Source organism: Ligilactobacillus ceti DSM 22408, from assembly GCF_000423245.1.
Classification (GTDB): domain Bacteria; phylum Bacillota; class Bacilli; order Lactobacillales; family Lactobacillaceae; genus Ligilactobacillus; species Ligilactobacillus ceti.
Genome location: NZ_AUHP01000012.1, coordinates 1 through 57,671, shown reverse-complemented (window position 1 = coordinate 57,671; position 57,671 = coordinate 1). Strand labels below are relative to the sequence as shown.

53 protein-coding genes (1 of these 53 running past the window's edge) are annotated in these 57,671 nt (G+C 33.9%); 44 read left to right on the top strand and 9 right to left on the bottom strand.

The window, feature by feature from the left end; all coding sequences use genetic code 11:
* The 3 genes from G540_RS0100750 to G540_RS07455 form a co-directional block, all read left to right on the top strand.
* On the top strand, positions 1 to 737 hold the 3' portion of the coding sequence (locus tag G540_RS0100750) for an AEC family transporter (RefSeq protein WP_027106432.1). It extends 202 nt beyond the left edge of the window; the window shows 737 of its 939 coding nt (coding positions 203–939); its start codon lies beyond the left edge, outside the window; it ends in the stop codon at positions 735 to 737.
* A 99-nt stretch (positions 738 to 836) separates the two neighbouring features.
* The gene (locus G540_RS0100745; protein WP_342340796.1) at positions 837 to 1,787 is read left to right on the top strand and encodes an AEC family transporter; all 951 of its coding nucleotides are present in this window, start codon (positions 837 to 839) and stop codon (positions 1,785 to 1,787) included.
* Positions 1,788 to 1,872: 85 nt separating this feature from the next.
* Positions 1,873 to 2,013 carry a hypothetical protein gene (locus G540_RS07455; protein ID WP_169439089.1) on the top strand — a complete coding sequence of 47 codons (141 nt, stop codon included), beginning with the start codon at positions 1,873 to 1,875 and terminating at the stop codon, positions 2,011 to 2,013.
* 143 nt (positions 2,014 to 2,156) lie between these two features.
* Here G540_RS07455 and G540_RS0100735 read toward each other — a convergent pair whose 3' ends face one another.
* Positions 2,157 to 2,792, bottom strand: coding sequence for a L,D-transpeptidase (locus G540_RS0100735; RefSeq protein ID WP_027106430.1), 636 nt, complete (start codon positions 2,790 to 2,792; stop codon positions 2,157 to 2,159).
* Positions 2,793 to 2,938: 146 nt separating this feature from the next.
* Here G540_RS0100735 and G540_RS07200 point away from each other — a divergent pair, with 146 nt between their 5' ends.
* From G540_RS07200 to G540_RS0100670, 13 genes are all read left to right on the top strand, one after another.
* The gene (locus G540_RS07200; protein ID WP_051188903.1) at positions 2,939 to 3,430 is read left to right on the top strand and encodes a hypothetical protein; all 492 of its coding nucleotides are present in this window, start codon (positions 2,939 to 2,941) and stop codon (positions 3,428 to 3,430) included.
* Between the two features lie 183 nt (positions 3,431 to 3,613).
* Entirely contained in the window at positions 3,614 to 4,978 is a 1,365-nt protein-coding gene (locus tag G540_RS0100725) for a hemolysin family protein (protein WP_027106429.1), read from the top strand.
* A gap of 234 nt (positions 4,979 to 5,212) precedes the next feature.
* On the top strand, positions 5,213 to 6,703 hold the full coding sequence (guaB, locus tag G540_RS0100720) for an IMP dehydrogenase (protein ID WP_027106428.1): 1,491 nt from the start codon (positions 5,213 to 5,215) through the stop codon (positions 6,701 to 6,703).
* Between the two features lie 415 nt (positions 6,704 to 7,118).
* Positions 7,119 to 7,808: a response regulator transcription factor CroR gene (gene croR / locus G540_RS0100715; RefSeq protein ID WP_027106427.1), complete on the top strand. Its 690-nt coding sequence runs from the start codon at positions 7,119 to 7,121 to the stop codon at positions 7,806 to 7,808.
* A 26-nt stretch (positions 7,809 to 7,834) separates the two neighbouring features.
* Entirely contained in the window at positions 7,835 to 8,974 is a 1,140-nt protein-coding gene (locus tag G540_RS0100710) for a sensor histidine kinase (RefSeq protein WP_027106426.1), read from the top strand.
* A 91-nt stretch (positions 8,975 to 9,065) separates the two neighbouring features.
* Positions 9,066 to 10,379 carry a serine hydrolase gene (locus G540_RS0100705; protein WP_027106425.1) on the top strand — a complete coding sequence of 438 codons (1,314 nt, stop codon included), beginning with the start codon at positions 9,066 to 9,068 and terminating at the stop codon, positions 10,377 to 10,379.
* Positions 10,380 to 10,495: 116 nt separating this feature from the next.
* Complete coding sequence (locus tag G540_RS07370; protein ID WP_155885122.1) at positions 10,496 to 10,657, top strand: hypothetical protein; 162 nt, start codon at positions 10,496 to 10,498, stop codon at positions 10,655 to 10,657.
* Between the two features lie 185 nt (positions 10,658 to 10,842).
* Positions 10,843 to 14,085 (top strand): YhgE/Pip family protein, encoded by a 3,243-nt coding sequence (locus G540_RS06790; protein ID WP_235807543.1) that lies wholly within the window; start codon positions 10,843 to 10,845, stop codon positions 14,083 to 14,085.
* Between the two features lie 134 nt (positions 14,086 to 14,219).
* The gene (locus tag G540_RS0100690) at positions 14,220 to 14,498 is read left to right on the top strand and encodes a hypothetical protein (RefSeq protein WP_051188901.1); all 279 of its coding nucleotides are present in this window, start codon (positions 14,220 to 14,222) and stop codon (positions 14,496 to 14,498) included.
* A gap of 135 nt (positions 14,499 to 14,633) precedes the next feature.
* Positions 14,634 to 15,362: a CPBP family intramembrane glutamic endopeptidase gene (locus G540_RS06785; protein WP_051188900.1), complete on the top strand. Its 729-nt coding sequence runs from the start codon at positions 14,634 to 14,636 to the stop codon at positions 15,360 to 15,362.
* A gap of 143 nt (positions 15,363 to 15,505) precedes the next feature.
* Positions 15,506 to 16,273 carry an AzlC family ABC transporter permease gene (locus G540_RS0100680; RefSeq protein WP_027106423.1) on the top strand — a complete coding sequence of 256 codons (768 nt, stop codon included), beginning with the start codon at positions 15,506 to 15,508 and terminating at the stop codon, positions 16,271 to 16,273.
* A 5-nt stretch (positions 16,274 to 16,278) separates the two neighbouring features.
* A complete protein-coding gene (locus G540_RS0100675) occupies positions 16,279 to 16,611 on the top strand; it encodes an AzlD domain-containing protein (RefSeq protein WP_081653511.1) in 333 nt (110 codons plus the stop codon).
* A gap of 130 nt (positions 16,612 to 16,741) precedes the next feature.
* Positions 16,742 to 18,004 carry a ClC family H(+)/Cl(-) exchange transporter gene (locus G540_RS0100670; RefSeq protein ID WP_027106421.1) on the top strand — a complete coding sequence of 421 codons (1,263 nt, stop codon included), beginning with the start codon at positions 16,742 to 16,744 and terminating at the stop codon, positions 18,002 to 18,004.
* Between the two features lie 35 nt (positions 18,005 to 18,039).
* On the opposite strand, the gene G540_RS07435 is transcribed toward G540_RS0100670, so the two are convergent.
* On the bottom strand, positions 18,040 to 18,468 hold the full coding sequence (locus G540_RS07435; protein WP_161808003.1) for a phosphatase PAP2 family protein: 429 nt from the start codon (positions 18,466 to 18,468) through the stop codon (positions 18,040 to 18,042).
* 347 nt (positions 18,469 to 18,815) lie between these two features.
* Here G540_RS07435 and G540_RS0100660 point away from each other — a divergent pair, with 347 nt between their 5' ends.
* From G540_RS0100660 to G540_RS0100650, 3 genes are read left to right on the top strand one after another with little or no spacing between them, the layout of a single operon-like run.
* Positions 18,816 to 19,196, top strand: coding sequence for a GntR family transcriptional regulator (locus G540_RS0100660; protein ID WP_027106419.1), 381 nt, complete (start codon positions 18,816 to 18,818; stop codon positions 19,194 to 19,196).
* Positions 19,189 to 20,070 (top strand): ATP-binding cassette domain-containing protein, encoded by an 882-nt coding sequence (locus G540_RS0100655; protein WP_027106418.1) that lies wholly within the window; start codon positions 19,189 to 19,191, stop codon positions 20,068 to 20,070. Before G540_RS0100660 ends, G540_RS0100655 begins: the two co-directional genes overlap by 8 nt.
* Positions 20,057 to 20,842, top strand: coding sequence for a hypothetical protein (locus G540_RS0100650; RefSeq protein WP_027106417.1), 786 nt, complete (start codon positions 20,057 to 20,059; stop codon positions 20,840 to 20,842). The genes G540_RS0100655 and G540_RS0100650 overlap by 14 nt, the downstream gene beginning before the upstream one ends.
* 69 nt (positions 20,843 to 20,911) lie before the next feature.
* On the opposite strand, the gene G540_RS0100645 is transcribed toward G540_RS0100650, so the two are convergent.
* Positions 20,912 to 21,226 carry a hypothetical protein gene (locus G540_RS0100645; RefSeq protein ID WP_162139321.1) on the bottom strand — a complete coding sequence of 105 codons (315 nt, stop codon included), beginning with the start codon at positions 21,224 to 21,226 and terminating at the stop codon, positions 20,912 to 20,914.
* A gap of 347 nt (positions 21,227 to 21,573) precedes the next feature.
* Between G540_RS0100645 and pdhA the strand changes: the two genes are divergently transcribed.
* The 19 genes from pdhA (at position 21,574) to G540_RS0100550 (ending at position 43,679) form a co-directional block, all read left to right on the top strand.
* Positions 21,574 to 22,665: a pyruvate dehydrogenase (acetyl-transferring) E1 component subunit alpha gene (gene pdhA / locus G540_RS0100640; RefSeq protein ID WP_027106415.1), complete on the top strand. Its 1,092-nt coding sequence runs from the start codon at positions 21,574 to 21,576 to the stop codon at positions 22,663 to 22,665.
* Between the two features lie 2 nt (positions 22,666 to 22,667).
* Positions 22,668 to 23,645 (top strand): alpha-ketoacid dehydrogenase subunit beta, encoded by a 978-nt coding sequence (locus G540_RS0100635; protein ID WP_027106414.1) that lies wholly within the window; start codon positions 22,668 to 22,670, stop codon positions 23,643 to 23,645.
* Positions 23,646 to 23,663: 18 nt separating this feature from the next.
* Positions 23,664 to 25,001 (top strand): 2-oxo acid dehydrogenase subunit E2, encoded by a 1,338-nt coding sequence (locus tag G540_RS0100630; RefSeq protein ID WP_027106413.1) that lies wholly within the window; start codon positions 23,664 to 23,666, stop codon positions 24,999 to 25,001.
* A gap of 6 nt (positions 25,002 to 25,007) precedes the next feature.
* Complete coding sequence (lpdA, locus tag G540_RS0100625) at positions 25,008 to 26,414, top strand: dihydrolipoyl dehydrogenase (RefSeq protein WP_027106412.1); 1,407 nt, start codon at positions 25,008 to 25,010, stop codon at positions 26,412 to 26,414.
* Positions 26,415 to 26,431: 17 nt separating this feature from the next.
* Positions 26,432 to 27,445: a lipoate--protein ligase gene (gene lplA / locus G540_RS0100620; RefSeq protein WP_027106411.1), complete on the top strand. Its 1,014-nt coding sequence runs from the start codon at positions 26,432 to 26,434 to the stop codon at positions 27,443 to 27,445.
* Positions 27,446 to 27,526: 81 nt separating this feature from the next.
* On the top strand, positions 27,527 to 28,714 hold the full coding sequence (locus G540_RS0100615) for an SGNH/GDSL hydrolase family protein (protein WP_027106410.1): 1,188 nt from the start codon (positions 27,527 to 27,529) through the stop codon (positions 28,712 to 28,714).
* Between the two features lie 3 nt (positions 28,715 to 28,717).
* Entirely contained in the window at positions 28,718 to 29,653 is a 936-nt protein-coding gene (locus G540_RS0100610; protein ID WP_027106409.1) for a glycosyltransferase family 2 protein, read from the top strand.
* A gap of 111 nt (positions 29,654 to 29,764) precedes the next feature.
* Complete coding sequence (locus G540_RS0100605; RefSeq protein ID WP_027106408.1) at positions 29,765 to 30,697, top strand: DMT family transporter; 933 nt, start codon at positions 29,765 to 29,767, stop codon at positions 30,695 to 30,697.
* 124 nt (positions 30,698 to 30,821) lie between these two features.
* Positions 30,822 to 31,778, top strand: a complete 957-nt coding sequence (locus G540_RS06780) for a Ppx/GppA family phosphatase (RefSeq protein WP_051188899.1) — start codon at positions 30,822 to 30,824, stop codon at positions 31,776 to 31,778.
* Positions 31,779 to 31,859: 81 nt separating this feature from the next.
* Complete coding sequence (locus tag G540_RS0100595; RefSeq protein WP_027106407.1) at positions 31,860 to 33,125, top strand: hydroxymethylglutaryl-CoA reductase, degradative; 1,266 nt, start codon at positions 31,860 to 31,862, stop codon at positions 33,123 to 33,125.
* Position 33,126: 1 nt separating this feature from the next.
* Positions 33,127 to 34,089: a hypothetical protein gene (locus tag G540_RS0100590; protein WP_027106406.1), complete on the top strand. Its 963-nt coding sequence runs from the start codon at positions 33,127 to 33,129 to the stop codon at positions 34,087 to 34,089.
* 15 nt (positions 34,090 to 34,104) lie between these two features.
* A complete protein-coding gene (locus tag G540_RS0100585; protein WP_027106405.1) occupies positions 34,105 to 34,806 on the top strand; it encodes an NAD-dependent protein deacylase in 702 nt (233 codons plus the stop codon).
* 64 nt (positions 34,807 to 34,870) lie between these two features.
* Positions 34,871 to 35,389: a DUF308 domain-containing protein gene (locus G540_RS0100580; protein ID WP_081653508.1), complete on the top strand. Its 519-nt coding sequence runs from the start codon at positions 34,871 to 34,873 to the stop codon at positions 35,387 to 35,389.
* 194 nt (positions 35,390 to 35,583) lie between these two features.
* A complete protein-coding gene (metG, locus tag G540_RS0100575; protein ID WP_027106403.1) occupies positions 35,584 to 37,614 on the top strand; it encodes a methionine--tRNA ligase in 2,031 nt (676 codons plus the stop codon).
* Positions 37,615 to 37,686: 72 nt separating this feature from the next.
* The gene (locus G540_RS0100570; protein WP_027106402.1) at positions 37,687 to 38,460 is read left to right on the top strand and encodes a TatD family hydrolase; all 774 of its coding nucleotides are present in this window, start codon (positions 37,687 to 37,689) and stop codon (positions 38,458 to 38,460) included.
* Position 38,461: 1 nt separating this feature from the next.
* Positions 38,462 to 39,022: a ribonuclease M5 gene (gene rnmV, locus G540_RS0100565; protein ID WP_027106401.1), complete on the top strand. Its 561-nt coding sequence runs from the start codon at positions 38,462 to 38,464 to the stop codon at positions 39,020 to 39,022.
* A gap of 161 nt (positions 39,023 to 39,183) precedes the next feature.
* A complete protein-coding gene (locus G540_RS06775) occupies positions 39,184 to 42,336 on the top strand; it encodes an SEC10/PgrA surface exclusion domain-containing protein (protein ID WP_035463432.1) in 3,153 nt (1,050 codons plus the stop codon).
* 112 nt (positions 42,337 to 42,448) lie between these two features.
* On the top strand, positions 42,449 to 43,330 hold the full coding sequence (rsmA, locus tag G540_RS0100555) for a 16S rRNA (adenine(1518)-N(6)/adenine(1519)-N(6))-dimethyltransferase RsmA (RefSeq protein ID WP_027106400.1): 882 nt from the start codon (positions 42,449 to 42,451) through the stop codon (positions 43,328 to 43,330).
* 100 nt (positions 43,331 to 43,430) lie between these two features.
* A complete protein-coding gene (locus G540_RS0100550) occupies positions 43,431 to 43,679 on the top strand; it encodes a Veg family protein (protein WP_027106399.1) in 249 nt (82 codons plus the stop codon).
* A gap of 107 nt (positions 43,680 to 43,786) precedes the next feature.
* Here the strand turns inward: G540_RS0100550 and ispE are convergent, their stop codons facing one another.
* Positions 43,787 to 44,662 carry a 4-(cytidine 5'-diphospho)-2-C-methyl-D-erythritol kinase gene (ispE, locus tag G540_RS0100545; RefSeq protein WP_027106398.1) on the bottom strand — a complete coding sequence of 292 codons (876 nt, stop codon included), beginning with the start codon at positions 44,660 to 44,662 and terminating at the stop codon, positions 43,787 to 43,789.
* A gap of 75 nt (positions 44,663 to 44,737) precedes the next feature.
* The gene (locus G540_RS0100540) at positions 44,738 to 45,886 is read right to left on the bottom strand and encodes a glycerate kinase (protein ID WP_027106397.1); all 1,149 of its coding nucleotides are present in this window, start codon (positions 45,884 to 45,886) and stop codon (positions 44,738 to 44,740) included.
* Between the two features lie 321 nt (positions 45,887 to 46,207).
* Between G540_RS0100540 and purR the strand changes: the two genes are divergently transcribed.
* Positions 46,208 to 47,041 (top strand): pur operon repressor, encoded by an 834-nt coding sequence (gene purR, locus G540_RS0100535; protein ID WP_027106396.1) that lies wholly within the window; start codon positions 46,208 to 46,210, stop codon positions 47,039 to 47,041.
* Positions 47,042 to 47,090: 49 nt separating this feature from the next.
* Here the strand turns inward: purR and G540_RS0100530 are convergent, their stop codons facing one another.
* From G540_RS0100530 to G540_RS0100520, 3 genes are read right to left on the bottom strand one after another with little or no spacing between them, the layout of a single operon-like run.
* A complete protein-coding gene (locus G540_RS0100530; RefSeq protein WP_027106395.1) occupies positions 47,091 to 47,765 on the bottom strand; it encodes an ABC transporter ATP-binding protein in 675 nt (224 codons plus the stop codon).
* Positions 47,766 to 47,769: 4 nt separating this feature from the next.
* On the bottom strand, positions 47,770 to 48,834 hold the full coding sequence (locus tag G540_RS0100525) for an ABC transporter permease (RefSeq protein WP_027106394.1): 1,065 nt from the start codon (positions 48,832 to 48,834) through the stop codon (positions 47,770 to 47,772).
* A 21-nt stretch (positions 48,835 to 48,855) separates the two neighbouring features.
* On the bottom strand, positions 48,856 to 49,386 hold the full coding sequence (locus G540_RS0100520) for a TetR/AcrR family transcriptional regulator (RefSeq protein ID WP_027106393.1): 531 nt from the start codon (positions 49,384 to 49,386) through the stop codon (positions 48,856 to 48,858).
* A 222-nt stretch (positions 49,387 to 49,608) separates the two neighbouring features.
* On the opposite strand from G540_RS0100520, the gene glmU reads away from it, so the two are divergent.
* Positions 49,609 to 51,012 carry a bifunctional UDP-N-acetylglucosamine diphosphorylase/glucosamine-1-phosphate N-acetyltransferase GlmU gene (gene glmU / locus G540_RS0100515; protein ID WP_027106392.1) on the top strand — a complete coding sequence of 468 codons (1,404 nt, stop codon included), beginning with the start codon at positions 49,609 to 49,611 and terminating at the stop codon, positions 51,010 to 51,012.
* 105 nt (positions 51,013 to 51,117) lie between these two features.
* A complete protein-coding gene (locus G540_RS0100510; protein WP_027106391.1) occupies positions 51,118 to 52,089 on the top strand; it encodes a ribose-phosphate diphosphokinase in 972 nt (323 codons plus the stop codon).
* Positions 52,090 to 52,151: 62 nt separating this feature from the next.
* On the opposite strand, the gene G540_RS0100505 is transcribed toward G540_RS0100510, so the two are convergent.
* Positions 52,152 to 52,391, bottom strand: coding sequence for a hypothetical protein (locus tag G540_RS0100505; RefSeq protein WP_027106390.1), 240 nt, complete (start codon positions 52,389 to 52,391; stop codon positions 52,152 to 52,154).
* A gap of 141 nt (positions 52,392 to 52,532) precedes the next feature.
* Between G540_RS0100505 and G540_RS0100500 the strand changes: the two genes are divergently transcribed.
* The 3 genes from G540_RS0100500 to G540_RS0100490 form a co-directional block, all read left to right on the top strand.
* Positions 52,533 to 54,155: an ABC-F family ATP-binding cassette domain-containing protein gene (locus tag G540_RS0100500; protein WP_027106389.1), complete on the top strand. Its 1,623-nt coding sequence runs from the start codon at positions 52,533 to 52,535 to the stop codon at positions 54,153 to 54,155.
* 250 nt (positions 54,156 to 54,405) lie between these two features.
* Positions 54,406 to 55,116, top strand: coding sequence for a glucosamine-6-phosphate deaminase (nagB, locus tag G540_RS0100495; protein WP_027106388.1), 711 nt, complete (start codon positions 54,406 to 54,408; stop codon positions 55,114 to 55,116).
* 147 nt (positions 55,117 to 55,263) lie between these two features.
* The coding region (locus G540_RS0100490; RefSeq protein WP_027106387.1) for a Cna B-type domain-containing protein at positions 55,264 to 57,671 on the top strand (2,408 nt) is incomplete at its 3' end.

Below are 57,671 nucleotides of genomic sequence, written 5' to 3'. Positions count from 1 at the left end.
TTGTTTTTGCGACTGTTATTGGTGTCTTTTTATTAGCGATTTTAATTGGAAAGTTAGTATTTACTGATAAAAGAGTCGCTGATGTACAAAAAAGAGCAGTTTTACGTTATGGAGCTCCATATTCGAATGCTGGTTTTATGGGAGCGCCTTTAGTACAAGCAATTTTAGGCAAAACAGCAGTTTTTTTTGCGGTACCATATTTGGTAGTTTATAACATTTTTATGTGGACACATGGTGTTGGTTTATTTAAAAAAACCAAAGATATCCGGCAAAATTTAAAAGAAGCATTATTGAATCCGAATGTGATTGCATCTTTAGTGGGATTGTTGTTATTTATTACTCAAATTCATTTACCAGATATTTTAGTGACTACTATTCATCAGGTGGTTAATTTAAATACACCATTAAGTATGATTATTATTGGGACTAATTTAGGTGCTGTGAAATGGAAACAATTAGCCAACGATCGTTTTATTTGGCAAGGGGTATTTGTCCGGAATATTTTAGTTCCGGGGATCGTTTTGTTAGTGTTAATTTGGTTGCCTTTGAACACGCCTGCTTTGATGGCAACGTTAATTATGGTTAGTTGTCCAGTGTCGGGTACAGCAGTATTATTTAGTTTATTGAATGATTATGATTTAGAATTTCCCACGAAATTAATGTGTTTATCGACCGTGTTTTCTATTGCGAGTTTACCATTATTGATATTATGTGCTGATTTATTGCTGCAAATTTAAATTTTTAATGAAAAACACTTAAATAATTGGAAAGTCTATGCTAGAATAGCGAAATGTTAAATTTTAATTTAGCGTTTTGCTATTTTTATTTTAGAAAGAGTGTTGGAAAAATTGACTTTTATAATATCGATTGAACAAGTAGTTATTATGTTTTTATTAATGGGTGTGGGCTATTTATGTAGTCACCTAAAAATTTTAAGTCGTGATACTACAAAAGATCTGACGAGTTTGTTATTGTATGTTATTTCACCGTGCTTAATTGTGAATGCTTTTTTACAAAAATTCACTTGGATGCGTTTGAAATACTTTTTTATTGTTTTTGTTACCGTTATTGTTTTGTTTGTGATTGCTATTATGTTGGGTAAAATATTTTTTACGCAAAAAAATGTTACCGATCCGCAAAAATTAACAGTTTTACGTTATAGTACATCTTATTCGAATGCTGGTTTTATGGGGATTCCATTAGTTCAAGCTATTTTAGGCAACTTAGGTGTATTTTTTGCGGTACCGTATTTAGTAGTTTTCAATATGTTTATGTGGACACAAGGGGTTGGGTTATTTAAACGTCCTAAATCCTTAAAATATAATATTAAATCTGCTATTTTAAATCCGAATAGTATTGCTTCGGTAGTGGGATTAATGATTTTTGTGTTACAAATTCCGATGCCACGCTTATTAGGAACAGCGCTACATCATATGACCAATTTAAATACACCTTTAAGTATGATTGTAATTGGGGCTAATTTAGGTGTTGTTAAATGGAGCCAACTAGGTAATGATCGATTAGTTTGGAAAGGTGTAGCTGTTCGAAATTTGGTGGTACCTTTAATTATGTTATTAATTTTAATTTGGTTACCAATGAATGTGACTGCTATGATGACAACTTTGATTATGATTAGTTGTCCGGTTGCGGGAATGGTTGTCTTATTTAGTTTGTTGAATGAGTTCGAATTAGAGTTTCCGACGAAATTAATGTGCCTTTCAACGGTACTTTCTGTCATTACTTTACCTTTAATTATTCTTTTAGCTGATATTTTACGGCATATTTAAGATTTTACTGCTTAGAAACCTTGAAAAAAAAGATGTTTCAGTATAAAATGAATAGATGCATGAACCGTGAAGGGAGGTTTTTTACATGTCATACAACGCACACGTTGGTGTCGGCCAAGATCGTCGTCCAGTAAACCACACAAACACTAAAAAACGTCGCGCTCAACATGAATCAGTTCTTACATTCCTTAAAGAACGTGAAGAAGCTGACAAAGCTGAAGCTTAATCAAATGATGAAGCGTTATCCAATTTATTTGGAGACACTTGAATTAAATGAAATAATAAATAGTTCCACATGAAGTTTGTTGAAATTTCGTGTGGATTTATTTTTATCTAAAAAAGGATTCCATCAAATGGAATCCTTTTTTGTTAGTTTAATGTAATTACGACTTTTGTTCCGACAGGCATGTTGTGATAGAACCATTTTGCATCTGGAATGGATAGACGAACACAGCCGGCGGAAGCAGGTTCTTTACCGAGTTTTTGGGCTTCTTTAATAATATAATCACCATTGATATCCGTAGGAACGGTATGGAACAAATAAACACCATGATCTTTAAATGAAGAATAAAACTTAGCGCCATCTTTAAAGCGCGGATTATAAAAATGTAATCCCTTTTCTGGTTCGAGATAAAATGTACCGGTTGGTGTGAGACTAGTTACTTTGCCAGTTTTTTGATTTTTTTGTAGGCGTCCAGCTGAAGTATACATAGTATAAATAACTTTTTGGCCAGACATAATATAAACGCGGTTCTTTTTTATTCTAACTTTCACCCATACATCAGGTGTGTTAGCGATATTGGGGTAAGGGATAGTTTGTGAAGATTTTTGATAATCAATTGGTACACGCATATTTGGTGTGGTTGGTTCTTTTTTGATTTCCGATGGAGTAGACTGAGTTTGATTGGTATGAGATCCTTTATGTAAATGTTGGTAAGCGAAAAATAAAATAACAAGAGTTACTAGACTAATTAATAAGATTGACGTTCTAGATCTTTTTTTCATAAAATATTCTCCTCAAATTAAGCTGTTCAACTATCATAATAAAACCTAAATTGAAATTGTCAAATGATTCTTTGGGTGATTAATTTTGAGTTTTGGAAAAGTTTCGTGTAGAATGGTGCCTAGAAATTAAAATGTGAGGTGTCACAGTGAACGGAGAAATTAAAGTTCAAGAATTTATCGATGAAATTCAAGAAGAAAATTATGCAACTGAAGTTTTAATGATTAAATTAGCTGATTTAAAACCAGAAACAATTCAAGCCACGTTGGAACAGTTTTTAAGTCGGTTTATGGTTCAAGTTCAAGAACACAATTTAATTCATTTAGAATTAGTTGTTGATGATAGTGAAGTTTTAACAAAAATCGTTTTAGAAAGTGGTGTTATTAATTTACCATATGCTAATACGAAAGTTGTTGATAATTTCTTTGAAGAGTTAACGCAAAATGTTCCATTACAAATCAATTTAATTATTGAAGCTGAAACATTAAATGCATCGGGATTGCATATTGATACATTAGCTGCAGTGAATGAATATCCCAAACAAGCCACGCAAATTGTGTCCAATATGATGGAAATTACACAAAAATCGTTACAAGCTATTGAAGAAAATGCGAGTGTTGTTGAAAAAGTTGAAGTTTAAAAAATGAAATCACTTAACTATGAAAGTTAAGTGGTTTTTATTTTTAAATTAGTGGAGTTTTGTCGTGAAAGGTATTAGCTTTTCGATAGTAATTTGTATTAAACATGTTATTATTGTAATATAAGAGTTTGAAGAGAATTAAACTCAAGTGAAAAGTGATAAAAAAGAAATGAGGAATGATTTTTGTCTACAGGTCAGGTGCTTACAAACCTATTAATAGTCTTGGGAGCATTAATTTTAGCGGCGTTTTTCGTAGCTGCCGAATTTGCGATTGTTTCCGTTCGGAAAAGCGCAATTGAAACAATGTTAGAAAATGAAGAAGGTAACCATAGAAAACTAAAACTATCATTGAAGATGGTTAATAAAATGAATGAGTATTTATCTACGACACAAGTAGGGATTACTTTAACAGGTATCATTTTAGGTTGGATTGGTGCTGATACATTAGCTAAATTATTGACAGATATTTTTGATTTAACTTCATTTAATCATACGACAGCTGTAGCGATTAGTGCGGTTTTAGGGGTTGTTATTTTAACTTATTTAGAAGTTGTGTTAACTGAAATTGTCCCTAAAAACATTAGTATTGATATGCCTTTGAAAGTTTTAATGTTAGTTGTTATACCACTGCATTATTTCCATACGCTTTTTTACCCATTTGTTTGGTTATTAAATAGTTCTGCAAATGGTTTAGTAAAAATGTTTGGCTTACAACCTGCTGGTGAAAATGATGATGTCATGTCACAAAATGAAATTTTAAGTGTTTCTCGGAACGCAGTTCATGGTGGGGCAATTGATAAAGCTGATTATTTATATATGCAACGGGCCTTTGAATTCAATGATAAAATCGCTAAAGATATTATGGTTGATCGGACTAGTTTGGAAGTTGTTGATATTACAGCCACTGTTAAAGATGTTATTAATAAATACGTTGCAGAAAAATTCACACGTTTTCCGGTAGTAGCCAATAATGATAAAGATAATATTTTAGGTTATGTTTATATTTATGATATGATTCGCCAAGCACAAGTTGATGATAGTGTGAAAATTAGTAAGTTATTACGAACAATTATTTCTGTTCCGGAAGTAACACCAATTCAAACATTATTGAAAAAAATGATTCAAGAACAAACACCAATTGTGGTTGTTGTAGATGAATACGGTGGTACAAGCGGGATTGTAACTGATAAAGATATTTATGAAGAATTGTTTGGGGTTGTTAAAGACGAAGTTGATGATGTTTCAGGCGAAGATATTATTAAAAACGCTGATGGAACATATAAAATTTCTGGTAAAACAACATTATATGATTTTGAACGGTATTTTAAATATCGGAATAAAGATTTTCAAGAATCAGAAAGTGTTACAATGGCTGGTTATTTATTAGAAAACTATAAAATTAAATTAGGTTCAGTTGTTCAAGTTGGACCTTTTGAAATTAAAGTGACTGAATTTAATCGGAGTTATATTGAATGGATGGAAGTTAAACGTCTTTCGGAAGATCAATTAACGCCAGAATCATCAGAAGCAAGTACAACAGAAGAATAAAAAATGGACGTCAGGAGTTAAATGCTCCTGGCGTTTTTTAATATAAAATAGTGAAATAATTTTAGTTAAATAACTAAGCTGAAAAGAGGTTTTTTTCAAGTGTGAAGTATGCTACAATGTAAAAAACGTATATAAAAATTAATATAATGTTATTTTTAATAATAAACACGAACTATATAAGATGCAAGTGGAGTTAATGTTAGTTTTTATCGAAAATAAAAGGAGTTAATAAGAATGACTAATTGGGATAATAAATTTGCAAAAAAAGGATTTACATTTGATGACGTACTCTTGATACCAGCTGAAAGCCACGTCTTACCAAATGATGTTGATTTAAGCGTTCAGTTAGCTGATAATCTAAAATTAAATATCCCAATCATTAGTGCGGGAATGGATACTGTGACGGAAGCAACAATGGCGATTGCAATGGCACGTCAAGGGGGCTTAGGAGTTATCCATAAAAACATGACAATTGAAGAGCAAGCAGCACAAGTTGCGAAGGTTAAACGTTCTGAAGGTGGTGTAGTAATTGATCCTTACTATTTAACACCACAAGATACAGTTGCTGTAGCTGAAACATTAATGCGTAAGTATGATATTAGTGGGTTACCAATTGTTGAGTCACGTGAAAGTGGTGTTTTATGTGGGATTTTAACAAATCGTGATTTAAGATTTGTTTCAGATTATCAAGCACCAATTGCTGATGTGATGACAAAAGAAGAAACATTAATTACAGCACAAGAAGGCATTTCTTTGAAAGAAGCTGAAGAGATTTTACAAGAAAATAAAATCGAAAAATTACCAATTGTTAATTCACAAGGTCAATTAACCGGTTTAATTACAATGAATGATATTGAAAAAGTCGTGCAATATCCGAATGCAGCTAAAGATGAAGAAGGTCGATTATTAGTAGCCGCTGCAGTTGGTGTGACAAGTGATACTTTTGACCGGGCCCAAGCGTTATTGAATGCCGGAGCAGATGCTTTAGTTATTGATACTGCTCATGGACATTCAGCTGGTGTTATTCGTAAAATTAAAGAAATTCGTGCTCATTTCCCACAAGCAACATTAATTGCAGGGAATGTAGCTACTGGACAAGCAACACGCGATTTATTTGAAGTTGGGGTTGATGTTGTGAAAGTCGGAATTGGACCAGGTTCGATTTGTACAACTAGAATTGTTGCGGGTGTTGGTGTCCCACAATTAACAGCTATTTTTGATGCAGCTCAAGTCGCACAAGAATATGGTAAGAAAATCATTGCTGATGGTGGGATTAAATATTCTGGTGATATTGTGAAGGCGATTGCGGCTGGTGGTAATGCTGTCATGTTAGGTTCCATGTTAGCCGGAACAGATGAAGCTCCCGGTGAAATGGTTATTTATCAAGGACGTCGTTACAAAACATATCGTGGCATGGGAAGTTTAGGTGCGATGGATTCAACACATGGTTCATCTGATCGTTATTTCCAAAGTGCAGTTAATGAAGCTAATAAATTAGTACCAGAAGGCATTGAAGGACAAGTTGCTTATAAAGGTAGTGTGGCTGGTATTATTTATCAAATGGACGGTGGACTTCGTTCGGGTATGGGTTACTGTGGTGCTGCTAATTTACAAGCGTTAATCGATGATGCTCAATTTGTACAAATTACAGGTGCTGGATTGAAAGAATCTCATCCACATGATGTGCAAATTACTAAAGAAGCACCAAACTATTCAATGAACTAAAAAATAAAAAGCGGACAAAACTTAGTGAGGAAGTTTTGTCCGCTTTTTGTTATAAAAAAATCCAGAGAAAGGACCTAATCTCTCTCCGAATAGATAAATAAATAAGTTCGGTAATTTCATATCACGTAATTTAGTTATCTAATTAGTATTTGAAATTACTTTTAAAAATATAACGGCTTTTGACGGGCAAGTCAAGGGTTTTTTAGAAAAAATCAGCGTCAAATTTAATTGATATTAGTTTCAAACGGTTACATAAAAGCGAACGAATTTACAAAGGGGTAAAATAGAGTTCGGTATTTAATGATTTGAATATAAAGTCCGCGATATTAAGTAATTCTTTAACTATTAAGTAAGTTAAATTTGATACAATATAAACAGAGAATTAAGTAAAAAAGTAGTCAAGGAGATGATTTAGATGAAAATTTTAGTAGTAGATGACGATAAAGATATTGTTGAATTATTAAGTATTTATATCAAAAATGAAGGTTATGATGTTGAAAAAGCATATGACGGTAAAGAAGCTTTGACGAAATTGAATACAAATCCAGAAATTGCATTGATGATTTTAGATATTATGATGCCTAATATGGATGGCATGGCTGTTATTCATGAAGTGCGGAAAGATTCACAAATTCCGATTCTTTTATTATCAGCTAAAACAGATGATTTAGATAAAATTCAAGGATTAATTAAAGGTGCTGATGATTATGTTACAAAACCATTTAATCCGTTAGAAGTGATGGCGCGTGTGAAATCTTTACTACGTCGTTCACAACATGAGGTTAAGAACAATGAACCTGATCAAATTGAAATTGGACCACTTGTAATTAAAAAAGATTCTCATGAAGTTGAAACTGTAACTGGAAAACCAATTCAATTAACAGCTTTAGAGTTTGGAGTTTTATATTTATTAGCAAGTCATCCTAATCGTGTTTTTTCAGCGGATGAAATTTTTGAACGTGTTTGGCAACAAGAATCTGTTATTTCTGCAAAAACAGTAATGGTTCACGTAAGTCATTTACGCGATAAAATTGAAGAAGCAACAGATGGTGAAAAAGTTATCCAAACTGTTTGGGGTGTTGGATATAAAATTGAAATGCATTAATAATAGAAGTAGCGAGGTAGGAGAGTGTGAAATTTAAACTCACAGCACGTGAAAAAAGTGAATTATTTGGTGAAGGGATTGTCACCATTATCTTATTACTATTATTGAATATTGCGACATTTGTGGTTTTAGATCAATTAATCGCTTCTAATCCTGAATTAGAGAATGGGATTTTTCAAATTAAAATGTCATTGTCTTTTGGACCGAATAATATTCGGATTTGGAGCTGGGGTTGGTTATTTGGTGTGATTCTCTTGATTGGGGATGGAGCCTTTATTTATTGGCGTTTGATTCGTCGGTATCGTCAAATGCAGTTGCGTCACATTATTGCAGAATTGCATTATATTGCTGATGGACATTTTGATCATCGGATTCCGTTTCAAATTTCCGGCCAAATGCAAAAGGTAGTTTCGAGTGTGAATGCCTTAGTTGATAGTACTATCAAAGCGATGGAAGATGAACGAGAAATCGAACGATCCAAAGATGAATTGATTACTAATGTTAGTCATGATATTCGGACACCATTAACTTCTATTATTGGATATTTGGGTCTGATTGAAAATAAACAATATCATAGTGAAGAAGATATTTTGAAATATACTCATACAGCTTATTTAAAATCACGTGAAATGAAAGTATTAGTCGATGATTTATTTGAATATACTAAAGTGCAACAAGTTGATGCACCATTACAGTTAACGCGGTTAAATGTTTGTCAAATGTTAGAACAAATTGCGGCGGGATTTGAGTTAGAAGCGCAAAATCGTCAGATTCAATTAACAGTAGATGTTCCCAAAGAACCGCTTTATATGGAAGCTGATGGCGAAAAACTAGCGCGTGTTTTTAATAATTTGATTACCAATGCTTTTAAATACGGTACTGGTGCTAAAAATATTTATTTAACATTGCGTCAAAGTAGCCCAGAAGAAATTAAAATTACAGTCGCTAATGATGGTAAGCCGATTCCTAAAGAAGCCTTAGAACATGTATTTGAACGATTTTATCGAGCAGAAAGTTCGCGTTCACGTGCTACGGGCGGAACGGGGTTAGGTTTAGCGATTGCGCAAGGGATTGTTCAATTACATCATGGTTTTATTTATGTTACATCGAATGAAAAATTAACGAGCTTTATTATTAATTTACCGGTGAAACATCAAGAAAAATAAAAAGCGATTTAAAATAGGTATAGTTAGTGACTATTAAGTTTAGAATGCTTATAATAAGAAGGAAATATAAAACGAGAGGAAATAAAATAGGATGCAATTAAGAAAAGTACTTCAAAAAACAGCCATAGTAGCAATGACTTGTTTAATGGCTTTAACACCTGTTGTAATGGGAGGAGTTAAAGTATCAGCTGATACAAATATTGATGAAAGTTCAATTAATATTAAAGCTAAATCAGCGATTGCGGTTGATGCTGAAACAGGCCAAATTATTTATGGTCAAAATGAAAATGAGCCTTTAGCAGCTGCTTCAATGACAAAAATTTTATCAGCCTATTTAGTTTTAGAAGCTGTACATAATGGTAAATTGAAATGGAATCAAAAAATTCCAGTGCGTTCTGCAGCACAAAAAGTGAGCCAAGATACAAGTTTATCTAATGTTCCTTTAAAATCAGATCATGAATATACAGTTCGTTCTTTATATCAAGCAACATTAATTTATTCAGCTAATGGTGCTATTATGGCCTTAGGTGATGCAATTGCTGGATCTCAAAAGAATTTCGTGAATATGATGCGTAAAAAAGCTCGTTCATTTGGTATTAAAGATGCCAAAATTTATACATGTAATGGTCTTCCTAATGGGTTATTAGGTAAAGGTGCTTATCCAGGGATTCCAGCTGATGCAGAAAATGAATTTTCTGCACGTGATATGGCAATTATGGCAACAAGATTACTTAAAGATTATCCAGAAGTGTTAAAAACAACTAAAATTCAACATAAAAAATTTAATAACGGGACTTCATATACAGTTATGAATAACTGGAATTGGATGTTACCAGGGTTAGTTAAAGCTTATACAGCATTGCCAGTTGATGGTTTAAAAACAGGTACATCTGATAAAGCTAAAGCATGTTTTACAGGTACTGTTAAAAAAGATGGTCACCGTATTATTACTGTTGTAATGGGTGCAAGCCATAAGAGTCAAACAGACTTATCACGTTTTGTGGAAACACAAAAATTAATGTCATATGTTTATAATAGTTTCACATATAAAACAATTAAAAAAGGCACAAAAATTAAAGGTGCAGCTGTTAAAGTGGAAACCGGTAAAGAAGAAACAGCTCCGATTGTAACTGGTAAAAAAACACATATTTGGGTTCGAAATGATTTAACACCTAAATATCAAGCAACAACAAAAATTAGTAAAGATTTAGTTGTTGATCATAAATTACAAGCACCTGTGGATGAAGGCGAAAAAGTTGGTACTATGACAATTAAAGTTAAGGGCCAAGATAATAAAAACATCAATGGTGCTAAAGGTGTTCAAGTTAAAGCTGTTGCGAAAGAAGATATTAAAAAAGCAAATATTTTCGTACGTATGTGGCGCGGAATTACAAATATTTTCTAAAAAAGATTAGAAATTCAAAGTGAACTTAGTTTAATCGACTAGGTTCGCTTTTTTTGATGTAAAATAATGTTAAAATAAAACGGAGATTAATTAATAAGAAAAAGGAGAGTTTAGACATGTTAAGCAATATGGTACAAATGATTGTATGTTGGGCATTAGCTAGTTATACATTTTATTATTCACGTAAAAGAAAACAAGAAGGTAAAATTGGTGCTAAATGGTATTTAGGTGTCACAATTTTACTTGTACTTGGTGGAATTGAAGCGTGGATTTTTTAATTAAGCCCCTTTAAATCAAGATAATTCAGATTGTTTTTGGAGAACGATTAAAGTGCGACACTTTGCGAAATTCGTTTATTGTAAGTCATAGACATTGTGTGTACACTATTCAATATGAATAAGATTGGTATTAAACTGTATCAGTTTTTAAATATAAATAAATGAAGGGGGCGGATGATTTGAAGATGATCAAAGAAGAATTTAAAAATTTGTTGAATCATAAAATTTTATTAGTATCAATTACAGTTATTATGATTATTCCATTTTTATATTCAGTCTTCTTCTTAAAATCTGTTTGGGATCCTTATGGTAATGTAAAACACTTGCCAGTAGCGGTCGTTAATGAAGATAAAAGTGTAAAGTTTCGAGGTAAAACAATCGATGTTGGTGATCAGTTCGTTAGTGAGTTGAAGAAAAACCATGATTTAGATTGGCATTTCTTATCAGCAAAAGATGCTGAATATGGATTACGTCATAAAAAATACTATATGGTTTTAACAATTCCGAAAAACTTTTCACATAATGCATCAACAATTTTGGATAACCAACCTAAGAAAATGGAAATTAAGTATCGTACAAATGATTCTTTAAACTATTTAGGGAAAGTTATTAGTGAACAAGGTGCGAAACAAGTTAACGATGTGATTCGTGATAATGTTTCGAAAGAATATGCCACAGCTATTTTCAAAGAAATTGACAAAATTGGTGGCAAAATGACACAAGCAGCTAACGGTGCAAAACAATTAGCTGATGGTACTGTTAAATTAAGTGACGGTATTAATAAATATACAGCTGGTGTAGCTCAAGTTGGCGATGGCTTGATGACATTACAAACAAAAATTGGACCTTTAACAGAAGGTGTCGATAAATTAGTTGAAGGATCTAACAAATTAGTTATCGGTTCTGATAAAGTAGCTGATGGTTTAAGTCAAGTTAATGCCAAAACAGGAACTTTAGCAGCTGGTGCAAAACAATTATCTGAAGGTTTAAATACTTTAAATGATAAAACAGGTCAATTAGCCGATGGTGCTAATAAATTAGCTGATGGATTAAATACCTTAAATGGTAAAACAGGTGCATTAGCAGCTGGTGTGGCTCAATTACAAAAAGGGTCTCATGATTATAACGAAGCAATTATTAAATATACAACAGGTGTTTACCAAGTATATAGTGGAATTCAAAAAGTAGCTGATAATTTAACTAAACTTAAAGCTGATGGTACTGAAAAAGCCAAAGCAGGCGCTTCCGAATTAAAAACAGGTGCTTTCAAATATACAGCTGGAGTTAAAGCAATTGCAGTTGGAATGGGTGCTCTTGATTTAAGTGTTAATACTGGCGATTTAGTTGGTAAAATGCAAAAACTTAATGAAGGTATGCAAGAATTAAATAAAGGTTTGAAAACTTTAAATGGTACATCTTCACAAATTGAAGCTGGTAGCAAGAAGTTAACTAAAGGAACAGCTGATATGAAACAATTAGTAGCTGTTGCTAAACGTGTTCGGGCTTTAAACAAGACATTAAAAGCAGTTGTTGATAATCCAAAACCAGCAGCTGATAAAATGCCAACAGGAATGCCTACTCAAGCTGAAATTCAAGCTGTACAAGCAACTTTAACAGAATTAATTGCAGTACAAAAACGTTTAACACAAACTAATAATGATTTAAAAGCATCTAATGTTAAATTAGATGAATTAGCTCAAGCACAAACAGATCCTGCTGCTAAAGCGGCTATTCAAGCCATTGTTGCTAAAAATAAACAAACAATTGCCGCAAATGATGGTGCAGGTGTGGTTGATACAACTAAGACAGTTGCTACATTAAAAGTTTTAAATGATGTTTATACAAAAGTAGCTGCTACAAAACCACAAGATAATAAAGCATTAAAAGTCTTAGCTAAACAAGCTAATGAAGCATCTACACAATTAGCAGCATCTTTAGAACCAGCTGTTAATAATTTAAATGCAGGTGCCACAGCTTTAGATCAAGGTATTAATCAATATACTCAAGGTGTTGCTAAAGCTCGTGTTGGTAGTATGAAATTAGCTTTAGGAACAAAATTATTAGTTCCAAGTACAAAACTTTTAGCAGGAAGTATTGCTAAGATTAACCAAGGTTTACAAACATTATCAACTAAAGGTACTGAATTATATGCAGGTACAAGCAAGCTTTATGATGGTGTTGCTAAGATCGATGAAAATGTTGGTAAATTAGCAGAAGGTACAACTAAAGTTGCTGCAGGTGCTAAAGCTTTAAATGATAAAGCTCCAGCCTTAAAAGCTGGTTCAGCAAAAATTGCTGATGGGATTGCAACATTAAATAATAATGTTCCAGCTTTAGTAGCCGGTGTTAGTCAATTAAACGCTGGTGGTCAAAAGCTAAAAGCAAGTATGCCAGCTTTAGTAGCCGGTGTTAGTCAATTAAACGCTGGTGGTCAAAAATTAAATGCAGGTGTTCCTGTATTAGTTAATGCTATTGAAATGTTAAATGCTGGATCTCAACAAGTTGCTGGTGGTCAACATGCATTAAACGAAGGTTTAAATCAATTACATGATAAAGTACCTATGTTAGCAGCTGGTGTTAATAAATTAGCTGAAGGTGGCCAAAAACTTGTTTCTAAAACACCAGAATTAAAAGCTGGTACAAACAAATTGGCAGCAGGTAATAATGAACTTGCTACAAAACTTCAAGCTGGTGCAGATAAATTAGGTGAAATTGAATTAACCAAACGTACAGCAGAAATGCTTGCGAACCCAACTAAGTTAAAAGAAAGTCATTATAGTGAAGTTCCTAACTATGGTTACGCCTTAGCTCCATATATGCTCTCTGTGGCATTATATGTTGGTGCATTAGTATTTAACTTTATTTACCCAATTCGTCGTCTATCAACTCCTGATGGCTCTGCAACATCATGGTTCTTTAGTAAAGTCTTGATTGGAACAACATTTGCTGTCTTAGCTGGTTTAGCTGAAACAGGCTTAATGATGTTATGTGGATTACATCCAGAACATGTTGGTAGTTTCTTGATGAATGCTGTAGCGTTCTCAATGACTGCGACATTTACAGTTATGTTCTTCTCAATTGCATTTGAAAACCCAGGACGCTTTATTGCGATGATCTTGTTAATTATCCAATTAGGTTCATGTGGTGGTTCATTCCCAATTGAAATTACTAAAGGTATGAATGGTTTATTCGAAGCAATTAATCCATACTTACCAATGACATATTCAGTTTACGGATTCCGTCAAGCTTTAACATCTGGTCTTGGTTCAAGTCAAATGATGCAAACATATGCCGTGCAATTAGGCTATATCGTTGTTCTCTTGATTTTAATCTGGATTGCAATGTTATACTTACGCCGGAGCGGTAAAGTAACATATATGGAAGATTTCAGAACTCGTGAAGCAGATGCTGCTTTAGAAGATGAATAAAATTAATTAAAAAACTGTTGTAATTGGTATCATCCAATTACAACAGTTTTTTTGTTTTGTACATTGGTATAGTTTTTGCGTTATAATGAAAAGTGAGATGTTAGTCGTTGTGGTGATTTGGGGAGGAATTTTAAATGACAGAGAAACAAACCAAGCAAAACGGTACGACCATTAATAAACAATTACGTCCTGATTTGAAGAAAGTAGAACCAAATAAATATGGTCAGGAATTTGAAGTTGGAACACCCGTTGTTTTTGAATTTCAAAAGCAGACATATCAAGGTGTTGTACAAAAACAATTGAAAAATGCTGCTATTATTGATTTTAGTGGTGCTTCACAAGAATCAGAATTAGCACAAGATTTGAAACAAAAAATTGTGATTAGTTATACAGATTTAGCAAAAAGTGAATAATAATTGAAGTTGGAACACTAACAATCTCAGGATAGTTAGTGTTTTTTTTATAAGCGAAATTTAATCTGAATTTGAAAAGAAGGTAAAAATACTTTAGACTTAAGACTCAAATTAAAAAGTGATTTTGGAGGATTTATGAGTAAATTAGAAAAAACAAGTTTTTTAGCTGCGGCTATTTATATTGGAATTATGGCTGTGGGTATGTACACAATGCACAGTATTTTTGGTTATAGTTATGATCAACCTGCTATGACAAAAATTTTATTAGGTTTTGAAATTGTGATGACTTTAGTTGGCGTGTACTTTTATCGTAAAAATTTAAAAGGAACAGGTTTTGGTAAAGTTCGTTTTAGTTTTGGTTACTTAGTACTAGCTATTTTGATTTTAGTTTCCGTTTGGATGTTTTTTACGAAAGGTGATTTCACAGCTAATCCTAAATTAGTAGTAATTGTTGCTATTACAACATTATTTGTTGGTATTTCAGAAGAATTAATGTTTCGTGGGATTGTTTTAGGTTCATTTCTAAAATCAGGTCATGTTTATCAAGGAATATTTTTTAGTGCGCTCTGCTTTGCTTTATTACATGCAGTAAATGTTTTGGGTGGTTCACCATATTCTGAAGTAGTAACACAAGTTATGATGACGTTTATTAATGGTTTAGCTTTTGCTGGTTTAAAAATTAAATTAAACAATTTAACACCATTAATGATTTTCCACTGGTTATATGATTTTCTTTTAATTGCAGGGTTAGTTGCTCATGTGGATGTGAGTGGAATTATGTTATTAGTGACATTAACAGAAATTATTATTTTAATTCCATTGTTTATTACTGCACCAAAAAACTATGCGAAAAACAAAGTTTAAATAAGAAGAATTATAAATAGTAGTGACAAGATTACTAAAAATAGTGAATTTTTTTCCTAGAAATTAGGCAAAAACATCTATTATTTAAGGAATCTATGTTATAATTTTTTTGCGAGGACATTTCTATTTTGGAGGAACTATTTGTGAAAAAAGAAGAACCGCGTTGGTTAGAAGTTTTAAAAGTATCTCTTCCGTTATGTTTAAGCTATGTTCCAATTGGTTTAGCTTGTGGGATTTTGTTGAATGCATCAGGTTTTAATACATGGATGACAGGTTTAGTATCATTGCTTGTTTTCTCTGGTGGTGGTCAGTTTATGATCGCATCAATGTTAACATCACATGCACCTATTCATACAATTTTAGTAATGTTATTCTTCTTAGAATTAAGATATGCATTATTAGGTTCAAGTTTATCCCAATATTTAAAAGGAACAAGCAAGAAGTTTCTTTACATCTTCGCCATTTCAATGAACGATGAAAACTATGCCGTTAACTATTTGAAATTTGCTACTGATAAAGAATGGTCACCTAAAGATGCCTTGATGGTAGAGCATTATTCTCTCCTATTTTGGACATTGGCCAATATTGTCGGTGGTTTAATTGGTAATTTAATTACAATCAACTTAGAAATTGTTGATTTTGCCCTTACAGCATTGTTCTTATACATGGTTGTAATGCAATTCAAGAACAAATTAACAATCTTAATTAGTTTCTTAGCAGCAATCTTTGCTGTAATTGCAATGTCAATCTTTAAGAGTACGATGGGTCTGGTTGTAGCTACTTTAATTGCTTCCTTTGTTGGATTTGCAATTGAAGACTATTTGGTAAAACATGGCAAGGCCAAAGGATTTTGGTTGAAAGTCATAAAACCTAAAGCTAGTCGGAAAGTAATTAGTAAGTCAGGGGAATAGTAATTATGACAAATATGGATCATTTCATTTTAGTTATCTTATCAATGGTAGTGGCATTTATTCCGCGTTTTATTCCGTTACGTATTTTCTCAACAAGAGAAATTCCACAATGGTTTAATGAATGGATGAAGTATGTGCCTGTTTCACTATTTACAGCACTTGTTGTCAAAGATATATTTATGGATACACAACATTACGTATTCGTAGGATTTCATAATGTGGCTAAAATCATTGCCTCGCTAATTGTTATTGCAGTCGCATATCGATCCCGATCAATGGGTCTTTCGGTAGTGTTTGGACTAGCAGCTGTCACATTATTAGCTATGGTATTTGTATAAAAATACTAAATACTAAATTGAATTATATATAGACTATCTCTAGCTAATAATTAGCTTTCGATGGTCTTTTTTAGTTTTAAAATCACAAAAGGTGGTGGGGGACATAGATTCAAAAAAAGTAAAGGGAAGTATGCAAAATTTACGTGTTAAAAATTTATACGCTGCATTTGCTTCTAAAAATAATAGTTACATCCTCAAAGGAATTTTAATTGGGGCATTAATTGGTTTTGTTGTTGGTGTTTTTCGTTTAATTATTGATAATACCCTAAAAGGTTTGTTTTGGGTATATCCTTATCTGGTTAAGCATCCGTTAATGATTATTGTTTATGTGATTGGGACAGTTATTGTTTGGCTGGCTTTGACACGAGTGGTAAAACCATTTGCTAAGAAAGATGAAATGTCTTGGTGGTCCGGTTTATGGCGCACTTTTGTTGGGGCGTTATTAGCGATTTGTCCGGGGTTATTTGCAGGTCGTGAAGGTCCTTGTATTCAAATGGGATCATATATTGCGCGAGGTTGTTCGGTGAATTTATTTCATGATAATGAACAAGATTTAAAAGTTTTAGTACATAGCGGGATGTCGGCAGGTTTAGCAGCCGCTTTTAGTGCTCCGATTGCCGGAACGTTATTTATTTTAGAAGCAATTAGTTTTGAATTTACACCAGTTATCTTAATTACATCGATGACAACATCGATTAGTTCAGTTGTGGTTACATATTTTTTCTTTGGTATAAAACCATGTTTATATTTAGCTTATAGTGGTTCACTACCATTAGAATCATATTGGTTATTATTAATTTTAGGAATTTTAATGGGATTTTTAGCTTGGGTATTCCAAATTACAAATACACAAACTAAAAAATTATATGAACTTTTACCAATTCCTAAAAGATTTAATACAATTTTACCGTTATTATTTGTGATTCCAATTGGTTTAATTTATCCTAAAATTTTAGGTGGGAGTCATGATTTTATTTCCGTTTTAACAAGCGATCAATTTATGCATTCTGTTTTAAACGATCCAAAATACACAATGATTGGTGTGATTATTGTTTTTGCGTTAGTGCGGTTTGTCTTTACAATGATTTCTTGTAATGCGACAGCTCCAACCGGGATATTTATGCCGATATTAGTTATGGGGGCTGTGACAGGCGCTTTATATGCTGCTTTAGTCATTCGTTTTGGTTTAATTAGTGATATTTATTATTTAAATATTATTATTTGTGCGATGGCCGCTTATTTTGGGGCTGCATTAAAAACACCATTTACAGCAGTTGTTCTTTTAGTGGAAACTGTAGGTAGTGTTAAATATGTGATGCCAATTTTAATTGTGACTTGGATTGCTTATATTGTGAATAGTTGGTTAAAAGGAAAATCGGTCTTTAATGACTAAAGAAAAGCACATGACTTTTAAAGTCATGTGCTTTTTTAATCTTGGAGATATTTATGTTTTAAATTTAAACTGAACGAAATAATTACCACAGCTAATAACATGCTGGCGAAAGTATCAGAAGGATAATGAACATGTAAATAAATTCGTGTTGCTGCCATAATAACAACCCACACTGCGCCTAAACATGAAAAGAAGAGTTTTAATGCTTGATTTTTAATATTGTATGTTAAAAATACAACTAATAAGAACACTAAGAGTGCTGTTCCTAATGTGTGGCCGCTCGGATAACTATAGCCGCTTTGTGGAATCAATTTATCAATAGGACGTGCGCGTTGGATCATATGTTTTACGATGAAATTAAGTAAGTTACCACCTACTAAAACAATTAATGCCCAAAGTGTATTTTGGCGACCGAATTTAAAGTAAATATAAACGCATAAAATTAGACATAAGATAATTGTCATTTTTGGACTTCCGATAAAAGTGATTCCTTTAACAATGGAAGTCATGGTTGGGTTAGTAATTGTTTTTAAGATTTTTTGAAAAGTTAAGTCGAAATTTTGAATGAAACTGGTATTAAATTTAACTAAAAAGGTCCAAATTAAAAAGAGAATTAAAAAAAGCGAACCTGTTAAAGTATATTTTTTATTTTGTGACATAGTTATAAAAAAGTCCTTTCTATATTTTAAAACTGTGGAATAGTTTACCATAAATTGCTGCAAAAAACAGAATAAGTTTGCGTTTGCGAAAAAAAATAAAGTGTAATATACTTAATTGCATTAGTGATTAAGTATATAAGTAATAGGAGGGGATCCCCATCGAATTTACCAATGGAAAACCAATTTATCAACAAATTGCGATTCAAATTGAAAATGCGATTTTTACGGGAGTCTATCAAGAAGAAGAACAAATTCCATCCACCACAGAATATTCACAAAAACTTCATATTAATCCAGCTACGGTCTTAAAAGGGATGAATATGCTAGTTAATAAAGGATTATTACAAAAGAAACGTGGTTTAGGAATGTTTGTTAAACAAGGGGCACGTGAACAAATTGTTTTAGAACGGCGTGCTGCATTTTATCAAGATTATTTAGTTCCATTATTAAAAGAAGCAGAATATTTAGAATTAACGCAAGCTGATTTAATTGCGATGTTACAACAAGAAGAAAGAGAGCAAGATGATGTCTAGTTTAGAGTTGAAAAATATTTATAAAAGTTTTCTAAATAAAAATGTATTAGCTGATGTCAATTTAACTTTTCAACCAGAAATGATTTACGGTTTGTTTGGTTGTAATGGTGCCGGTAAAAGTACTTTGTTAAATATTATTGCTAGTCGGATTTTAACAGATGGTGGAGAAGTTTTTTATGATCATCAATCTGTCTGGGAATATGACGATTTAATGGCTAAAATTTATTTAGTTGATAGTAATGATATGTACTATCCAGGAATGAAATTAAGTAAAATTATAGCGGATACAGCCGGTTTTTATGGTGAGTTTGATCAAGAATATGCATTGGAATTAAGTGAAAAATTCGAATTGAATCTTGATCAAAAATATGCCAAATTATCCACTGGGTATAAAACGATTTTTAAATTAATTATGTCTTTATGTGTTCCTGCCGAATATGTTTTATTAGATGAACCAGTTTTAGGTTTGGATTCGCAACATAGAAAGTTATTTTATCAAGAGCTATTGAATACTTATACAAAGAAACCACGGACATTTATTATTGCGACTCATTTAATTGATGAAATTAGTCAAATTATTCAACGTGTTTTGATTATGCAAAATGGAAAAATTGTAGTTAATCAAGAAGTTGAAGAGTTGTTAGCTGAAGCGTACTTAGTTTTAGGTAGTGAAGAAGATTTAGCTCCTTATATTCATGATTTACATGTTATTGGTCATGAAAAATTAGGTAATTTACATGGATATTATATTTTAGGGGAATTGCCAGCAGAATTAACGCAACAAACCACCGTGCAAATTGAAACATTAAGTTTGGATCAAGTTTTTGTACATTTAATTCAAGATGAGGAGGGTGATGCTTATGTTAACAATTAAAGAAAAATATGCTTTTAAGGTGTTAAGTCGGCGTTATTTAAAAATCTTCATGAATGTTTTAATTGGTCTATTAGCCTTTTCAATTGTACGAAGTGCTTTTATGTTATTGTTTTGGGTGAATACTGATGAGCCATTTTCTTTTGGAGGATTTTTCACAGGATTATTTATTCAAGATTATTTTTCGGTGTTAATGTTTGTGTTATTTATATTAACTTTCTTGAATTATCGTGATTTTAAATATTTTATGCAAAATAGTTTATCGCGTAATACGTATTGGAAAGCTAAGACATTAGTTATTTTGGTTTTTGGTTTTTGTTTAGAAGTATTAGATCTTGGTTTTACTGAGATTTCACGATTATTAGGTATTACCAGTTATGATCTGGTTAATGTCTTTCAAAATTTCTATATGACAGGTGTTAAATCAAAAGTTTTATTACAATTAGGATCATTTGGATTTTCTTTATTAATTTTATGGGGATTTTGTTTTATTGGTTTTACGATTGGTGGTTTATTTAGTATGTTGGCGCGAAAAAAACAATTAGTTTTAATTGCTGTCTTCGTGATTATCGGTCTTCAAGCTTTGCTGTTATTACTAGGTTTCTTATTAGATTATGATGGTCGGGTGCAAGATTTTATTTTATTATTTTTAGGCTATTCAGAAAAAGGATCTTGGGATAGTACACTGTTATTAAGTTTCAGTGTTTGTTCTATTTTGGTGAATATGTTATTAAGTCATTATTTTATAACTAAAATACAAGTGAAAAGACGTTAATAATCTCTTTTAATTAGAAAAAAAGATTAGACAAAAAAACACAGCAGAATTATTCTGCTGTGTTTTTTATTATTCGGCTAAGTCGTTTGTTTGCAAGTTGATTTCAGGATCTTCATCTAATTGAGCTTGCAACGCAGCTAGTTCTTTTTGTTTTTCTAAAGCTCGTTGTTGAGCTGCTTTTTTTTGTCGGCGTTTTTCCATTTTTTTATCCCAAGCTAAAAAGCCAAAAGCTAAAATTAAAGAAAGCCAAACTGTTCCAAAAAAATAGTTTGCTACAGCTAATAACATATCAATGTTATCGATATTGTGGTTAGGAACGTAAAAAAAGGAAGCAAACAAAGTTGCTGCAAAGAGGAGCGAAAAGATAATTAAGCTAATCAGCATACTTTTTTTCAGTTTTTTCAAAGTTATCCAATCCTCCTGCGGATGTAATTATTTGTTTTTGTTTATTTATTATAAAAGTAAAGTTACTACTATTACAAGAATAAATCTTCAGAAAAGAGCAAAATTATAAATTGTAGCGAAAAAAGCCATGCTCACCAATTCACATGCGATGATTTTTAAAAATGTTTTTTACATACAAAGGGTGATTTAGCTGCTTTTCATGCATAAATAAGTATGTGCACCAGTTCACTAACTTAAATAATACTTGAAAATGATGTATAATTACTTATTGTAAGCGTTATCAAAGAAGTTGAAGTATAACTTTTAATTTTTGAGGAGGCAGCATTATGGGAAAAATTGATTTTAACAAATTAAATAAAACACCAAAAATTACTAAAGTATCCATTTTAGATCAAGATGGAAAAATTATTGACGATGATTTAATGCCAGATTTAAGTGATGAAGAATTAGTTTCATTATTTAAGAAAATGATTTGGTCTCGAGTTTTAAATGATCGTTCTACAAAATTAAATCGACAAGGTCGTTTAGGTTTCTTTGCGCCAACATTAGGACAAGAAGCAAGCCAAGTTGCATCAGAATTTGCGATGGACAAACAAGATTTCTTGTTACCAGCATATCGGGATGTACCCCAACTTGTTTTACATGGATTACCATTGTCAAAAGCCTTTTTATGGTCAAGAGGTCATATTGAAGGTAATAAATATGCGGAAGATTTAGCCGCTTTACCTCCTCAAATTATTATTGGTGCGCAATATGTTCAGGCAGCCGGCGTAGCTTTAGGCTTGAAGAAAAAAGGGCAAGCTAATGTCGCATATACTTATACAGGTGATGGCGGAACATCACAAGGTGATTTTTATGAAGGAATTAACTTTGCCGGAGCATTTAAAGCCCCAGCGTTGTTCTTTGTACAAAATAATCATTATGCTATTTCTGTTCCGCGTGAAAAACAAACTGCAGCCCAAACCTTAGCTCAAAAAGCAATTGCAGCTGGTATTCCAGGTATTCAAGTTGATGGGATGGATGCTCTAGCCGTTTATGCGGTGACGAAAGCAGCACGTGATTGGGTTGTTGCTGGAAATGGTCCGATTTTAATTGAAACATTAACATATCGTTTAGGGGCTCATACTTTATCTGGTGATGATCCAAAACGTTACCGTTCACAAGAAGAATGGGAAAAATGGAATAAAAAAGATCCATTGAATCGAATGCGTAAATATTTAGAAGACAAAGACCTCTGGAATGAAGAAGAAGAGGATATTTGGGTTAATGAAGTAAATGCGCAAATTGATGAAGCAATTAATGAAGCAGAACAAGTTGAACGTCAAAAAGTGAGTGAATATTTACAACATACTTATGTCGATACACCAGCTAATATTCAAGCTCAAATTGAAAAGTTCCAAGCTAAGGAGGCTGAATAATTATGGCTAAATTAACAATGATTAAAGCAATCACAGCAGCTTTAGATGAAGCGCTTAAAAGTGATGAAAAAGTATTGATTTTTGGGGAAGATGTTGGCCAAAATGGTGGGGTTTTCCGTGCTACAGAAGGTTTACAAGCTAAATATGGTGAAGAAAGAGTATTTGATACACCATTAGCTGAATCAGGAATCGCTGGTTTAGCAACTGGATTAGCTTTCCAAGGTTTTCGTCCTGTTCCAGAAATTCAATTCTTTGGTTTCTTATTTGAAGCAATGGATGAAGTTGCTGGTCAAATTTCGCGTGAACGTTTCCGGATGGGTGGTACACGTAAAATGCCAATTACAATTCGGGCGCCTTTTGGAGGAGGTGTGCATACACCAGAATTGCACTCTGATAGTTTAGAAGGATTAGTTGCACAAACACCTGGTTTGAAAGTAGTTATTCCAAGTGATCCATATGATGCAAAAGGTTTATTGATTTCAGCTATTCAAAGTGATGATCCAGTTGTTTTCTTAGAACATATGAAACTTTATCGGACATTGAAACAAGAAGTACCTGAAGGATCATACACTGTACCACTTGATCAAGCGGCTATCAAACGTGAAGGACAAGATATTAGTATTATTACTTATGGCTATATGGTTCAAGAAAGTTTGAAAGCAGCTCAAGAACTTGAAAAACAAGGTATTAATGTTGAAGTTTTAGATTTACGTAGTGTTTCACCATTAGATGAAGCGGCCATTTTAAAAACAGTCGAAAAAACAGGTCGAGTTGTTTTAGTGCAAGAAGCACAACGTCAAGCAGGGATTAACGCTCAAGTAGCAGCTTTAATTGCTGAAAAAGCTATTCTTAATTTGCAAGCACCAATTGGACGAGTAGATGCTCCAGATACACCATATCCATTTAGTGAAGCAGAAACATTATGGTTACCAAATAAAAAAGATATCGTTGCGAAAGTCCAAGAAATTATGAATTTCTAACGTAAAAGGGGGAGCAAAATGAGTAAATATGAATTTAAATTACCAGATATTGGGGAAGGTATGGCAGAAGGTGTAATCGGTGAATGGTTAGTTCAAGTCGGTGATACCATTGAAAAAGATGCTGATTTAGTTCAAATTGAAAATGATAAATCAGTTGAAGAATTACCTTCACCAGTTGCTGGTAAAATCACAAAAATTATTGTGCCAGCAGGTGAAACAGCAGAAGTTGGAGATGTTTTAGTCGAGTTAGAAGTGGCTCAAAGTGACAGCAATGTGACTGATGAGGCACCAGCTGCAACTGAAACAGTTGAAGTAGTTGCTGAAAAAACAGAACCAGTGAATAAAATCACTCCGGTTAATATTACCCGTGAAACAAGTGAACCAGCTGAATTTATGTTAGAAGCTGAACAAAAATTACCTGTTTTAGCAATGCCAGCAGTGCGCCGCTATGCTCGTGAAAAAGGTGTGGATGTCAGCAAAGTTTCCGGAACAGGAAATCATGGTCAAGTGCTAAAATCTGATATTGATCATTACTTAAGTCAAGGTGATGTTGTATTTGAAGAAGTTGTCAATGAAGTTTCACGTGAAACAACTCCTGTACAACCAGCTGCAACACCAGCGCCCGTCTCCTTACCAACTAATAATAGTGATAGTTGGCCAGAAAGACGTGAAAAAATGTCAGCTGTTCGTAAAGCTACAGCTAAAGCTATGGTGCGTTCAGTAAGCCAAATTCCACATGTTAATTTATTTGATGAAGTTGTAGTTGATAAATTGTGGGATCATCGTAAGAAATATAAAGCAGTGGCTCAAGCTAAAGAAGTTCATCTTACATTTATGCCATATATGGTTAAAGCTTTGGCTATTGTGTTGAAAGAATTTCCAGATTTTAACGCTCAAGTTGATATGGAAAATCAAGAAATCATTTACCGTGATTATATTAATGTTGGTATTGCAACTGATACAGATCATGGCTTGTTTGTTCCAAATGTCAAACATGCTGATCAATTAAGTCTCTTTAATATTGCACGTGCAATTTCTGAAAATACGCAAGCTGCCCGTGATGGTAAATTAGCTGCTAGTTCAATGAAACATACAAGTATGTCAATTACTAATATCGGATCAGTTGGTGGTAGTTACTTTACACCAATTATCAACTGGCCTGAAGTAGCGATTATTGGTATGGGTAAAATCATGGAACAACCAGTTGTGCAAGATGGTGAAATTATTAGTGCGCGTGTCTTGAAATTATCACTTTCATTTGATCATCGAATTATTGATGGTGCAACTGCGCAAAAAGCAATGAATCGTTTGAAAGAATTAATTAGTGATCCCGAATTACTTTTAATGGAAGGATGATAGACAATGGTTGTAGGAGATTTTCCGATTGATTTAGAAACAGTTGTCATTGGTGCTGGACCTGGTGGTTATGTTGCCGCAATTCATGCAGCTGAATTAGGTCAAAAAGTGACTGTAATTGAAAGAGAACATATTGGTGGAGCTTGTTTAAATGTTGGATGTATTCCTTCTAAAGCGTTAATTGAAGCAGCTCACCGTTATCAAAGAACATTAAACTCGCAAAAAATGGGCTTAGAAGTTAAAAAAGCAAAAATCGATTGGGATCAAACACTTTCTTGGAAAGCAGATGTAGTTAATCGTTTAACGAGTGGTGTGGCCGGTTTATTTAAAAAACATAAAATCGATGTTATTTTTGGCGATGCCTTTTTGAAAGATGAAAATAGTTTGCGTGTTATTGATAAAGATGATCAAGCACAAACATATAATTATGAAAACTTGATTATTGCGACAGGTAGTCGTCCGATTGAAATCCCTAATTTTAAATTTAAGGGACGCGTGGTTGATTCAACAGGTGCGTTGAGTCTTCCAAAAATCCCTAAAGAATTAATCGTTGTGGGTGGTGGCTATATTGGTAGTGAATTAGCATCAGCATATGCTAATTTAGGATCACATGTCACTATTTTAGAAGGCGGCGAAAGAATTCTTGGTAATTACGAAAAAGATTTAGTTAAAGTTGTCGAACAACATTTTGAATCTCAAGATGTAGATATTTTTACACATGCGATGGCGCAAAGTGTAGAACAAGATGATGATCAAGTTAAAATTACTGCCATGATTAATGGCGAAGAAAAAACATTAGTTGCTGATTATTGTATTGTGAGTGTTGGACGAACACCAAATACACGTGGTATGGGCTTGGAACAAGCAGGTGTCAAAGTTGATGAAAGACATTTGATTCCAGTTGATGCTCAAGGTCGTACAAATATTCCGAATATTTATGCGATTGGGGATGTTGTAGCTGGTGCAGCGTTAGCTCATAAGGCTAGCTATGAAGGAAAAGTTGCTGCGGAAGCAATTTCTGGAATGCCAACGATTAATGATTATCATGCAATGCCAGCTGTTTGTTATACAGATACATCAATTGCGACAACTGGGTTAACGATGAAAGAAGCACAAGAACAAGGCTTAGTTGTTGAAAAAGCGCAATTCCCATTCGCTGCAAACGGACGTGCCATTACATTAGATGCAACTAATGGATTTACACGATTAGTTTATGTGAAGGAAAGTGGAATTTTAGTTGGGGCACAAATTGTTGGACCGCATGCGAGTGATTTGATTAGTGAATTAACATTAGCTATTGAAACTGGAGCAACAGTTGAAGATGTCGCTTTAACAATCCATCCGCATCCAAGTATTAGTGAAGCAATTGTTGATGCTGCTGATGTTGGATTAGGTTTCCCAACAAATATTTAACGATAGGAGCGAATTAGATGCGTTATTTAATTATGCCCTCGCATGATATTCGAACGAATTTAGCGACGGAACAATATTTAATGAGTAAAGCAGATTTAGACGTTCCTTGTATGTTATTTTATATTGAAAAACCATGTGTGATTGTTGGTCGAAATCAAAATGTTTTAGAAGAAATTGATCAGAAATTTTGTGAAGAAAATCAAGTTACGGTTACACGGCGTCTTTCAGGTGGCGGTACAATGTATCAAGATATGGGAAATTTATGTTTTAGTTTTATTGTACCTGCTGATAAGCAAGAATTTGGTGAATTTGAACAGTTAGTTGATCCTATTATTCAAGGCTTACATGCGATGGGGGCGACTCGTGCGCAAGTTAATGGTCGGAATGATTTGGAAATTGATGGTAAGAAATTTTCCGGCAATGCGATGTACACAAAAAACGGTCGGACTTTTTCACATGGGACATTGATGTTTGATATGGATTTAGATCATGTTCAAAAAGCGTTAACTGTTTCTGCTGATAAGATTGCTTCCAAAGGTATTAAGTCAGTTCGGTCGCGTGTGACGAATGTGAAACCTTATTTAGATGCTAAGTATCAAACTTTAGATACAGTTGAATTTTTACATGCTTTATTACAACAAATCTATCAAGTGGATACATGGGAAGAAGTTACGGAACATGAATTTACTTTGACAGCAGCTGATCAAGTTGCAATTGATCAATTGGTGGCTGAAATATACGGTAATTGGGATTGGGTGTATGGACGTTCGCCTAAGTTTACTATTCAAAAACGCCAACGTTTTCCAGGAGGAACAATTGATGCGCGTTACTTAGTTGACAAAGGTTATTTAAAAGAAGTTAAAATTTATGGTGATTTCTTTGGACAACAACCAGTGACTGATCTTGAGACGGCTTTAATTGGGCAAAAATATACAGCACAAAATATCCAAACAATTTTACAAAGCTTTGATTTGACGCGTTATTTCTTGAAGATACCACCGCAAGATATTGTAAAATTATTAAGTGAATAAATTATGAAAGAAAAGATGCTATTGACAAAAATGGCATCTTTTCTTAATTTGAGAAGAGAACAAATTAAAAGAGGTGAGTAGATGCAATGGCAAGTTAATTGGGAGAAAAAATGTAATGATTATCGACAAATGGCATTTAAATTTGCTGAATTAACACAAGTTATTAAAATTAAAAGTAGTTTAACCGGTGAGAAAATCCGCTTACAATTAACGAATTATTATGGTGTCAGTGATTTAACGTTTCAAACAGTTTTAGTTGCAAAAAATTCAGATTTTCAAGCGGCTCAACGTTTAACTTATCAAGGACAAACAGCCATTACTATTCCTAAAGGTACTTCTCTGTTAACAGATGAAATATCATTTCCTTTAACAAGTGGAGAGGATTTTTATATTTTGATGCAAGCTGAAAAGCCGCAAAGTTATGCTGATGTGAGTTCAACGTTTGCTAGTGAATGGGAGAATGCAGCTTTAGTTCGAAGTTGTCTGAAACATCCTAGTTTAAAAGTTAGTTCACATTTTCGGAAAAATTGGTTTTCTGTTGGTAAAGTATTGATTTTAACGGAACAGCAACCCCAATATGTTAATGTTTGGGGAGATTCATTAATTGAAATGGGATTTATTACTCAAGCTTTACGTAATTTATATTTAAAGCAACAACCTGGCGAAGTTGTTTTGAAAATTAATGGTTTATCGGGGAATCGTTATTTATATGATGCTTTAGGTCGCGGTATTTACCAAACGTTTGGATCGAGTTTAAAAAGTCGTTTTTTAAACTATATGATGGCAACTAAGGAACCAGAAATCAATTTAGTGATGATTGGGACGAATGATCTAGTCTTCCCACCTTCCGTATCGGCTGCCTCTCAGCAAGTTATTTCAGAATATATGTATGTTCAAACTTGTCGAGAATTAAGTCAAAGAGCTCCAGAAACATTATTTACAACGATTTTACCGGTGGCTGCTTATTTAGATAAACCGACTATTCAACCAGAACAAATTCAAACAACGGCAAAATTACGGCAAAAAATTAATCAAGCATTATTAAAAGACCGACAATTAAGGGTTGTTGATATTCAAACTAATGTGAGTGATGTTTCGCAAACAAGTCTATTATCTGTTGCTGATTTTGGTGATCATTTACATGTTTCCCAGCTTGGTGGAGAATTAATTGCACAAACTATTCAACCAGTTTTAACAGAACTTTTAAAACATGCTGCAAAAAATTCGTGCTATACTAAAGCCAAAACAAATTTAGGAAAGAACGGTTAAATAATGACAGATAAACTTTCGATTATTGTCCCTTGTTATTATGAAGAGGAAACAGTCCCTTTGTTTTATCAAGCGGTCGAAAATGTAAAAAAAGATTTAGAAAACATTGAATTAGAATATTGGTTTATTAATGATGGTTCAACTGATGGTACTTTAGCCGCGATTCAAAAATTGCAAGCTGCTGATCCAGAACATGTTCATTATGTTTCTTTTACACGTAATTTCGGCAAAGAAGCGGCGTTATATTGTGGTTTGCAAGAAGCAACTGGTAATTTAGTAACGGTGATGGATGTTGATTTGCAAGATCCGCCTGAAATGTTACCGGAAATGATTAAAACATTAAGAAATTCTGATTATGATTGTGTGGGAACTTATCGTGTTTCTCGTGATGGTGAACCGCGGATTCGTTCGTTTTTCGCACGGATGTTTTATCGCTTAATTAATAAAATTTCGGATACAGAAATTGTGGATGGCGCGCGGGATTATCGTGTTATGACGCGTCCAATGGTTAATGCAATTTTAGAAATGCCTGAATATAATCGCTTTTCGAAAGGGTTATTTAGTTGGGGTGGATTTAAAACTAAATATTTAGAGTATGAAAATCAAGAAAGAGTTGCTGGCGAAACTAGTTGGAGTTTTTGGAGTTTGTTTAAATATTCAATTGACGGAATTGTCAACTTTTCGCAATTTCCCTTAGATATTGCAGCGTTTGTCGGATTTTTCTCAGCTTTGATATCTGGTTTAGCGATTCTTTTTATTGTGATTCGTTATTTTGTAGATGGCGGTGATCCGACAAGTGGTTGGGCTTCTACAGTATGTATTATCTTATTTGTTGGTGGGATTCAGCTCTTTTGTTTAGGTATTGTTGGTAAATATATTGGTAAAATTTTCATGGAAGTGAAAAATCGCCCACTTTATTTAGTCAAAGATAAAAAATAAACTAAAAAGTGATGTTAGATTTAATGACATTGCTTCTCTTTTCATTTATACTAAAAAAGTTAGATTTTAAAAATGAAATTTAGATAAATTAATGAAAACAGAGGAGTATTTATGAAAACAAAATCAAATCGTGTCGTTAAAGGAATTATTTTAGCGGCGATAGCATCTATTATGTGGGGCTGTTCGGGAACAGTTTTACAATTTATTTCCCAAAACCAAGCTATTCCAGCATCTTGGTTTTTATCAACGCGGACATTAGGTTCGGGCGTTATTTTATTAATTATTAGTTTGGTGTTATATCGTGGAAAAACATTTTCACTTTTTAAATCATGGAAAATGATTGGTTGGTTAGTAGCGTATGCTTTATTTGGCTTAATGGCTAACTTATTAACTTTTTATATGGCTATTCAAACTGGTAATGCAGCAGCGGCTACAATTTTACAATATTTAAGTCCGTTATTTATTGTTTTAGGTAGTTTATTCTTTAAAAAAGAACGACCTTTACGCTCTGATTTAATTGCCTTTATTGTTTCATTAGTTGGGATTTTATTATCTTTAACAAAAGGAGATATTTCCCAATTGGCGATTCCAATGGTTTCATTACTATGGGGGATTGGTTCTGGGATTACAGCTGCAGGTTATGTTGTTTTACCGCGTCCAATTGTTAAAGAGCATCCACCGATTGTTGTTTTAGGTTGGGGGATGTTTATCTCGGGTATTTTATTTAATTTACATCAACCAATTTGGGTTAACCCTCCGGTAATTAATGGAACATTAATTGCTTCAATGGCAACGGTCATTATTGTGGGAACAATTTTACCTTTTGGGATTTTATTATATAGTTTGAATTTTGCTCCATCAGATGTTGTAAGTATTATGGATGCTGTGCAACCTGTGACAACATTTGTTTTAAGTGTGATTTTCTTAAGTTTCCATATGAGTTTCTTAGAAATTGTTGGCTCAGTTTTAGTAATTGTCGCTATTTATATTTTACAAAAAGGGCGCCGCACACTTGAAGATGAAACGGAATTATTTATTGAATAAATTAACAAGATTAGTTATCTCGATGGATGATAGCTAATCTTTTTTTGTACCACAAAGTTAAAAGCCGTGCGTCATAGGTTAAATATGCTAAAATGTTAATAACTACAAGAACGGAGGACCCGGAATGGAAAATTTAGTCATTATTGATTTGGGATCGAATTCGGTTCGTTTATCAATTAGTGAAGTATATCCGGATGGTACAATTAAAGAAGTACAACGGCGTAAAATTCAATCACGTTTAGCGGAAGGTATGGGCCAAGATGCTGAAGAAAAAATTTTGCGACCAGCTGCGATTAAAAGAACTTTAGCAGCTTTAGCAGAGTTTAAAGCTGAATATGAACAATATGAAAATATTCAATTAAAAGGAATTGCGACGGCTGCTGTGCGTACAGCGAAAAACAGTAATGATTTCTTGCGTGCGGTCAAAGAGTTAATAGGTATTGAGATTGAAGTGTTATCTGGTGATTCAGAAGCATACTATGATTATTTAGGTGTTGTGAATTTGTTAGGGACACAAGATTGTTTGATTATTGATATGGGCGGCGGAAGTTTTGAATTGATTTTAGTTCGTGACGGCCAAGCTAAAAACTTAGTCAGCATTCCCTATGGAGCTGTGAGTTTAAGTGAGAAATTTAAAGCACAAGATCAAATTACAGCCGGAGATTTATTTAGAATGCAACGTTTTATCCAAGTGCAATTTGATTCGTTGCCTTGGTTAAGAGAAGGCTATGGTTTACCATTGGTCTTATTAGGTGGGGCTAATCGGACGGTCGCGCGTTACGAATTATGTAAACGAAATGCGAAAAAATTAACCGATTTACATGGATTAACTTTAAAAGGTTCCGAGTTCGCGGATATTTATGGTGAATGGTTGGCAATGACATGTCAAGAACGACAACAAGTGTTAAAAGAAGAAGCTGATCGGGCGGATATTATTATTGGGGGATTAACTCCAGTAGTTCAATTAGTTCAAACACTCGCTTTACCAGAAATTGTTTTTTCAGAAAGTGGTGTTCGTGAAGGCGTAATTTTTGAAATGTTAAAAACAGCTGGCTTAAGTCCAGTGGCTTTTAGTCGTTAAATTAGGAAAGCATAGGTCTTTTGATCTATGCTTTTGTAGTATAATTAACAACAAAGCAGGGAAAATAAGGAAGTGAAAAAAATGCAAGGTTTTGAGAAATATTATCAAAAAGATTGGGATGAACGTTTAGCTATTTTAAAAACAGCAACCGAATTAACTGCTGATGAGTTGGAGATATTAAAAACAGCAGAATTAAAACCAGAAATTCGGGAAACTTTAATTGAAAATCAGATTACAGGCTATACTTTACCAGAAGGTTTAGCTTTGAATTACGTGGTGAATGATAAAGAATATTTAGTCCCTATGGTGACAGAAGAACCATCTGTGATTGCAGCTAGTAGTTATGGTGCCAAAATTGTAAAGCAAGCTGGTGGTTTTCAGACAATTCAACAACCACGTCTCATGTTAGGGCAAATTATTTTTGAAGATGTTCGTGATGCCGTGCGTTTAAAAACAACTTTGAAAGCTTATGAAACAGAAATTATTACACTTGCAAACCAAGCTCATCCATCGATTGTGAAACGTGGGGGTGGAGCTCGTTGGATTCGGATTCGAACTTTATCTCAAGATATGTTATCACTTGATTTAGCTGTTGATGTTCAAGAAGCGATGGGTGCCAATATGTTAAATACAATGTTAGAAGCTGTGGCACAATTTTTAAAAACAGAACTTAAAATTAATGTTTTAATGAGTATTTTAAGTAATTATGCGACTGAATGTCTTGTAACGGCGCAGTGTGAAATTCCAGTTGAATTATTGCAAACAGATGCAGTTCCAGGTGAATTAGTAGCACAGAAAATTGTACAGGCTAATCGGGTGGCACAATTAGATCCTTATCGAGCAACAACACATAATAAAGGAATTATGAATGGCATCGATGCAGCTGTCATTGCGAGTGGGAATGATTGGCGAGCTATTGAAAGTGGTGCGCATGCCTATGCTAGTCGTCATGGTCAATATCGCGGCTTAACAAAATGGGATTTAAAAGATAATAAATTATCTGGATCGTTAACTTTACCAATGCCTTTAGGTTTTGTAGGTGGTGCGATTTCAGTTTTACCATTAGCGAAAATCAATCAAAAATTATTACAAATTGAAAATGCGAATGAATTAGCCCAAGTTGTCGTATCTGTAGGATTGGCGCAGAATTTAGCGGCGTTAAAAGCACTGGTGACCGATGGAATTCAAAAAGGTCATATGCAGTTACAATTAAAAACGTTAGCTCATCGTGCGGGGGCAACAGCCCAAGAAACGCCTTATGTTGTGGCACAATTAAGTGCCAATCAGAAACGCGATTTTCAAAGTGCACAAGATATTTTAACTAAGTTACGCAAAGGGGATTTATAAAATGGGAGAACCAAACTTACAAGCAGCAACGCTTGAACTTTTAAACCGGGCACGGCAGTTAAGTCCCACACCGCTGGAAGTTATTTATCGAGATCAAAAAGTGGGGTATATCTTACCTGATCAAGGACAACAGTATTTAAGTGGTGGGGGTTGGTGTTTTGATATTAGTGACTTAACAGCACCTGATTTTACTTTGTCACATCAATTATTAAATTATTTAATGTTGTTAGAAAAACAAGTTCCTCAAATTAGTTTTAATTTAACAACGAACGATTTACAATTAGATGCTAAATTAATGGCAAGTGGCATGGCGTTATATCAAACCGTTTTAAATACTACCATCTATCAACAACAAGCTGATTTAGGTATCTTGACGGAAGAAATTAAAGAAGCTTATTTTAAAGGTGTATTAGCTCAATTACCACCTGAATCAGAACAAGGTAATCAGCTAGCTAGTTTACGTATGGCAACATTATTAGATGCATTGGTCTTTTTTAAAGATGAAGAACCAGCTGTTATGTCTAAATTCCAAGAATTATATCCTCAAGCATTTGAGCAAGCTGAATTAATGTATCAAATGTTACAACAAAAACCAGTTACAACACCAATTCAAATTCGACGTGGTATTGTACGTTTGTATCGGATGTTTGATAAATGTTTACGTGATTTACAATTGCAGCCGCTACGTTTAAGCGAGTTTGTGACTGTTAGTTTAGTATTAACAGAAAATCAAACAATGACAAAAATGAAAAACTTGTTTGAAATTTATCACACAGAATGGCAAGATAATTTACAATTTAAATCCGCATATATTGGTCGTTTAAAAACTGATCAGCAAAATGCTTTTGTAATAAATGCTCCCGAACAAGCAGAACAAGAATATTTTAAAAATTTATATGAGATGCCAGTTGCGGTCTTTTTACGGCAACAAGGTTGTGAATATTTCGTTCGGACCAAAGATTAAGAAAGGGTGTTGAGGATGACAGAATTAAATGATTTAATTCAAGCAGCACATAAAATTGTTTTTCTGACGGGAGCAGGAGTGTCGACTGCTTCGGGAATACCTGATTATCGTTCTAAAAATGGGTTATATTCAGCTGGTAAACAACCAGAGTATTTATTAAGTCATACTTGTTTGGTACGTGAACCAGACGTGTTTTATCAATATGTGACGAATAATTTATATTATCCAGATGCTCAACCGAATGTCATTCATCAGAAAATGGCAGCTTTGGTCAACCAAGGAAAAGCTACGATTATTACCCAAAATATTGATGGTTTACATGTTAAAGCAGGAGCCCAAGAGTCAAAAGTAGTTGAGTTCCATGGGAATTTGTATCATGTTTATTGTCAAAAATGTCATCAAAACGTGCCTTATCAAGAATATTTAAAAGATTTACATCATCAAGGTTGTGGTGGTGAATTACGTTGTGATGTTGTTTTATATGAAGAAGGTATTGATCAAAATAATGTTGAACAATCGATTCAAGCATTACAAAACGCTGATTTAATTGTTATTGTGGGAACTTCATTTGTAGTTTATCCGTTTGCGGGCTTGATTCAATATCGGAATCCGAAAGCAAAAATTGTGGCCGTGAACCGTGAACCAATTAGTTTGCCAGCAGGAAGCTTAATGATTCAAGGTGATGCAGTGCAAGCTTTTGAACAAGTTGATATTTAAGCGGAAAAGTAGAGTTTTTTATTGAAAGTATTATAATAAAAGTGAAATATATCAGAAAAGGTTGATGATTAATATGACACGGACTCGTTTTAATTTAGGTAACTTGATTTTAGGTGTCTTTTTTGTGGGTTTAAGTATTTATTATCTTCGGCAACCAGAAAAAGCACTTGTATTATTTCCTATCTTAGTATGTGTGGGTATTATTTTCAAAGGGCTCTACGAATTGTTTTTGAGTCGTGGTCCAATTACGGGACAACACCATTCGTGGATGTTGTTTTTAGGTGTTTTTGATCTTGTGATCGGGATTGCGAGTTGTGTTTCGACACAATTTGGATTAGCTTTGTTATCGTATTGTTTAGCTTTTTGGATTATTATGACCTCGTTTACTGAAATTAAATTAGCTAGTTTTTATCGTGAATTAGAACGTGGATATTATGGTTTTATTGTAGTTGTTAATATTTTAATGATGATTTGTGGTGTGATTTTATTATTTTACCCAATTATTTCTTTAACGATGATTTATATAATGATTATTACGATTTTAATGACAATCGGGATTGTTAAAATTATTCAAGCATTTTAAAAGTTAAAAGTGAAGCAAGCTGAATGTTTAAGATCAGCTTGCTTTTTTCATTGGGGATTCCTCTGAAAAGAACCAGATAAAACCTAAAAAGCCAAGTTAAACTATGCTATAATTAAAAAATAATTACTAAAAATCGCTAAAAAATTAAAAAATCAAACAAATAACTATTAAGCGTTCAGAAAGGATTTTTTCAGATGGCAGAAAAACCAACATTTTATATTACAACGCCGATTTATTATCCATCCGGTAAATTACATATCGGTAATTCATATACAACAATCGCATGTGATGTTTTAGCACGTTACAAACGTCTTCAAAACTTCGATGTTTTCTTCTTAACAGGAACAGATGAACACGGTTTGAAGATTGAACAAAAAGCACAAGAATTAGGTATTTCACCTAAAGAATACGTTGATCAAATGGCTGTGCAAATTCAAGAATTATGGAAAACATTAGAAATTACCAACGATAAATTTATTCGTACAACAGATGAATATCATGAAGCAGCAATTCAAAAGATTTTCACACAATTGTTAGAAAAAGGTGATATTTATTTAGGTAAATATGAAGGCTGGTATTCAGTTTCTGATGAAGAATACTTTACAGAATCACAATTGGCGGAAGTTTATCGTGATGCTGACGGTAAAATGATCGGCGGGAAAGCACCATCTGGTCATGAAGTGCAATTAGTCGAAGAAGATTGCTATTTCTTCAAGATGAGTAAATATGCTGATCGTTTAGTTGAATATTATGAATCACATCCTGAATTTATTATTCCGCAAAAACGTAAAAATGAAATGTTGAATAATTTCATTAAACCAGGTTTAGAAGATTTAGCCATGACAAGAACAAGTTTTTCATGGGGAATCCAAGTTCCTAATGATCCAAAACACGTTGTTTATGTGTGGATCGATGCTTTATGCAACTATATTACAGCATTAGGTTATGGATCTGATGATGATAGTTTATTCCAAAAATTCTGGCCAGCTAATATTCAAATGGTTGGTAAAGAAATTGTTCGTTTCCATACAATCTATTGGCCAATTATTTTAATGGCTTTAGATTTACCATTACCTGAACATGTGATTGGTCATGGTTGGTTATTGATGAAAGACGGTAAAATGTCTAAATCTAAAGGAAATGTTGTCTATCCAGAAATGTTAGTTGAACGTTATGGCCTTGATGCGTTACGTTATTACTTAATGCGTGCTGTTCCATTTGGAAATGATGGTGTCTTTACACCTGAAGATTTCGTTGAAAAAATTAACTTTGATTTAGCGAATGATTTAGGTAACTTATTAAACCGGACAATTGCGATGGTGAATAAATATCGTGATGGCCAAGTACCAACATTACAAAGTGGAGTGACAGAATTTGATGCAGCATTAGAAACAGTGGCCAAAGAAACTGTTGCAACATTCCAAGCTGAAATGGAAAGTGTTCATTTCTCCAACGCTTTAGATGCTGTTTGGCAATTAGTTGCGCGCTCTAATAAATATATTGATGAAACACAACCATGGGTCTTAATTAAAGACGAAACAAAACAAGCTGAATTAGATAGTGTCTTAGCACACTTAGTCGCAAGTTTACGTGTAGTTGCGTTATTAATTCAACCAGTTATGACACATGCACCAAAAGAAATGTTTGCACAATTAGGTTTAGCTGAAGCTGATTTACAAACAGCTGATGTTAACTATCTTGATTTACCAGCAGGTATTCAAGTGGTTGCTAAAGGAACACCAATTTTCCCACGTTTAGATGTCAAAGAAGAAGTTGAATATATTCAATCTAAAATGACAAAAGGTGGCAAAGCTAAAGGGCGTAAAGCTTTAGAAGAACAAGCTCAAGATAGTTTTGATCCCACAACATCAACTTTAAACTTAACTAAAGATGAGATTAAATTTGATGCATTTGATCGTGTTGAAATGAAAGTTGCCGAAATTAAAGCAGTTGGCAAAGTTAAAGGTGCCGATCGTTTATTGAAATTCCGTTTAGATGCTGGTGACGAAGGTGATCGTCAAATTTTATCCGGGATTGCCGAATTCTATCCAAATCCGGAAGAATTAGTAGGTAAAAAAGTGATTGCCGTGACTAACTTACAACCACGTAAAATTCGTGGAGAATTAAGTCAAGGGATGTTATTATCAGCAGAATATGATGATGGTAAGAAACTTGAATTGGTTACAGTTTCACAAACAATGCCAAATGGTTCCATTATTGGATAATTAAATTAACAAAAGAGGTTGTTTCAGTTATGAATCGACCTCTTTTTTGCCAAAAATAAAAAGGAGAGTAGCATGGAAATTTTTGATTCGCATACGCATATTAATGCGAGTGTTTTTCAGGATGATTTACCTGATGTTATTCAACGAGCAAAAGCTTTAGATGTGACTCAAATGTTAGTTATTGGTTATGATGCACCAAGTCGTCAACGTCTTCAGGCTTTGATTGAGCAATATCCTAATTTATACGGTGCAGTTGGTTGTCATCCGGAAGATGCATTGAATTATTCATCCGAATTAGAACAGGAATTACGTCAAATTTTACAACAAAAACAATATGTGGCCGTAGGAGAAATTGGATTAGATTATTACTATGATGTAGATCATCAAGTGCAACATGCAGTTTTTGAACGACAAATTGCTTTAGCTCAAGAGTTGAAAATGCCAATTAGTGTGCATAATCGGGATGCTTTTGCTGATACGTATGCTATTTTAAAGAATATGAAGATTGGTCAATATGGCGGTATTATGCATAGTTTTAATGGTGATGCAGCTTGGGCTGAGAAGTTTTTAGATTTAGGCATGGAATTGTCTTATAGTGGAGTGGTTACATTCCATAATGCCCAAGATGTACAAGCCGCTGCATTAGCTACACCGCTAGAACATTTATTAGTTGAAACCGATGCTCCTTATTTAGCACCGATGCCATTTCGTGGTGAGAAAAACGAACCCGGCTTAACGCGGTATACTTTAGAATATTTAGCTGAGTTAAAAGGTGTGAGTGCAGAAGAATTAGCCGCTATTACAAAAAGAAATACAGAAAGAGTTTTACAAATCGATGGAAAATAAAATGAAAATCCAAGAAGTTATTGTTGTTGAAGGAAAAGATGATACCAAACGGATTAAAATGGCAGTGAATGCCGATACAATTGAAACTAGAGGATCGGCTATTAGTGATGAGACCTTAGCTCAAATTGAAGAATTACACGACAAACGGGGTGTAATTGTCTTTACTGATCCTGATTTTTCTGGTGAAAAGATCCGTAAAATTATTGCGCAAGCTGTTCCAGGTGTTAAGCATGCCTTTTTGACTAAAGCACAAGCGGCACCGAACGCTAAAGGGAGTTTAGGTGTAGAACATGCTAGTGTAGAAGCTATTCAAGCAGCTTTAAGTCATCTATATACAGAAGCGCCCGAAGAAGAAGCATTAATTACGAAAGAAGATTTGCAAATTGCAGGTTTAACTATGGGTAAAAATGCTAAACAAAAACGTGCTTTGTTAGGTGAAATTTTACAAATTGGCTATACAAATGGTAAACAATTGTATAAAAGATTGAAATTATTTCAAATTACTCCTGAGGAATTTAAAAAGGCTTTAGATGAAGTTAATTCTAAAGAAGAATTTAAATAAATAAACTTTATAAAAAAGCCTTAGAAGCTAAAGCTTCTAAGGCTTTTTGTTTGCTTTTTTATATCATAAGATGGTTAACTTATAAGGGATATATTATATTTTCTAATCGCCAAATTACATAAAGCATATGAGAAAAAGAATCTAAAGGAGAGCATATAAATATGAATAAAAAAACTGCAATTACAACAACAGCTTTAGCAGGGGCTGCATTAGTGACAGGGAGCCATTTGATTGCTGCTGATCAAGTCCAACCAAAGGCACCAAATCAACCAGCTCAATCACAAAAAACAACTGTACCAACAACAATGGAACAAGCTCAAACAGCAGTTAACCAAACACAAGCTGCATTTAAGACAGCTGAACAAGATCAAAAGAATGCTCAAAATGCTCATCAAAAAGCAGATTCTGAATTAAAAACAAGTGAACAACAATTAACGCAAAAACAAAAAGATTTACAAGCGGCTAAAGAAGCTGAACAAAAAGCCCAAGAATTGAAAAAAGAAGCAACACCTGAAAAGATTGCTGCGACAGAAGCTGAAATTGCAGCTCAAGAAAAAGTTGTGGCGCAAGCTAAAGAGCAAACAAAACAACCAAAAGCAGATCATGCACAAGCTCAAAAAGATTTACAAGCAGCTAAAGAAGCTTTAGCTACACAAAAACAAAAAGTTCAAGCGGCCCAAGCTGCTACAGAAAAAACACAAGCAGCTATTGATGCTTTGAATTTACCAGGTTTAGAAAAAGATTTACAAACAGCTACAGCGCAACAAAAAGCCCAAGAACAAGCTTTGGCAACAGCTAAAGATAATGCCACACAGGCAGCTAAAAAACAAAAATTAATGCAAGAAGAACTTGGTCGTGCTCAAGATGATTTACGTGCAACAGGTTTGCAAGTAACGCAAGCTCAAGCTAATGTGGATAGTGCGCAAGTAGCTGTGACAGCTCAAGAAAAAGTTGTGAAAGCAGCGCAAGCTAAATTAGACCAAGCAAAAGCTGAAGAACAAGCAGCCCAAGCAGCAGCTGGCACAACAATTCCTGAGGCGCAAAAAGCTTTAGATCAAGCTCAAGCCGATTTAGTTAAAAAACAAACAGCTTTAGCAACGGCTAAAAATAAAGCAACGCAAGCTGTAGCTGATAAGAAGGCTGCTGATCAAGCTGTTAAAACAGCTCAAGATCAAGTAACAACAACAACACAAGCTGCCCAACAAGCTCAACAAGATTATCAAGCTGTTGAAAAAGATCTTAAAGCAGCTCAAGGTAAATTACAAACAGCTCAAGATCAAGTGAAAAAAGCCCAAGCAGCCTTAGATGCTGTGAGTCAAGGTGCAGTTCAAAATGAAATTAAATTACCAGCTGAATATATTAAATTAATTAAAGAATATGGTGGTAATAAATCTGCAACGATTAGTAACCAGTTAACCAAAATTGGTTCAGCTCACTTTAACCAAAAAATAGCAATTAGTAATAGTGAAATTGTATTCCAAGATGGTTATAAAGCAACTGAAGCTGATAAGAATACAAAGATTAAAGATATTCACAATTTAGATCAAAAAACACGTGAAGAAATTACAGTCTTTACAATGAATGTGTTAAATAATATGCGTCGTCAATGTGGTTTAACTGATATGTTAAAAGCAACTACTGGATCAGTAGCTTACTCAAAAGCAATTTCTGATATGTATAATTCTGATGATTATGATATGGATGCATATGAAGGTCATGATATCACTGCTATCGAAGAAGTTTCTAAAGAGTTTGGTGTTAGTTCTTATGCTGAAAATGCAGGATCTACAGTCTTTAGACAACTTAAATTAACAAGTACGAATTTAGCAAATATTAAAGCAAGTATTTTCCATGCTTTAGCAGGGATGACTTTTGCTGATGCTCATTCTAATTGGGGGCACGCATTAACAAATCTTTTTGTGAAAGATGCTCAAGGTATGCCAGTTCAACAATATGTAGGTGTTGCCATTGATAAATTCGGTTGGATTCACTTTAATTTTGCGACATTCCCTGATATGAATAATTTGAATAACCCAGGTGCACCAGCTACAGGAATGACGAGTTATGCAGCTGCACCAAGTATTCCGGGAACACGTGAATTAGGTACTAATCCAAATCCTGGTGGAAAAGATGCAACTGAATTAAAAGCAGCTCTTGAAAAAGCAAAACAAGCTCAAGCAGCTCTTGAAAAACAAGTGAATACTTTACAAACTCAAGCACAAACAAGTAAAAATAAAGCTGATCAAGCAGCCCAAGCACAACAAGCTGCAGAACAAGACTTACAAACAAAACAAGCCCAAGCAACTCAAGCGCAAAAAGATCAAACTCAAGCTCAAGCTAATGTGGATAGTGCGCAAACAGCTGTGGATGAAGCGCAAAAAGTTAAAGATCAAGCAGAAAAAACTTTAAATAATGTGAAAAAAGATGCACCTGGTAAAGCAGCTGCTTTAGCTGCAGCCCAACAAAAAGTTAAAGATGCTCAAGCTGAATTACAAGCAGCCCAAGCAGATGCTCAACAAAAACAAGATATCTTAAAACAAGACAAAATAGATTTACAACAAGCGCAAGCAGACGTACAAAAAGCACAACAACGTATGACTGATGTGCAACAACAATTACAACAAGCTCAAAGTGCAGCTCAACAAGCAACAGATCAAGTTCAAAAAGTTCAAAAACAAGTAGATGAAGCAAGAAACAAACAAGTAGCGGCCCAACAAGCTGTCGATGATGCGAAACAACAAAAACAAAAACTTGAACAACAATTACAACAAGAACAACAAACATTAACAGCAGAACAACAAACACAACAACAAGATCAACAAAAAGTTGATGATGCAACTCAAAAAGAAGAACAAACAGCACAGGCTGCAACTCAAGCTCAAACTCATTTGCAAGAAGAAGAAACAACTTTAGCAGCAATGCAATTAAGAGTGAAAAACTTGAAAAATGCTGATAAAATTTTGAAACAAGCTCAAGATGATGTGAAAGCTAAAGAACAAGCTGTTCAAGATGCCAAAGAAGATGTTAAACAAAAACAAGCCGCAGCTCAAACAACACAAAAAGCTCTTGATGAAGCTAATGAAAAATTAGATGCCGCTAAAAAAGCACTTGCAGTGGCTAGAGAACATTTAAAAGCTTTCCAAAAACGTCAAGCAATGAATGATGCGTTAAATAAAGTTGATCAAAAAGGTAAAACATTACCAAAAACAGGTGAAGTTCAGACACCAGCTAAAGCCGGTTGGGGAGTAGCTTTATTAAGTTTATTTGGATTAACAACATTATTTGGAACACGTAAAAAACGTCAAGATAGCTAAGATTTAAAATGAAAGACTTACATGGTAGGAATATCATGTAAGTCTTTTTTGTGATAAAATCAAAACAAAGCGCTAATTTTCAGAGCGGATTGGAAGAATTAAGGAGAATAAGATGAACAAACCAGAAATTGGATCACCAACAAGAACGCGGGCGATCATGGAAACATATGGCCTGGCTTTTAAAAAGAGTTTAGGACAAAATTTTTTAACAGATTTAAATATTTTAAAGAAAATCGTGGCAGCTGCTGATGTTACGAAAGACGATAACGTTTTAGAAATTGGACCTGGGATTGGGGCTTTAACAGAACAAATTGCCTTAAATGCTAATCAAGTTTTAGCGTTAGAAATTGATCAACGTTTATTACCAGTACTTGATGAAACATTAGCTGATTATTCTAATGTTAAAGTGGTTCATCAAGATGTTTTAAAAGCTGATTTGAATAAATTGTTAGCTGATAATTTTTCAGAACAAAAGAATTTAAAATTGGTTGCGAATTTACCATATTACATTACTACACCAATTATTATGCATTTATTAGCTGAAAAAATTGATGTTGAATTAATGGCTGTCATGATGCAAAAGGAAGTGGCTGATCGTTTAACAGCGCAACCAGGGTCGAAATCATATGGGTCCTTAGCAGTTGCCGTTCAATATGAAATGGACACGGAAATCGCGTTTATTGTGCCTAAAACAGCCTTTGTACCGCAACCACAAGTTGATTCATGTATTGTTGTATTACGTAAGAAAAAACATAAAACTTTAGTAGCACAAGATGAAGATTATTTCCAAAGAATGATTAAAGGGATTTTCATGCATCGTCGTAAAAGTTTATGGAATAACTTATTAAGTATGTATGGTAAAAAGCCTGAAACAAAAGAAAAATTAACAGCGGCTTTAGCTCAAGCAGAGATTGAACCAGGTGTTCGTGCTGAAAAATTAAGCATTGCTAAATTGATCGATTTATCGGATGCTTTAATGGCAGAAAATTTATAAAAACAGTAAAAAAAGATTGAACAGAGTCCTTTGTTTATGGTATAATTGCTATTTTTTCGTAAGTATGTTATACTTTTCTTTATAGAAGAGGTGAAAGTAAATGCCCGGAACATTAGCAAAAATTAAAAGAGAACTTGATGATTGCATTGGTGAACCATTAACAGTAACATCACAAGCAAGTCGTAAAAAAGTTACAACTCGTCGTGGAATATTACGTGAAACTTTCCCAGCTGTTTTCATTGTTGAACTCAATGAAGATGAAAATGCGATTGATAGAGTTTCATATAGTTATACTGATGTTTTAACTAAGAGCATTGAACTAAGTTTCGATAAAGATGAGTCTTTATAAACTATGCCAAAGCAATAAATAAGAAAAACAGAGTCTTGTAAATTATTTATAGGGCTTTTTTCTTTGCCATTAAAAAAGCTGTCGGAAATTATATTTCCGACAGCTTTTTAATGTTCTTCTGATTGTTGTAAATCAATTGGTCGTACAAGATAAACATTTTGGCAAAAGCCTTTGAGACTATTGTAGAGATGTTGGGCTCGAGAATGTTTTTTACAAATACCAAAAACCGTCGGGCCGGACCCACTCATAACAGCTGCATCAGCACCAAATTTTAACATTTTTTCTTTTAAAACTAAGATATTAGGGTGACGTTGAGATGTCACAGCTTCTAAACTATTCCCCATATGTTGGCATAAATTTTGTGGATCATTATTTTTGATGGCTTGAACAACAGCATCAACATTTTGATGTGGTAATGTATCATAATCAATACTGCGTAAAATTTTGGGTGTCGAGACACTTGTTTTCATTTTAGCGATTACAATCCACATTTGAGGTAGTTTGGGTAGCGGTGTGATAATTTCACCTTTTCCTGTGACGTGAGCTGGTGTGCTATAAACACAAAAAGGTACGTCTGAATCAATACTCAAAGCAAGTTTAGCTAATTCAGCTTTTGAGAGACCGAGCTCCCAAATCTTATTTAAACCACGTAAAACAGCAGCGGCATCAGCAGATCCACCACCCATTCCAGCCGCAACTGGGATGTTTTTTTGGATCTTGATTGAGACGCCTTCTTGAATCTTGTATTTACGTTGGAGTAATTTAGCTGCTTGATAGGCGAGATTACGTTGATCACACGGTAAGAATCCAGAATTTGTTTCGACACAAATTGCTAAAGAATCAGTATGTGTTGTGATTTGCACATAATCAGCGAGATCAACAGCTGTCATTACCATTGACCATTCTGGAGAACCATCGGAATGGCGGAATGGTGTATCAAGACAGAGGTTAAGTTTAGCTGGAGCTTTTTCTGTGATTTCCATGACGTTCCCCCTTTCTGAGTAAATTGAATTAATTTAATTATACTGATAACTGACACGTTTGCAAAGGAAGACCTCTTAGAGAGGCGGTTTTTGCTGCGATTTTATGAGTCGGGCTAAGTTATCAGCTGTTTGTTGTAAATTTTTGGGAGCTGTTGCTAAAGCTTCTGATAAAGGCATTGCTTGTGGAGTAATACTGAAAAAAGCGGTGAAACCTAAGTCGTATAAAGTATCGAGATCAGAACCTAAGCGCCCAGCTAAACCGATGACAGGGGAGTTAGGTGCGACTTCTTGAGTAGCTTTTAAGACTCCAAATGGTGTTTTACCGAATTGCGTTTGATAATCGATACTGCCTTCCCCGGTAATGACTAAATCAGCTTGTTTTAGGTGTTGTTTTAAATCGGTCGCAGCAATCACGGTTTCAATGCCGGAAGCTATTTTAGCCGGTGTAAACGCTAAAAAACCAGCCGCTAAACCACCAGCGGCTCCGGCTCCTGGAATATTAATATTTTTGTGGAATTGACGAGCAATAATTGTAGCGTAATTTGATAAGCTTTGTTCTAAAATTAATTGTTGTTGAGTATTGGCTCCTTTTTGTGAGCTGAAAACTTGGGTTGCACCTTGAGAACCTAATAAAGGATTAGTTACATCACAAGCTAATGTGATTGTTGTATCTTTTAAACGTGGATCTAAGTGAGTACAATCAATGGTAGTTAAATCGGTGAGATAACCGCCACCGAAAGGAAGTTCTTGTTGATTAGCATCTAAAAAACGAATTCCCAGAGCTTGCGCCATACCAGCGCCACCATCATTTGTAGCAGAACCACCTAGGCCGATAATTAAATGTTTGACACCTAAGTCTAAGGCAGCTGTGACGAGTTGGCCTGTTCCGTAAGTTGTCGCATCTAAAATAGATTGGGTAGGCTGTGGTTTGAATTGGATACCACTAGCAGTAGCCATTTCAATAATCGCGGTTTTTTGATCGCCTAAGAGACCGAATTGAGCTTTAGTCGGTCTGTGATACGCATCTAAAACTTCGACTTCATAAAAAGAACCATGAGTCGCTGCTACTAGAGCTTGGGCTGTTCCTTCACCACCGTCAGCTAAGGGAACGGTTAGTATTTCTGCTTTTGTAAAATGATTTTGAAAAGCTTTTTGGATAATTGCGGCGGCTTGTTGTGCAGATAAACTTCCTTTAAAAGAATCCGGAGCAATTACAATTTTCATCTTAATCACCACTTTAAATAATTTATTATCTTCACGATAGCAACTCTGAAAAAATTAAGCAACTACTTTTGGAGAAACGCTTAACAAATCAGTTGACAATCATGAAGTGAAATGATAATTTAAAAGGGCTGTGTTTAAAAGGCGAACATTATACAAAAACAGAATATTTTGAGATAAATAACTGTAAAAACCTTTGTTTTTGAATAAAAACCGAATTATTTATGTTTTTTAAAGGTGTAATATGGTATAAATACGTAAGAAGAACGCCGAGTAACACGAAGATAAAAAAGAGAAATAAAGTCAATTAAAAGGGGTGTTAAAGTGAAAGTAAGAAGAAGTGATCGTTTAATTGATATGACACGTTATTTGTTAGAACGTCCGCATACTTTGATTTCTTTAACTTTTTTTGCAGAACGTTATGAATCAGCAAAGTCATCAATTAGTGAAGATTTAGCCATTATTAAAAGAACATTTAAATATCGTGGAATTGGGATTTTAGAAACAATTCCGGGTGCTGCGGGAGGAGCGCAATTTATTCCTTCTATTTCGGAACAAGAAGCACGTGCATTTATTGAAGATATGACAAATGAATTATCACAAGAAGACCGCCTCTTACCAGGTGGATATGTGTATCTTTCTGATTTGTTAGGTCGTCCAGATGTTTTACGCCAAGTAGGCCGTGTAATTGCCCGTGAATATGTTGATCAACAAATCGATGCTGTTATGACAGTAGCGACAAAAGGTGTTCCGATTGCACAAAGTGTATCTAGTTATTTGAACGTACCTTTTGTAATTGTTCGTCGTGATTCTAAAATTACAGAAGGTTCCACTGTTTCTGTGAACTATGTTTCTGGATCCAGTGAACGTATTGAAAAAATGGAATTATCTAAACGGAGTCTTCCACGTGGAAGTAATGTTTTAGTCGTTGATGATTTCATGAAAGGCGGCGGAACTGTGAATGGTATGAAGAGCATGATTGAAGAATTTGATTCTAAATTAGTCGGAATTACTGTTTTTGCAGAAGCTGCATTTAGTGGTCGTCGTGTAATTGATGAATATACATCATTATTGAAAGTTGACCAAGTAAATACAATTGATAAAACAATTAGTGTGAGCCCAGGGAACTATTTAGATAAAGTATTTAAAAACGATTAAAAAATAAGGAGCAACGTTATTTAAGATAACGTTGCTCCTTTTGATTTATTTAAGATCTTAAAGTTAATTGACCATCATTTAAATCATAAATTTTATCCGCATGATCGGTTAAACGTAAATCATGTGTCACGACAATGACAGCTTTATTTTGCGATTTGGCTAAATCTTTTAAAAGTTGTCCAACTTCTGTCACACGTTGTGAATCTAAAGCGGCAGTTGGCTCATCAGCTAAAACGATCGTAGGGTCGGTATAGAGAGCGCGTTGTAAAGCAACACGTTGTTTTTGTCCACCAGATAATTCACTGGGGTATTTGTGTTGGAGATTGACAATGTCGAGTTTTTCGGCCAATTGATGCATAGCTGCAGATGATAGATTGCCGGATTTTTTAACTTTATCAACTAATTTAAATTGTTCATTAACTGTTAAAAAAGGGACTAAATTATATGATTGTAAAATAAACCCAATTTCATTCAGACGTAAATTGTTTTGTTCTTTTTTAGAAAGTTGACTGACATTGATATCATTAATCGCTACTTGTCCATTTGTCGCAGTGAGTAATCCACCAGCGATGGTTAAAAAGGTACTTTTACCAGCGCCAGAGGGACCTAAAATTAAAACGACTTCACCAAGTTCAGCGGAAAAATTCACATCTTTTAAAACGTGTACTCGTGCAGAACCACTTCCATAATATTTATTCACATTTTTTAATTCAATTGCTGGCATTTGACTAACCTCCAATGACTGAAACCGGGTCAACTTTGAGAATAGTTTTCACCGGTATTAAAGAACCAAGAATCGAAATCACTAATAAACCACCACCAACGGCTGTTAGTAAAGGCAAATTAAAGGCCATGGGAACAGCTTTAGGGATAATGAACGCTGTGATAGTTGTTAGCAGTGCACCGATGATTAAGCCGCTTAACACGAGAATGCTAGATTGGGCGATGGTAGCTTTGACTAGAAAACTGGCAGGGATTCCTTGCACGCGTAAGACTGCATAATTTGGTAGTTTTTGAATGGTAATAATATATAGGAACACAGCGATGACGATTAAAGAAATTACCATTAAAAAGCCAATCATCATTTCAAAAGTAGCATTTTGAGCGGCATAACCAGGAAGTTTATCCACAAATTTTTTAGTAGCATAGCTTTTAAGGTTATCCACATGGGGATTAAAATCTTTGGTTTGTGAAACAATAGCACTCGCTACGAATTGGGAATTAGTATTTTTTAAATCAGACCAAGCGCTTAATTTCCCATAAATAGCTGGGGCAATATTGATTTTGGCATTTTTAGTAAAACCAACAATTTTATATGGTGTAGTTAAGGAGTTGAGTTTTACTGATTGGCCAAGTTTGTAATGATATTGATCTTGGAATGCTGTATCCATGACGATTTCATGTTTGTTGGTAGGTTTATGACCGCTAGTTAATGTTAAATCATGAGCTAAAAAACTATCGGACTCAATTCCGAGAAATTGACTAGCGACTTTTTCGTGATTTCGGCCTTTAACGACAATTCCAGCTTGCCCTAGTAAAGCTTGTTTGTTCCCAAGATTTAAATCATGAGCTTGTTCCTTGGTAATTAAAGATTGTCGTAAACTTAAGTCGGCATCTTTATTTAAAACAATCGATTTCATATCCCATGATTCGATGGCAGCGGTATTTTCTTTGGAAAGACCTAAGGATAAACTAGATAAAATAAAGATTAAGTAACTAACTAAAACAATCATGGCAATAATTAAACCATAACGTAATTTTTCATATTTAATTTCTTTCAAAGCTAAAAACATCGAACTCTTCCTCTCTTTTGCTTAAGCTTGTTGTAAGATAGCTTGAATAATAGGTGAGACCCGCGCTAAAATTACTTCTTGTTGTGCGGGATAACGATAACAATCGCGAATTGTTTGGTGGCTTAAAACAGCGATACTCCATTTGATGGCGTCAGTTTCAGGTTCGGGTGCCTGTAGTGAACGGAGACTAATTTCATTTTCTAATAAATGCATTTTAATAAAATCAGCGTAAGAACTAGTTTGTGATTCATTTAAAAAGTTTTTGATTTCAGATAAATAAAATTTTGATAACGCAGCAGGAGAATTAGAATCTTTTGGTGCGTGTTTTAAGTTGGTATGAATTTCTTGCATAGCTACTTTGTATAAATAAAGATAAGCATCGTTTAAATCAGTGAAATATTTATAAAAAGCACCACGAGCAATTTGCGCTTCTTTTACAATTCGGGAAACTTGGGCCTGGGCTAAGGGGTAATTAGCAAACTCGTGTAAAAGAGCTAAAGTTATTTTTTGTTGTTTTTCAGTTGGTAGATTTAAAAATGTTTGGCTCGGCATAGTAAAGAACATCCTTTCTGTAAACACAGGTGACACGGTGTCACTTTTTGAATAAGATAAATATAAACCTTAGGTGACACAGTGTCAACTAATTGTGATTATTTTTTTTGAAAAGGTTGAAAAAGGTTGATAGCTTGCGAAAAATAAGGGTCTACGATATTATTAATAGGATAAGGTAATTTAAATATAAAAATAAAATAAAAATAAAATCGAGGGAAGCTTATGACAGCGAAATATGCCGTAATTCTAGCTGCTGGTCAAGGAACTAGAATGAAATCTAAATTATATAAAGTTTTACATCCAGTATGTGGTAAAACAATGGTGGATCATGTTTTAACACAAATTGAAAAAAATGATATGGATGAAATTGTGACAATTGTTGGTCATGGTGCTGAAGAAGTTAAAGAAGTTTTAGGTGATCGTACAAAATATGCTTTACAAGCAGAACAATTAGGAACAGGTCACGCCGTTTTACAAGCGGAAGATTTATTAGCTGATAAAGATGGGATGACAATTATCGCATGTGGCGATACACCATTATTTACAGCGCAAACATTTGCCGAATTATTTGAATATCATCGTTCTAAAGATGCGGTGGCAACGATTTTAACAGCACAAGCTGACAACCCATTTGGTTATGGTCGAATTATTCGTAATGATATTGGAATCGTTGAAAAAATTGTGGAACAAAAAGATGCCACACCAACTGAAGCAGAAATTCAAGAAATTAATACAGGTGTCTATTGTTTTGATAACCGCGAATTATTTAAAGCTTTACATAAAGTTAAAAATGATAATTCTCAAGGTGAATACTATTTACCAGATGTAATTGAAATTTTCAAAAAAGAAGGCAAAGTTATTGCGGCGTATCGAATGCATGATTTTGCAGAATCATTAGGTGTTAATGATCGAATTGCTTTAGCGAAAGCTAGCGAAACAATGCGTGCTCGGATTAATAAACAACATATGCAAAATGGTGTAACAATTGTTGATCCTGCTAGCACTTATATTGATGTTGATATTGAAATTGGTAATGATACTGTGATTGAACCCGGTGTACAACTTAAAGGTCAGACTGTGATTGGTAAAGAATGTAAAATTGGTGCTCATTCTGAAATTATCAACAGTCGTTTAGCTGACCATGTGACAGTTACAGCTTCAACAATTGAAGATTCTGTCATGGAAGAAGGTTCTGATATTGGACCATATAGCCATTTACGACCTTTAGCTCATATTGGTAAAAATGCTCATATCGGTAATTTTGTTGAAATTAAAAAAGCTGACATTGGTGAAAATACTAAAGTTGGTCATTTAACATATGTTGGTGATGCAACATTAGGTCATGATATTAATGTTGGTTGTGGAACAGTCTTTGTAAATTATGATGGTGTTAATAAACATCATACTAATGTTGGTGATTATAGTTTTATTGGTAGTGGTTCTAATTTAATTGGACCTTTAGAAATTGGGGATCATGCGTATATTGCAGCGGGTTCGACGATTAATCAAGATGTCGAATCACGTGATATGGCGATTGCTCGTGGCCGTCAAGTTAACAAAAAAGGTTACTTTGATCGTTACCCAGTGGCCCAAGCTGCTGCAGAAAACGAAAATAAACAAAAATAACTCAACATTTTTTTGATAACGGGTTGATTTTAACGTATGAAATGCTTTAATATTATATTTAAAGTATGTAAATTTGTATAAAACAGTATATTATTGGAGGCTGCTATGTCGGAACATTATAATGATCCAAAGCTTAAGATTTTTTCGTTAAATTCAAACAAACCTTTAGCTCAAAAGATTTCTGAAGCTACAGGTATTCCTTTAGGGAAGATTTCGGTTGACCGTTTTAGTGACGGAGAAATCAGAATTAACATTGAAGAAAGTGTCCGTGGTGCTGAAGTATTTATCGTGCAATCAACTTCTGCTCCTGTAAATGACAATTTGATGGAATTGTTAATTATGGTTGACGCTTTACGTCGTGCTAGTGCAGCAACTATTAACGTTGTAATGCCATATTATGGTTATGCACGTCAAGATCGTAAAGTTCGTTCACGTGAACCAATTACAGCTAAGTTAGTTTCTGATATGTTAGAAAAAGCTGGCGCAGATCGTGTAGTTGCTTTAGATTTACACGCTGCACAAATTCAAGGTTTCTTTGATATTCCAGTTGACCACTTAATGGGTGCACCTTTATTAGCTGATTACTTCTTGAAGAATAATCTTGATAAAGATGTTGTAGTTGTTTCACCTGACCACGGTGGGGTAACACGTGCTCGTAAGTTGGCAGAATTTTTAAAGGCTCCAATTGCGATTATCGATAAACGTCGTCCAAAAGCAAACGTTGCAGAAGTTATGAATATCATTGGTTCTGTTGACGGCAAACGTTGTATCTTAATTGATGATATGATTGATACAGCTGGTACAATTACATTAGCTGCTCAAGCATTAAAAGATGCTGGTGCAACTGAAGTTTATGCTTGTGCGACACATCCTGTTTTATCAGGTCCTGCGATTGAAAGAATTGAAAAATCACCAATTAAGAGTTTAGTTGTGACAGACTCAATTCAATTACCTGAAGAAAAACAAATCGACAAATTAACACAAATTTCCGTTGGTCCATTAATCGGGGCTGCAATTCAATGTATTCATAATAATGAACCTGTTAGTCCATTATTTAGCAATCGTTTCCGGAATTAAAAAGCACGTTAAAAAACTAGCCAATCTCTTTTAAAGAGATTGGCTAGTTTTTTTATTAATATTTAAAGATCATTGTGATGATCCACACGGGCAATATTTTGATAACGAGTAGCGACTTGTTCTTCTTGTTTGAGAGCTGTTTTTTCATCAAAAACAATATAAGGATGACCATCTTTTTCTTGGACAATTAGGACGGGTTGTTGCGCTTTTTTGTGATAAACTTGCGCTGAGATATAAGCTTTTTGATAATCATAATCACTTGCGATTGAATTACCAGGATTAAAAAAGACATTTTCAGACATATAATCACCTCATTGATTTATTAACTTTAGTTTATCACTTTTAGGCGGTGAATTGAACTAAACGCCCTTGTCGGCTATTGCTTTTATATGAAGCGATATGATACATTTAAAGGAAATGAAAAGAAAAAGCGAGGCAAAAAATTGATAACAGTTACAGATTTAAATTTAACACTTTCCGGACGTGTCTTATATGATGAAGTTAACCTCAAATTCACACCAGGAAACTGCTACGGCGTGATTGGTGCGAATGGTGCCGGTAAATCAACATTCTTAAAATTACTTTCAGGTGAAATGCAAGCAACTTCTGGGAATATTTCAATTGGTGCGAATGAACGTTTATCTAGTTTGAACCAGGATCACTTTGGTTTTGAAAAGTTCACAGTTATGGATACAGTTATTCAAGGTCATAAGAAATTATATGAAATCATGCAAGCAAAAGACGCTTTATATGCTAAGGAAGATTTCACAGAAGAAGATGGAATTAAAGCTGCTGAATTAGAAGGCGAGTTTGCTGAAATGGATGGTTGGAATGCTGAAGCCGATGCTGCTCAATTATTACAATCATTAGGTATCAAAGAAGATATGCACTACTTAAAGATGAGTGAATTAACTGAAAGTGAAAAAGTTAAAGTCTTATTAGCACAAGCTTTATTTGGCCAACCAGATATTTTGCTTTTAGACGAACCTACGAACGGTTTAGATGTGCATACAATCGATTGGTTAGAAAACTTTTTAGCTGATTATCCTAATATCGTAATCGTTGTTTCTCACGACCGTCACTTCTTAAACCAAGTATGTACAATGATGTGTGATGTCGATTTTGGTAAGATTAAACTTTATGTCGGAAACTATGATTTTTGGTTAGAATCAAGTCAATTAGCTGCTAAATTACAAGCTAATGCCAATGCTAAAAAAGAAGAAAAAATGAAGGAACTGCAAGACTTTATCGCGCGTTTCTCAGCTAATGCTTCTAAATCTAAACAAGCAACATCACGTAAAAAACAATTAGAAAAAATTACTTTGGATGATATTCGTCCATCTTCACGTAAATATCCATTTATTAAATTTGAAATGGAACGTGAATTAGGAAAAGATTTATTACGCGTTGAAAATGTTTCTAAAACAATCGATGGCGTGAAAATTCTTGATAATGTCAGCTTTATTTTACGACCAGGTGAAAAAACAGCTTTAATTTCTCGTAGTGATGTTGCGACAACAACATTAATGCGTATTATTGCCGGTGAAATTGAACCTGATAGTGGTGAAGTTATCTGGGGTCAAACAACTAAACGAAGCTATATGGCTAAAGATTTGAACGAGTCATTTGAAAATGATCAAATGCAAATTCTTGATTGGTTACGTCAATATGCATCTAAAGAAGAAGACGATAATACATTCTTACGTGGTTTCTTAGGTAAAATGTTATTCTCTGGTGATGATATCGAAAAAGAAATCAATGTCTTATCCGGGGGAGAAAAAGTTCGTTGTTTATTATCTAAGACAATGTTAGAAAAAGCTAATGTTCTCATTATGGATGATCCAACCAACCACTTAGACTTAGAATCTATTACAGCTTTAAATGATGCAATGATCGATTTTAAAGGTTCAATTATTTTCACATCTCATGACCATGAATTTATTCAAACTGTGGCTGATCATATTGTCGAAGTATCTAATAAGGGTGCAGTTGATTTAGCAGAAACAACATACGATGAATATCTTGACCATGCTGATGTTCAAAAACGTGTAGCTGAACTTTATTAATAATAAATAATAATTAACACGACGGATGAAAGACGTGGAGTATCATATTTTTATTAAGACTTGATGCTTGTCTTTAAATCGTTGTGTTTTTTTATACTTTTTAAAAATATTGTAAATAAAAGAATACGTCAGAGTCATAAAAAATTAAAAAAATCACTTGAAAAAATTAAAAAAAGCTCTTATAATTGGACTATACCGCATTGGGCTATACCAATACGAATTAAGAGAGAGTATTACTAGGAGGATAACGATGAAGGTAATTATTGTTAAAGATCAAAACGCTGGTGGAAAAGCTGGTTATGAAGTGTTCGCAAATGCAATCGAAGAAGGTGCAACAGTCTTTGGTTTAGCGACAGGTGGAACTCCAGAAACAACATATCAAGAAATTGTTAAAAGTGATTTAGATTTTTCTAAATGTACTTCAATTAATTTAGATGAATATGTTGGCTTATCAGCAACAGATCCTCAGAGTTATCATCACTACATGCAAGAACATTTATTTGAAAATAAACCATTTAAAAAATCATATTTACCTGATGGTCAAGCAACTGATGAAAATGCTGAGTTAAAAGCTTACGACCAAACAATTCAAGATAATCCAATCGACTTACAATTATTAGGTATCGGAACAAATGGTCATATTGGTTTCAATGAACCAGGTTCTGATTTTAAAGGCCAAACACATAAAGTTAAATTAACCGATTCAACGATTGCAGCTAATGCACGTTATTTCGAAGATGAAACTCAAGTACCTCATTATGCATATTCAATGGGGATTGGCTCAATTATGCAAGCCAAAAAAATTCTTTTGGAAGCTTATGGCGAAAATAAAGCTGAAGCAATTGCAGCAACTGTTCAAGGTCCGGTCAGCGAAGAGTGTCCTGCAAGTATTTTGCAAACACACCCTGATGTAACTTTGATTATTGATGAAGCGGCTGCAAAATTATTAAAAAATAAATAAATAAATTAACAAGCTCGAAGGTTAACTTATCAAAAAGTGGATGAAACTAGTAAATCTAGTTGGCAGCTTGTTGATGAAAGTTAGTCTTTGGGCTTTTTTGTTGTCATACATTTTATAAATTATATTAGTCAAAATAGGAGGTTGGAAATGGACACAACACCGAGGAAAGTAAGTCTGTTTTTAGTTTTTTTAGTAATGTTTAATATTCTCTTGAATAGTATGAGTGCTGTTTGGCAATCAGTGAGAGCTACTGATATTAGTAACAATTCACCTGCCACTTCAGCTCAACAAAAAATAGCGTCAAAACCAAATGAACCAACATTCGTTTCTGATGGAGGAAAATATACACTTTCATATATTTTAAAAAATTATAATTTGTTTTTACAAGATGATTATCAAGGGACGCATGTGGTAGGTCCCGTGGTAGTAGGTGGATCTTTTGAAAAATATTTAGGTGGTTTAACGGTGGGGAATAAACCAAATGGTTACCCGCATAAAGTGCCGTCATTTATTGGCGGTAAAGTGGCCAATAATCTTACTTTTAATATTTATTCGGATGTTCCGTTATATTTAGGGACGGTTAATCAAGGAAATACATACTATATTAACCGTGCGGAATATCGTAGTTACTTTGCTAATAATCAAATACGTTATACCGATCATTATGTAGATTTTTCTCAATGGCAAAAATTAAAAAATGAAGCTATTGCTTTAAATCATACATCTAATGTTCATTTATCATGGGATGCTAAAAATAAAAGAGTTATTAGTTCTGATGAAACAAAATGTAAAATTACCGCTGGCTATAATCAAAAACAAATGGCTAAACTCCAAGCTGGATGTTCAGTGACTGTGGATGAAAATGTATTTCCACATATTATGTTTGATGTTTTAGGTCATTCTACAACTGATGATACGATTATTTGTAGTATGGGTGAAAATATCCAATTACCCGATTTATTAATTAATGGTCAATATCCAAAAAGTATTGAAGATAATAAAGAAGGATTAGCGATTGTATATGCTTTACCGAATGCGAAAACAGTGACTCGTCAAGGTGAAGTGACGGGGCATATTGTGGCACCAGATGCTAAAGTCGATATTCATGGTGGTAATTATAACGGAACGATTATCGCAAAATCTATGCATACTAATGCTGAAGGGCATATGTGGTTTTATAACGGTAAGAAATTAGCATATGCGACCATAGAATTGCATGTGAAAAAACTTTGGGATGATGATAGTAATCGAGATGGTAAACGTCCAAAAAGTATTTTTGTACAATTATATGGTGATCAACAAAAAGTTGGGCCAGTTGTTAAATTAGATGATACGAATAATTGGACATATACTTGGAAAGAGTTTCGTAAAGATTTAAAAGGGAATGTGATTAATTATCGTGTAGATGAAGTGTCTGTTCCAACAGATTATTCTAAAACAATTCAACATGATGCTGCACAACATCAATGGACAATTACTAATCATTATACGAATTTAAAAAATACTATTAAAGGTGAAAAAATCTGGCGTGATAATAATAATGAAGATGGTTTGCGACCAAAATCGATAGACGTGAAATTGATCGCTAAAGTTAATGGTGTTGAATTTCCTAAATATAATCAAACGCAAACTGTCAAACCAAAAGATTTTGCCAACAATAAATGGTCTTATGAATTTAAAGATTTACCAGTTTATGATCATGGGCAAAAAATTGACTATAGTTTGAAAGAAATTAACGTTAATAAACATTATACGAGTCAGATAAATGGTTTTAATATCATTAATACCCATCAAGTTAAAAAGACAGCGGTCTATGTGAAAAAAGTCTGGCAAGATGAAAATAATTTGGAACAAATCCGCCCGAACCAAATTAAAGTTTGGTTATTGAAAAATGGTCAAAGAACCAAAAAATTTAAAGTTTTAAATAATCAAACAAATTGGGAAGCTGAATTTGTTAATTTAAATATGTATGAAGACGGCAAATTAATTCAATATAGTATTGAAGAAGAACCAGTTAAAGATTATCAAGCTAGTGTGATTAACACTAAAAAAGGTTTTAATTTAATCAACACGCATCAAGTTGAAAAAACAGAAATTAAAGGCCAGAAGACTTGGAAAGATGATAATAATCGCGATGGACTACGTCCAATAAGTATCAAAGTGAAATTGATTGCGAAAGTTAAAGGGAAAGAAATTTCTGAATTAAGTAAAACCCAAGAATTCAAGCCAATCAATGTTCGAGATAATATATGGCATTACAGTTTTGGTGAGTTACCAACACATTACCAAGGCTCAAAAGTTAAATATAGTGTCAAAGAAATCGATGTGCCTCAAGGATACCAAGTCACAGAAAAAGGATTGGATTTAATTAATACGCATCAAGTTGAAAAAACGGAAATTAAAGGCCAAAAGACTTGGAATGATAATAATAACCAAGATGGACTACGTCCAGAATCAATTACAATTCGCTTGTATGATGGTGACGGTGAAGTAAAACATATTACAGTAACAGCTAAAGATAAGTGGAAATATAGTTTTACAAACTTACCAGTTAA

Coding starts and splice junctions, on each gene's coding strand:
- G540_RS06785 (WP_051188900.1), top strand. CDS start 14,634: ATGAGTAAATTAGAAAAAACAAGTTTTTTAGCTGCGGCTATTTATATT.
- guaB (WP_027106428.1), top strand. CDS start 5,213: ATGACTAATTGGGATAATAAATTTGCAAAAAAAGGATTTACATTTGAT.
- metG (WP_027106403.1), top strand. CDS start 35,584: ATGGCAGAAAAACCAACATTTTATATTACAACGCCGATTTATTATCCA.
- lplA (WP_027106411.1), top strand. CDS start 26,432: ATGCGTTATTTAATTATGCCCTCGCATGATATTCGAACGAATTTAGCG.
- G540_RS0100690 (WP_051188901.1), top strand. CDS start 14,220: ATGACAGAGAAACAAACCAAGCAAAACGGTACGACCATTAATAAACAA.
- G540_RS0100650 (WP_027106417.1), top strand. CDS start 20,057: ATGTTAACAATTAAAGAAAAATATGCTTTTAAGGTGTTAAGTCGGCGT.
- G540_RS0100595 (WP_027106407.1), top strand. CDS start 31,860: ATGCAAGGTTTTGAGAAATATTATCAAAAAGATTGGGATGAACGTTTA.
- G540_RS0100585 (WP_027106405.1), top strand. CDS start 34,105: ATGACAGAATTAAATGATTTAATTCAAGCAGCACATAAAATTGTTTTT.
- nagB (WP_027106388.1), top strand. CDS start 54,406: ATGAAGGTAATTATTGTTAAAGATCAAAACGCTGGTGGAAAAGCTGGT.
- G540_RS0100605 (WP_027106408.1), top strand. CDS start 29,765: ATGAAAACAAAATCAAATCGTGTCGTTAAAGGAATTATTTTAGCGGCG.
- pdhA (WP_027106415.1), top strand. CDS start 21,574: ATGGGAAAAATTGATTTTAACAAATTAAATAAAACACCAAAAATTACT.
- G540_RS07435 (WP_161808003.1), bottom strand. CDS start 18,468: ATGACAATTATCTTATGTCTAATTTTATGCGTTTATATTTACTTTAAA.
- G540_RS0100610 (WP_027106409.1), top strand. CDS start 28,718: ATGACAGATAAACTTTCGATTATTGTCCCTTGTTATTATGAAGAGGAA.
- G540_RS0100630 (WP_027106413.1), top strand. CDS start 23,664: ATGAGTAAATATGAATTTAAATTACCAGATATTGGGGAAGGTATGGCA.
- G540_RS0100635 (WP_027106414.1), top strand. CDS start 22,668: ATGGCTAAATTAACAATGATTAAAGCAATCACAGCAGCTTTAGATGAA.
- ispE (WP_027106398.1), bottom strand. CDS start 44,662: ATGGAAATCACAGAAAAAGCTCCAGCTAAACTTAACCTCTGTCTTGAT.
- G540_RS0100540 (WP_027106397.1), bottom strand. CDS start 45,886: ATGAAAATTGTAATTGCTCCGGATTCTTTTAAAGGAAGTTTATCTGCA.
- G540_RS0100510 (WP_027106391.1), top strand. CDS start 51,118: ATGTCGGAACATTATAATGATCCAAAGCTTAAGATTTTTTCGTTAAAT.
- G540_RS0100525 (WP_027106394.1), bottom strand. CDS start 48,834: ATGTTTTTAGCTTTGAAAGAAATTAAATATGAAAAATTACGTTATGGT.
- G540_RS0100655 (WP_027106418.1), top strand. CDS start 19,189: ATGTCTAGTTTAGAGTTGAAAAATATTTATAAAAGTTTTCTAAATAAA.
- G540_RS06775 (WP_035463432.1), top strand. CDS start 39,184: ATGAATAAAAAAACTGCAATTACAACAACAGCTTTAGCAGGGGCTGCA.
- G540_RS0100505 (WP_027106390.1), bottom strand. CDS start 52,391: ATGTCTGAAAATGTCTTTTTTAATCCTGGTAATTCAATCGCAAGTGAT.
- G540_RS06780 (WP_051188899.1), top strand. CDS start 30,822: ATGGAAAATTTAGTCATTATTGATTTGGGATCGAATTCGGTTCGTTTA.
- G540_RS0100520 (WP_027106393.1), bottom strand. CDS start 49,386: ATGCCGAGCCAAACATTTTTAAATCTACCAACTGAAAAACAACAAAAA.
- G540_RS0100550 (WP_027106399.1), top strand. CDS start 43,431: ATGCCCGGAACATTAGCAAAAATTAAAAGAGAACTTGATGATTGCATT.
- rnmV (WP_027106401.1), top strand. CDS start 38,462: ATGAAAATCCAAGAAGTTATTGTTGTTGAAGGAAAAGATGATACCAAA.
- G540_RS0100670 (WP_027106421.1), top strand. CDS start 16,742: ATGCAAAATTTACGTGTTAAAAATTTATACGCTGCATTTGCTTCTAAA.
- G540_RS06790 (WP_235807543.1), top strand. CDS start 10,843: ATGATCAAAGAAGAATTTAAAAATTTGTTGAATCATAAAATTTTATTA.
- G540_RS0100645 (WP_162139321.1), bottom strand. CDS start 21,226: ATGCTGATTAGCTTAATTATCTTTTCGCTCCTCTTTGCAGCAACTTTG.
- croR (WP_027106427.1), top strand. CDS start 7,119: ATGAAAATTTTAGTAGTAGATGACGATAAAGATATTGTTGAATTATTA.
- G540_RS0100675 (WP_081653511.1), top strand. CDS start 16,279: ATGACAAATATGGATCATTTCATTTTAGTTATCTTATCAATGGTAGTG.
- G540_RS0100570 (WP_027106402.1), top strand. CDS start 37,687: ATGGAAATTTTTGATTCGCATACGCATATTAATGCGAGTGTTTTTCAG.
- G540_RS0100705 (WP_027106425.1), top strand. CDS start 9,066: ATGCAATTAAGAAAAGTACTTCAAAAAACAGCCATAGTAGCAATGACT.
- G540_RS0100615 (WP_027106410.1), top strand. CDS start 27,527: ATGCAATGGCAAGTTAATTGGGAGAAAAAATGTAATGATTATCGACAA.
- G540_RS07455 (WP_169439089.1), top strand. CDS start 1,873: ATGTCATACAACGCACACGTTGGTGTCGGCCAAGATCGTCGTCCAGTA.
- glmU (WP_027106392.1), top strand. CDS start 49,609: ATGACAGCGAAATATGCCGTAATTCTAGCTGCTGGTCAAGGAACTAGA.
- rsmA (WP_027106400.1), top strand. CDS start 42,449: ATGAACAAACCAGAAATTGGATCACCAACAAGAACGCGGGCGATCATG.
- lpdA (WP_027106412.1), top strand. CDS start 25,008: ATGGTTGTAGGAGATTTTCCGATTGATTTAGAAACAGTTGTCATTGGT.
- G540_RS0100735 (WP_027106430.1), bottom strand. CDS start 2,792: ATGAAAAAAAGATCTAGAACGTCAATCTTATTAATTAGTCTAGTAACT.
- G540_RS0100580 (WP_081653508.1), top strand. CDS start 34,871: ATGATTAATATGACACGGACTCGTTTTAATTTAGGTAACTTGATTTTA.
- G540_RS0100530 (WP_027106395.1), bottom strand. CDS start 47,765: ATGCCAGCAATTGAATTAAAAAATGTGAATAAATATTATGGAAGTGGT.
- G540_RS07370 (WP_155885122.1), top strand. CDS start 10,496: ATGTTAAGCAATATGGTACAAATGATTGTATGTTGGGCATTAGCTAGT.
- G540_RS0100590 (WP_027106406.1), top strand. CDS start 33,127: ATGGGAGAACCAAACTTACAAGCAGCAACGCTTGAACTTTTAAACCGG.